The sequence below is a fragment of the Verrucomicrobiia bacterium genome (assembly GCA_035946615.1).
In the GTDB taxonomy this organism is placed as follows: Bacteria; Verrucomicrobiota; Verrucomicrobiia; order Limisphaerales; family UBA8199; genus DASYZB01.
The window spans coordinates 1-55,196 of the sequence record DASYZB010000010.1; the positions used below are offsets into that span (position 1 = coordinate 1).

Below are 55,196 nucleotides of genomic sequence, written 5' to 3' on the forward strand. Positions count from 1 at the left end.
AAGATGGCCGCCAGGCCGTCGCTGCCCTCAAATCGTTCCAGCATCCATTGCTCGGCCTTGCGCAGCGCGCGCTTGCGGAATGGATGGATATTATTTTCGGCAAACCATTCGGCAAATTTATGGACGCGATCGAGCCAAAGAAAAAAGTTGCGCCAGGTGATGCGTTCCGGGTCGGGCGCCAGGGCCAGGTCGCGTTCGTGGATGCCCTCGGGATAGAGTTCGTCGATGTTGATATGATGATCGAGGGGCCGGGTGGGTTTGTAATGGTTAATGATGGCCAGCGGGACGAGCATCGAGCGGCTCCAGGAACTCATCTCGTTGAAGTTCACATAAAACCATTTGCCGATGAGGATGACTTCGCAGGGGATGGTTGGCACATAATCCCACGGGAACAGCCCCAGAAGCGCCAGATAGAGTTTCGAGAACGTGTTCATTCGCGGCACGCCACCGAGGCTCAAGGCCACTTCGCGCGCCCGGAGCATGCGCGGGTCGGTCACGGGCACGCCGGCCAACTTGAGGGCCAGGTACAGCTTGATGGTGGCGTTCACCTCCGCCGGGCCGCCGTGATAGATGTTCCACCCGCCATCGGGCAATTGCATCGAGAACATGTGATTGACGGCTTTGCGTTCCCAGGCCTTATCGACTTTGCCATTCCAATGGTGAAAAGCAATGGTATCCGCGACCAAGGTCGCATCGACCATTAATTCACCAATCCAATAGCCTTGAGGCTTTTGCTGGCTGAGCAAATAACTCTGCGACCGCCGAATTGCGGCCTCGAGTTGGGTCTCAGGCATTTTGAGAGGCGGATCGGACGGCTGGGACCCTAAGCTGCTTTCACGCATTGATGCCACATCCACGCAATTTACTCTGCGAGGTCAACGGCCTTCTGTAAAGTAATTAATGTACCCCAGGGAGGGGGAGCGAATGTTGGGGAATGTCGAACCACAGAGGCTATGAGAGTCGGGGCGAGGAGCCGGGAGTGGAAAGGGGGGCGCAAAAGCTTCCCGCTCCCCCGTGGATAGCGCCTTCAATTGCTAATGGCAAGCCAGTTTTCCAGCCATCGATTGCTCCGTCGCAATCAGCGAGAGCGGCGCCGTTTCGAACGAACATAATTGAATTCCCAGAGTTGCCAGAGCTGTGCGGATTTCTGCCGAGCACAGCGTATACACCTCAAGTTCTCGTTCGGCCGCATAGGCATTGGACAAGCCGTCCCGGTACCCCGGGTGGCAGCTCAATTCCGAGAGTCCTGGAGGCAGTGTTGCCAGAATTTGCTTCAAGTTGCGCACGCTCAGTGCGTCGGGCAGACTTTCCCCTTCATCGGTCTGTCCATAAAAATCTCCGCAATATGGAATCGCGCTGTATTCGCGCACCGGAACGCCGATTCTGCGTGCCGCCGCCAACACTAGAGAACGAATCGGTTCCTCCCGGTGAAGGTGCTGGTGCGAGTCCATGTGGGTCGGCTCCCGCCCAACCAATCGGCGGAATTCGGCAAGTTGATTCTCGACTTCGTCAGCAAACGCGTTCGGTTCATTCGAATGGACAACCGAGTAGAGCTGCACCCACTCCCCGTGTGCGAAGAGCCATTCACCGAAATCGAGGTGAAGCCCCAAGCTCAGGCGGGGTTCCTGTTTGGCGTAATGAGCGGCGGCTTCCGCAGCGGCTTGATGCACCATCAAACTGGCGCTGGTGACAATGCCTCCTTCAAAGCTCTGAATAACACCACGATTGATTCCGTCGCTCAGTCCAAAATCATCCGCGTTGATGATGACGAATCTCATAACCGACAAAGCACCACACCCAAGCTGTCAATTCGAAACGATTCGACAGTGTAATCGGTTAGTGACGGCGGACGCTGCCGCCTGAAGGCGGCGTTCCGCACGGTGTGTTGGCATTCCATGTGGTGTGTGAAATATACAGGTTAGTTAGAACCGTGGCGCCTAACGAAGTTGAATTCCTCGATGCGCGGGGTCAACTGGCCGGCTGGCGCACCTTGTCCTTCTTTTCGTCGAAACCTGCCCGGAGAGATTTGCGGTCGCTGACAAGCTGCTTTTGCAACTGTTCGACGGCCTCGTCGTCGCCTTTATCCACGGCTTTGGTAATTTCGCCTTTGAGGAAGAGCTCGCGTTCGGCGATCTTGGCGGCGCATTGGGAGTCCAGATCGGCGAGTTGCCTTTTCTGTTCGGCGGTGAGCTTCACGGCAGGCGCGCCTTTGCTCAACCGTTCCATAGCAAGTTCGTAGGCAGTTTTCATGATTTTTTCTTCCAGGGCATATCAGGGAATTTGGATGGGATTTTTACATTTTGCGGCTTGGGCTTTGCCAGGTCCAGTTCCGGGTCGCTTGGGGGCGGGTTCCCGGTCTTGGCCTGTTGCGCCTCGGTCCGCCACGAAGCAATCCGGGCCTGCAATCCATGATGCTCGGCTGTCACGCGGTCTCCGGCCTTCATATAAAAGAGCGAGAGATTAGTGTGGACCAGTTGCTCGTGGGGCCGCAACCGCTCCGCCTTGAGCCCCTCGGCAATGGCTGCGGCATAGTTGCCCTTGCGGTAAAAGGCCATCCCCAGGGCGAGTTGCGCCTCGAAATGCTCCGGGTCAACCGCCAGGATTCGTTCGAGTTTTGCAATCGCCTGATCGTACGCGCCCGTGGTAAAATCATACATGGCGTCGTCGTATTGGTCCTGGAGCGTTGACATAGCTTCTAACAACCGCAAAGTACGCCAGGAACATCTCAGGATGCAAGTAGTCACTATACATACATAGGGTGCGATTTCTTTGAACTCACCCATCAAACTCCTGTCCACCGATTTCGACGGCACGCTCTTCGCCGAGTTCGAGAGCCCGCCGATACCGGGGGAATTGGAGGAACTCATCGCCCGGTTGCAGGCCGGGGGCGCCAAGTGGGCGATCAATACCGGGCGCGACATGTCGAGTCTGATGGAGGCCCTGGGCCGCGCCGGGATAGGGGTTGAGCCGGATTACCTGGTGCTGGTGGAGCGGGAGATTCATTGCCATCAGGAATCGCTCTATACCGGGCTCGAGGAATGGAACTCGGCCTGCAGCTTCGCGCATGCCGAGGTCTTTGCGCGGATGAAACCTGACCTGCCTCGGCTCGTCGATTGGATTAACTCGCATTTTCACGCGCGTATTTACGAAGACGCCTATTCGCCCTTATGCCTCATCGCGGGGAACAACGGCGAGATGGATGCCATTTATGCCTTCCTTGAGAACTATTGCCGCAGCGTTCCCCGGCTAACCGTCGTGCGCAATGACGTGTATGCCCGGTTCAGCCATGAGGCCTATAACAAAGGCACTGCCCTGGCCGAGTTGACCCGGCGGCTCGGTCTCAATGCCTCGACCGTCTTTGCCGCAGGCGATCACTTAAACGATTTGTCCATGCTCTCACGGCAATACGCCCGGTTCCTGGCGGCCCCGGCCAATGCCGTGCCCCAGGTCGTCGAACTGGTCCGCCGTCAGGAAGGCTATATCAGCCCGCGCCCCCATGGACGCGGGGTTGCCGATGCAATAAAATATTATCTTGCGGCCGAGAGAGGCTGAATATTTAATTTTATTAATAGTGTGCGAGAAATTAACTGGGATAATTGCCCTATTTTGTTTTTGATATGACATCCCCTGCCTTTTGACGCAAGCGCCTCATGAGCAGGCAAATAGATTGCCTGATTCCAAATTGACATAGGGGGGTGGGATGATAGAGTTTTATGGCAGCGGTAATTCGGCCTGATTGACCCTCAGTTCCCGTCTGACCTTGCGCGACTTAAAACTTTTTGATTCGAAAGACCGAACTGACATGAACGACGCAGCACCCTCTTCGCCCGCCCCGGCGGGCCAGCCCTCGACCGCAACGATTAACGAAGCGGTGATCCGCATCGCAGGCAATTCCCAGGACGGCATCCAGGCGATAGGCGGTTTTTTGGCGCGCCTGGCTGGGCGCAGCGAGCAGGAAGTCATGACCTTCATGACGATTCCCTCGACCATCTCGGGAGGTCCATCGATATTCCAGGTGCGTATAGGCTCCGGCGAGGTGGCCAGCGCTGGAGACGACGCGGACGTGCTGCTGGCCTTTTACCAGCATTCGTACGAAGACCATATCGGGTCGCTGAAGGCGGGCGGCATCGTGCTCTATGACAGTGATCACGTGGAGCCCAAGCCGGATTGGCAGCAGGCCTATCACCATATTGGCGTGCCGATCTCGAGTCTGACCGTCGAGGCCATCGGGGGCACAGCCAAGGACAAGGGCAAGAACATCTATGCATTGGGTTTGCTGGCGCGGATGTATGACTTGAACGTGCCGAAGCTCGAAAAGCTGATCGGCGAGCGTTTTGGCGGCAAAGACGCCAGCATTCTGAATAATGCCCTGGCAGCCTTTCATGCCGGGTATAGCCACTCGTTGGGCCAGGTGCGAGAGACCTTTAAGTTTGCCGCCAGCCATGGCAAAGCCGGCCAGCAGGTAGTGATGAACGGCAATGAAGCCATGGCTTACGGCATTATCGCAGCGGGCGTGCGTTTCGGCGCCGCCTACCCGATTACTCCGTGGTCGGATGTGATGGAGATTCTGCGCCGCGAGTTGCCCAAATATGGCGGGACCTTCGTTCAATGCGAAGATGAGATTGCGGCCATTTCAATGGCCAATGGCGCCAGTTTTGCCGGGCGGGTGGCAGTCACCGGGTCGAGCGGACCGGGCATCTCGCTCAAGATGGAAGCCCTTGGATGGGCAGTGATGGCTGAAGTGCCGCTGGTGGTCGTTGATATCCAGCGTGGGGGGCCTTCGACCGGCATGCCTACCTCAGTGGAGCAGTCGGATTTGAACCTGGCCTGTTTCGGCAGTCATGGCGATGCCCCGCGCGTGGTGATGGCCCCTTCGGATGTCGAGGACTGCTTCTTCACGGCCATTGAGGCCGTTAACATCGCGCGCAAGTATAATGTCCCGGTCTTCATCCTGAGCGACCAGGCCATCGCCACCCGTATCGAGGCCTTCACCTGCCCTGACCTGGAAAAGGTTTGCCAGGACATTACGCCCAGTTTTGCGCCGGTGGCCGATTATAAGCCATATGACCTCTCGACCAAAGATGGCGTGGTCCCGCGCGTGGTGCCCGGCACCCCGATTCAGAGCGGACGCTACCCGATTGCCGGGGGCCTGGAACACGATGAATTCGGGCACCCGACCGGTTCGCCCAAGCTGCACATGCAGATGACGGCAAAGCGGCGCAAGAAACTGCAAAGCCTGGCGGCGAGCCTGCCGGTCCCCAAAGTGTATGGGCCTCCGGAGGGCAACGTTCTGCTGGTGGGCTGGGGTTCGACCCGCGGCCCAATCCAGGAAGCGGTGGACCGCGCCCGGGCGTCAGGCGACAGCGTTTCGGCTATGCACCTCAAGCATATCCACCCGCTTCCTCCCGGGCTGGAAAACATCTTCTCCGGCTTCAATACCGTCCGGGTTGTCGAGATGAACGATGAGGGTTTGTATGGATACGGGCAGTTTGCGGGCCTGTTGCGCGCCCGGTATTGCGACCCCAAGATACGCGGCATCAACAAGACCGACGGCCTGACATGGAAAGTCAGGGAGATTCTGGAACGCGCGAAGTCGGACATTGCCGCCGGTCTGCGCAAGCTGTAACGAATTTTAACAGGTCCTATCACGTCTAACTATTTGAGAAATGTATGAGTTCCCCCGTAACTGAAGCCCAGCCACGCATCCTGAATGGTTCTGCCAACGGCAGCGCCACCGCTCTGCCAACCCCCACTGAGCGCAAACCCCTGACTAAAAAGGACATCGCCGCCGACCATCCGACCTGGTGTCCGGGTTGCGGCGATTTTTCGGTGCTGGCGCTCTACTTCAAACTGATCGAGAAACGCAAGCTGTGGCAGGAGAGAATTACCACCATCTCGGGCATCGGCTGTTCGAGCCGGTTTCCTTATTTTGTGCAGGCTTACGGCGCCCATTACATTCACGGGCGCGCCCTGGCGTTTGCCAGCGGCATCTCGCTCTCGCGCCCCGACCTCCACGTCTTTGCCTTTGGCGGCGACGGCGACATGTTTTCGATTGGGGGAAACCATTTCAACCATGCGGCCCGCAAGAACATCAAGCTCACCTGCGTGGTGATGGATAACTGGGTTTATGGGCTGACCAAGAAGCAGACCTCGCCGACCTCGCCTTTGGGGTTCAAGAGCAAAACCGATACCTGGGGCGCAGTGGACTATCCTATAAATCCCATGAAGCAGGCCATCGCGGCTGGGGCCTCATTTGTCGCGCGCACGACGAGCACCAACCCCAACCACGTCATGCAAATGATGGAAGCGGCCATGGACCACGATGGCTTCAGCTTTATCGAATGCTTGAGCGAATGCGTTGAGTTTTATGAAGGGGCGTTTGACGCGTCGAACCCCCGTAAGGGCGGTGTGTTTAACACCGTCCCCGCCGGCCACGATGTAACCGATGAAACGGCGGCCTATAAGCTCGCTGAAGAGCCGTTTCCGGGCGTATTCGGGATTTTCTATAAAGTCAACAAGCCCACCAAAAACGCTAAAGAAGCCGCTCTGAATGCGGCAGCCCGCGAGAAGCTAGCCGGCCTAAAGGACTGGGAAATTCTCAAGAAGAGCTTCGAGCGGATGAAGTAGCACGGCAAAAGGAGCAGCGGTGTCCCACGGCTGCTTTCTGGCTGACCAAGCGCAGACTGCTCCAATAGCTTCAAAGGACGCTGTTGGAGTCCAGGCTCAGAGACTCCTGAGTGGTCTGAAATCCAGACGGCACTGTAACGCCTCAGTGACTCGGGGCTGCCGGCTGAAGCCGGCGTTCCGGACGCGCGGAACGCCGCCTTTAGGCGGCAGCGCCCGCCGTCACTAACCGATTACTCGACAGTTCGATTTTTGCAGTCGTACAAATAGTCCCCCGGGCATTTCTCCTGTTGCGCATCCAAGCTCGCGCATGCCCCACTCAGAAGCAAACAGGGAATTTCCCAGGTACTTCTGGAACTCATTATCACCAATGGGCTGGTTTGCCAGCTCGTTTTCAGCGTGCGCCTGCTCCGCAAGGGCAGGGGCTAATGGAAACCCGTCGAGCTGCTCTCTTCTTCCCTCGGCGGGAATTCGAAATTGGCTTTGCCGGTTTCATCCATAACGAGATAGGCGCGGAAGGGCCGGCCCGTTTTGGAAATGAATTGGCTGAGGATGTCGGTTCTGCCTTCTACGAGGAGTTTGGCGGCTTGGGCGCGGTCGATGGGTTGCTGCAAGATGACTTTGCTTATTTTAAATTTACAGGGGCGCTTCTCAGCTTGCGACTTTTCGCAGAGATAAGCGGCCTCGGTTTCAAATACCTGTCCGCCGCACTTGGGGCACTTGCCAATGGGTTCTTGCCCGGTGAAATCCAGTTTAGGCTGGGGCTCCTTGGGTTCGCTGGATTTTGCTGCGCCCCGTTTTGATTTGGCGCGCGGCTCGAATTCGAAACCGATCTCGCCGTCTTTCAGGGCGAGGAATGCCTTGAATGGCCGTCCCTTTTTGGAGATGAACTTGTCAAGGAGATCAGTCTTGCCTGTGGCCAGCAGCTTCTCCATTTGGCCCCTCTCGATGGGTTGTTGAAGGATAATCTTGCTCGCCCGTCGAAAATCGCATGTGTGGTTAGGGCCTACGGTTCGCTCACAGACATAATGCATCGCGGTTTCGAATATCCGCTGCCCGCACTTGGGGCATTTGCCGACCGGCTCCTGCCCGCTAAAGTCCACTTCCTCGATTTGGCCCTCGCCGTTGCGTTGTTCCTGTCCGAAATCCCATTCCATCTTGTTCTCGGCGTTCAAGCGCAGGACGGCCGCGAAGGGTCTGCCCATCCGGCTGCGGAACCCCTGCAATGGTCCGAGCTGCCGGTGCCGGATCAGTTGCTCGACCTCCTTGGCTTCAAAGAGACGGCCTTTGATGATTTTCCAAATGGAGAACTCACATTTAACGCACTGAAAGGCCTTGTAGCGTTCGTGAACTTCTCCGCCGCATTGAGGACAAGGGACGTGCAGGACGCCGAAATCGCCGGGGATAGTGTCCAACTCGAACTTTTTGGCGCGCTCGACGATATGGCGGGTCATGTCGGTGATACCGGTCATGAACTCGACGCGGCTCTTTTGCCGGCGCTGGACCTGGCGCAACTGGAATTCCCAATCGCCAGTCAATTCGGGTTTGGTCAGTTCCGGGATGCCCAGGCCGTTGAGCAGTTCCATCAGTGCAAAGGCCTTGGCGGTGGCTTGCAGCTCTTTGCCCTGGCGCAGGAGGTACTGTTCATAGATCAGGCCCTCGATAGTGGCGGCGCGGGTGGCCGGCGTGCCCAACCCCTTTTCGCTCATAGCCTCGCGCAGCTCTTCATCCTCGACCAGTTTGCCAGCCCCTTCCATTGCGCCGAGCAGGGTGGCCTCGGTAAACCGGGGTGGTGGTTTGGTTTGATTAGCTTTGACTTCGACGTTGCTGGTTTGGACCTGCTCGCCGGGCTGCACAGGGGCCAGGCTCGGGGCGTCATCGCCTTGCGCCTCCCGTCCATAAACAGCCAGCCACCCCGGGTTCACGAGGACTTTGCCAACGCTCTTAAACGGCTCGGTCTCGACCCTCGTAATGCGGGTCGTTTCGAGAAACTCAGCAGCGGGATAAAAAACAGCCAGGAAGCGCTTGGTGACCATGTCGTAGAGCTTCTGCTCTGGCTCGTTGAGGCCCTTGGGCGGCTCGGTGGTGGGGATAATCGCAAAGTGATCGGAGACCTTCGCATTATTGAAGATGCGCTTGTTGGGTTTGACCCAATTATTCTTGAGCACGGTTTCCGCCAGCGAGCCGTAAGATGTGCCCGAAAGCATACCGAGCGTTTTGCGGACCGTGTCCTGGTAGTCCTCGGGCAAGGCGCGGGAATCAGTTCTTGGATAGGTCAAAACCTTGTGCCGCTCGTAGAGGGCCTGAGCCAGCTTCAGAGTGTTGGAGGCGCTGAACCCGAACCGGCTATTGGCCTCACGCTGCAAACCGGTCAGATCGAACAGCAAGGGCGAAAGCTGCGTGCTGGGCTTGCTCTCCTCCGTTACGATGCCGGGTTTGCCCAAACATTTTTCGCGAATGGCTTCGGCCCGCTCGCGTTCCCAAAGACGCTCGGCCCGCAGCTCGGCGTCGGCATCCTTTTCAGCGCGGACAAATTTTTCGTCAAACCATTTGCCGGTGTATTCACCACCCTGTGCCTGGAAGGTGCCGAGCACCTCCCAATAATCGCGTGGAACGAATTTCCGGATGCGTTGCTCGCGTTCGACGACAATCGCCAGGGTAGGGGTCTGCACGCGGCCAACGGTGGTTTTGAAAAAGCCCCCTGATTTCGAGTTGAAGGCCGTCATGGCCCGGGTCCCGTTAATGCCAACCAGCCAGTCGGCTTCCGACCGGCTCACGGCGGCATCGGCCAAGGGCAGCATCTCCGCGTCCTCGCGCAAGGTGGAAAAGCCTTCGCGAATGGCCGCGGGAGTCATCGACTGGAGCCAAAGGCGTTTCACGGGCTGTTTGGCGTGCGTGTACCGGGCAATGTTGCGGAAAATCAATTCACCCTCGCGCCCGGCGTCACAGGCGTTAATGAGCAGGTCAACGTCCTTGCGCTTGATGAGCTTGCCCAACACTTTCAGGCGGGACTGGCTCTTCTCGATGGGTTGCAGGTCGAAATGAGGGGGAATCACCGGCAGATGGGCAAAAGACCATTTGCCGCGGGCGGGTTCGACCCCTTCAGGGACGATCAGTTCGAGCAAATGTCCGACCGCCGACGAGAGGACGTAATGCTCACTCTCGAAGTAATCTTCGTTTTTCTTAAAGCCACCCAGGGCCCGGGCAATGTCGGTCGCAACCGACGGCTTTTCGGCAATTATCAAGGCCTTACCCATGTTTGTATAGACACTTACACGCGGTTAACCAAGGAAGCAACCGCCGTGCGAGTGGGTGGACAGTGGACTAACGTGGGGCGGGGGTCAAGTTACTTGCCGATACAGAACTGGCTGAAGATCATATCCAGGAGGTCTTCGGTGGTTGTTTTACCCACGATTTCGCCAATAGCATTGACTGCAATGCGCAAATCCAGGGCGGCCAATTCAAGTGTTTGTTGGGCGCGGAGCGCATCCACCGTGCGGCGGATGGCCGCGCAGGCACGTTGGAGAGCCTCCTGGTGGCGCGAGTTGATCATGACCTCGAGCATCTCCGCCCGAATCTCACCTGACCAGGCCAGCGCATTGATTTGGTCCTTGAGCTTTTCAATGCCTTCTCCGGTCAGGCAGCACACATCAACGGCGTTTTGTGCCTCTTCCGGCGGAAAGAATAGACGCGAAGGCAGATCGCTCTTGTTGCGGATGAGGATACGTTTCTTTGCAGAGAATTCGTGCAAAAGGGTATCATCAGCAGCCGTGAGCGTCTCGGAGGCGTCAAATACATGGAGGATGAACTCGGCCGCTTCGAGTGATTGGCGGCTGCGCCGGATTCCCTCGAATTCGATTTCGTCGCGGGCTTCGCGCAGCCCGGCGGTATCAATGAAAACGACCGGGACACCCCGGATGTTGGCGGTCTCCTCGATGGTGTCGCGGGTCGTGCCGGGGATGGCCGAAACGATGGCCCGCTCGCGCCCGAGCAGTTGATTGAGCAAGCTGGATTTGCCGGCATTGGGCCGGCCAATAATAGCTGCGCGAATCCCGCGTCGCAGAATCTGGCCTTCGTTCGCCGTTTTGATCAGTTCCTCGACGAAGCCAATGCCTCGTTCGAGGCGCTCGACTAATTGGTTGCGGGTATCCGGGGAAATATCTTCATCGGGGAAATCGATATGCGCCTCGATATGGGCCAGGATTTTGAGCATCTGCTCCCGAAGCTGGTTTATGCGTTGGGAAAGCTTGCCCGCAAGCTGCTCGTTAGCGGCGCGCAAGGCCAACTCTGTACGCGAATGAATCAGGTCAGCCACAGCCTCAGCCTGGGCCAAATCCAGCCGGCCATTCAGAAAGGCGCGCCGGGTGAATTCGCCGGGCTCGGCCAGGCGCGCGCCGCACGCCAGCACGGCGTCGAGGACCATTTTGGACGGAAGCACCCCGCCATGGCAGGTGATCTCGATGACATCCTCGCGTGTGAAAGTGCGCGGGGCTCGCATGACGGCGAGCAGGACCTCGTCCACTCGCCGGCCATTGCGGGTGATATGGCCGTATTGAATGGTATGGGTAGAAGCCGCGGAGGGCTTGAGCGATGACTTGCCGGCCGGGACAAAGCAGCGGTCTGCCACCTCGATTGCGAGCGGGCCGGACAAGCGGATAACGGCGAGCCCACCTTCGCCAAGCGGCGTGGCAATTGCCGCTATGGTGTCGTTATCCATTTCAAGCGCCCCTTTGTTCCAGCAGGAGCCTGGCTTTCTGATAGCTTTTCTTGTGCAGGTAATGCACCAAATCCGGGTCCGAGCCTTTCGGCAATTGCCGCGCCAGATCATCCAAACGCGCGAAGAGTGGGCGCAGGTCAGGCTTTGGATTGGCTGAAGCCATCGCATTCACCGCCCAATCGAGTTCGATAAGACCATTCAGAATGTCTGTTTCAAGCGCAGTCATACCCGAATATGCAGGAGTTCAAATGCCTTGAAAAGAGCCGCTCGCACGAAATAATCACGCCATGACGCACCGTGGCGGTGAGAAGAATCAAAGGTTTCTGGGAATTGAAGGTGGCGCAACTCGCACCGTGGCCCTGCTTGCAGACAGCCAAGGCAAAACGCTGCGCCGGCTCGAAGCGGGTCCCGCCAATTTAAAACTCCTCACCGATAGCCAATTGACCGAGCATCTTTTCGGGTTCGCAGCCGCTCTGCCCCGTCCGGATGCGGTGGCCATCGGTCTGGCAGGGGCTTGGGCCGAATCGGACAAAACTCGAATCCGGTTAGCCGCAGGCCAGGCCTGGCCGGGTGTGCCGTGTTTTGCCACTCACGATTTGGAGACGGCGCTGGCCGCCGCAAATCGCAACGAAGGGCAAGGGTCGATCACGCCGCAGGTCCTTATCCTGAGCGGGACCGGCTCGGCCTGCTACGGCAAAGACCCGGCAGGTAAAGGCATCAAGGTGGGGGGCTGGGGGCATCTGCTGGGGGACCACGGCAGCGGCTATGAAATTGGCCTGCGCGCCCTCCAGGCGTCAGTCGAATATCGCGACCGCACTGGCAAATGGCCTGCGCTGGGACAAAACATTCTGCGTCAATTGAATCTCGCGCAACCGCGTGAGCTAATTGATTGGGTTCATCGCGCGACTAAAGGCGCTATTGCAAGGCTGGCTGAGGAGGTCTTCGCATCCCATGCAGCGCGCGAAAAGCTTGCAGCGCAAATTCTGAAAAAGGCCGCTTGCTCTCTCGCCCAGGATGGGGCGTTGTGCGCGCGGAAGGTTGCCAGGCCAAACAGGCGTGTCGATTTCGTTCTCTCGGGCGGGGTGTTGCTCAAGCAGCCTCGGTTCGCGGCAGAAATTGGCCGTGAATTGCGCCGGCTTTGGCCGGGGGCGGTGGTTAAAACGCTGCAACGGGAGAGCGTGTGGGGGGCGGTTGAATTAGCCAAAACGAGATGCCGTAGTCCGGGGCCGGAAGGCAAAACTGCCCCTTCAGCGAGTCTCGGTGAAAGTGCGCTTTCGATAGCGCAGGAAGCAAAGGAGCGCCCGCGCCTTACCGTCACATCAATGCGCCTATCGCCTACCGAGCAGCGCAATCCGCGCTCGAGGAGGCTGGACAAACTGCCGTTGCGCAAAGCGATTCGCTTGATGCTCACCGAAGAAGGCAGGGTGCCGAGGCAGGTTTTAACACAGTTGCCAGCCCTCGAACGAAGCATCCGCTTGATTGCCTCCGCGTTCCAACACGCGGGCAGATTATTTTATGTGGGCGCCGGCACGAGCGGACGGTTGGGCGTTTTGGATGCGAGCGAATGTCCGCCGACGTTTGGCGCCCCCTCTGAGCAGGTACAAGGGATTATTGCGGGAGGACGCTCAGCATTGTGGGCATCCATCGAGGGCGCCGAAGATGATGCGGCTGCAGGCGCCGCCGAGATCAAAACTCGCCGCGTGAGCGCCCGCGATGTCGTAGTCGGCATTGCCGCCAGCGGCACCACCCCGTTTGTGTGGGGCGCCATCGCCGAAGCCAAACGGCGCCGTGCCAGGACGGTGCTGATTTGCTTCAATCCGTTTCTGAGAATCCCATCGGCTTTGCGTCCCAACGTCATCATTGCGCCGGATTTGGGGCCTGAAGTTTTGACTGGCTCGACGCGATTAAAGGCCGGCACGGCCACAAAGCTGATTCTAAACTCGTTCACGACGCTGAGCATGGTTCGGCTCGGAAAAGTGATGAGCAATCTCATGATCGATCTGCGCCCCACCAATACAAAATTGAGACAACGCGCTGTGGGGATTGTGCAGGAGTTGACAGGCGCGAGCGCAGAGCGGGCCAGACAGGCATTGGAAGCGGGTGGGTGGAGTATAAAGAAATGCGTTGCGCGGTTAGGGAGGAGCCGATGAAGGCAATGCGAAAGGCATCGTTTGCCGGTCTTATCGGCAGCATTCCGAATCGGCTGGCGCTGGCGGGCGGATGGATTGACCAGCCATTTGTCTCGCGGCACAACCCCACTCCACCGGGGTCAATGGTGGTGGTCTCGCTTGAACCGACATTCCGTTTCATGGACCGCGCGGGGTGTGCCAGCGGGACCCGCGCGGTCGCCATGGCGCTCTGGAACGGACGGCTCCCCAATCGGCCCGCCGGGCAGCTTGTGCGCGAGTTGTACGCCGCTGAGAACAAGGGCATGGCGGAGCCCAGCGGTTCACAAGATATGATCGGGCTGATTTATCCGGGCATCAGCCGTCTCGATTACGATTGCGCCGTCGATGGCGGGGTGTTTCCGCGCCGGATTGAATCGCTGGCGAGTTGGCGCGTTGCGCGCTGGCTCGAGCGCGTGTTGTATGTGCTCCCGATTGAGCCACGCCCTGCGGGTTACAATCCACTTGGCGTGAAGCGCCTCGATCCTAAATGGATCGCGCGGCTGGGCCAGACTGGGAAACACTGCTTTGAGGCGATACGCTCTGGTGACGCAGGGGCTCTGGGGGCATCGATGAATGAATGCATGGTCTGTTGGCAGAAAATCCTTCCGCACACGGTGCGACATCCCTCGATTAAAATCGATTTGGAGCGAATCCTTGCTTTTTATCAACGGCACTATTGCGGCGCGATGTACTCAGGCTGCGGAGGCGGCTATCTCCTCGTCATTTCGAACAAGTCGGTGCCCGGCGGTTTCCAGGTACGGGTCCGAACCAAGAGATGAGTGCGCCATCTGTCGTTGTTAGCGGCGCGTTTGATAATGCCGGTTCAGCCGGCCTGCGCTTCCTGCAAGAGGCGGCCAAGCTGGGCGATGTCACCGTTTTGCTTTGGCCGGATGAAGCGGTGCGATTGCTTGCGGGCCGCACCCCAGGGTTTCCTTTCTCGGAGCGCGCCTATTTTCTGCGGGCTGTCCGGTACGTCCATGACGTTAAGGCTGCGAGTGGTGTGATGGAAGGCGAGGGCCTCGCGCTGGCCGCCGGGTTTCGCGCGCAGGTTTGGGCTGATCAGGAGGGACCGGCCAATAATGCGCGGTGGACCTGGTGTGAGCGGCACGGAATTCAATACCACATCATTCCAGCAAAGCAGCTTGAAGGCTTTCCCGAGGCCACCCCCAAGCCGGCGTTGCCCGGGCGCAAGAAGGTCATGGTGACCGGCTGCTATGACTGGCTACATTCCGGTCATGTTCGCTTCTTTGAAGAGGTCAGCCAGTATGGCGATTTATACGTTGTGGTCGGCCATGACGCCAATATCCGCGTGCTCAAAGGCCCTGGGCACCCATTGCTTTCCCAGGATGAAAGGCGCTACCTCGTCGGTTCGATTCGCTATGTGCGCCAGGCGCTGATTTCCAGCGGTAATGGCTGGCTGGACGCCGAACCGGAGATCGAGCGGATTCAACCTGATATTTACGCCGTGAACGATGATGGCGACCGGGGAGGTAAACGCGAATACTGCGCCCAGCGCAGCATCGAGTACCTCGTGCTCAAACGCACACCGGCCCCCGGCCTGCCCAACCGCACGAGCACCGAATTGAGAGGATTTTAATCAGATAGGAAGAACAAACTACAAGATTGAACCTGCGCGTGCGTGGGACAGATTTCTTCAGATTCATGATTTGCGCCGTTTTTTGTTGTCTTATAGAGATGTATATCTATACTACGCCCATGAATACTCCTCTCACACCTCAGTCCCTCATCCAACAGATCCTTCAAATCCAACGGATGGAGCACGGCTCCCTCTCCATCATCCGCCAGGGACCCAGCGGTCCCTACTACAACCTCAACTCCTGGGAAAACGGCAAAAACTGCTGCCGCTATCTGCCACAAGACAAGGTTCCGGAGGTCCAACAGGCCATTGAGGGTTACCAGCAATACCAGCAACTCACCGAGCAATACGCTCAGCAGATCATCGAGCAAACCCGCGCCCAGTTGCATATCGGCGTAAAAAAAAAGCTCCAGCCCAACCCGCAGAGATCCCGCCCCAAATCCGCCTCGCCCAAGACCAGGAAATCGAGCACTTGATGGCCCGTTTCCAGGCTACCGAACCCAACGGTGTCGCCGTCCAGAAATTGGAGGGGCTAGTACGGACGGCCGTTTTTCGCTCGGCCAGGGACGTGGTCGCTTATCTGTTGCAGCAAGCTGCCGACCGCATTGACGCGGCTTACCAGCCCAAACCAGGCTGGCAGCGCAAAGCAAAAGCGCAGCTCACGCTCGACTGCATCTTCGGGTTTTTCACTTTGGAACGGGACTATTACTATCATCCGGGCAAGCAGCAGGGGCACTATCCGGCTGATGCCGCCTTGGGGCTGGAGGGGAGCTCTACCAGGAGCTCTACCCCGGCCTTGGCGCGGTTGGTGTGCTTAGAGGGGGCCGATGAAGCCAGCTACCAAAAGGCCCAGGAACATTTGAAAGAGACCGGCGGTATTAAGGTGTCGGCCCGGCAGATCCAACGGTTGGTACAAGGCGTGGGTCCCGACGCCCAAATCTGGCAAGAGCGCGAGGCATTGGTACCACTGCCGGGCACCCAACCGGCGTCCATTATGTATCTCAGCGGCGACGCCTCGGGCGTAACCCATGCGCCCGGAGGAACTGGAGGGCCGGGAAGGCAAAGGACCCGACGGCAAGGCCAAGACCCGGATGGCCAACCTGGGTTGCGTTTTCACGCAGCATCAAGTCGATGACCAAGGCCATCCCATACGCGATCCCAACTCAACCACCTACGTCTCCACCATGGGACCGCTCGAGGAGTTCGGCCCGCTGTTGCGGCAGGAGGCCATCCGGGGACTGTCCTTGGCCGTGTTCATGGTAATGCTCATCGATGGCGCCGAAGGGTTGGCCAACATGGGGCGACTCTGTTTTCCCGCCGCTCTTCAAATCGTGGACTTCTATCACGCGATGGAGCACGCCCGCAAGGTGCTGGCGGCCCTGCTGGGCAGCAAGGAACATCCCGATTTCAAGAAACGACTCGGCCGTTGGGCTCGACAATTACTCCGCGATAAAGTCCAACATCTCATCGACGCCGCGCGCAAGGAATGCGCCGGCACCGCCCGAGCCGAGGCGGTAGAAAAGGAACTTGGTTATTTCGTTCGCAACGTGGCGCGCATGCAGTATGGCACTTTCCGCAGCCGGGGTTTCTTCATCGGTTCGGGAGTCATCGAAGCCGGCTGCAAGACGATCATCGGCACTCGGTGCAAACAGTCAGGCATGTTCTGGGGCGTACCTGGAGCCCAAAACATCCTGGCTCTGCGCTGTATCAGCGCCAGCGCCGACTCTCTGACTTTTGGAAAACGCGACTCAACGCCCACGCTGCCCGCAATGATTGCCTGGCCCTTGCCGCCTAACCGAAGAAATCTGTCCCACGCACAACCTGCGCCATCGGCTTCTCAAGATGTTTGCAATTCCCACAAACTGCGCAACTATGGCGGTTCCATGGCCCACCGCTCCTTTTGAGGGCGCTTTTGAATCTCGTTCCACACCTCCTTGTAGAATCCTTTTGGCATTTTATAGTGCGCTATGCTTCCCTGGCTGTCGATCACGACATCGAGGCACTCGTTGCAGAACTGGACCTCAATTTTGCCGGCCGGCGTTCGGAAGATGGCGTCGTGAGAGTGCAAGTCCCACCTTCTCCCAACTGGGTCCGCCTCGAGATGAACGCTTCGCGAGATGCGCGCGACGTCTGCCGCGTTGGTAATGGTGAAGCTCACCTGGTTGGTTGTGCCCAGGTCCTCCTGGACCAGGGTTATCGATGTGGCGTTTGTAAAAATCCAGGAGCGATGCGGCAGCTCGCTGTGCGGCTCTGGCGCCGGTTCTGCCGGCGCGGCGCGCGCCGGGTCATCTTTTTTCTTTTTTCAACTCGGGGGGCGCCGCGCCTCCGGTGTCAAGCCCTCTAAGATAGCACGCCAGTTTGCCTTGGGGATCGAAGACGAAGCCGAATTTGGGGAGCGGCATGAAGGGGGCGTTGACACCTTCCCCCACATCCACAGAAACTCCACCGTTCATGGCCCCTGACGCGCTGGTTGGCCTGATGGCGATTTGGTCGGGCGGGAATTCTTGGCCTCCTGAATCCGCCTTTATAAGCCTAAGAATCTCCTCCCGGCTGACTGACATCGGCAGCGGCGGCGCCGGGCTTTTTGGCATGCGGAACAGGTCGTTGGCTGCAGCGGACATCAGGTAATCAACGCATATCTTGCCGTGGTCATCGCTGACGCCCAAGGTCGTGCCATTAATCACGAAGCTAAATTCTGGGGCCGGCCCGTCCGGAAATGCGCTTTCCCTTAGCTTGTCCTCTGTCACGTCCTCTGGCCGGAAGGGCAGGTGCCTTCCGTATATCTTACACCACTGTTCCACGGCCGGTTTGATCTTCTCCGCGAATTTTTTGTCGAATGCTTCCCTTTCCTCGCTAGTCATATCGGAAACGGGCTCTCGAATTTGGCGAAGCCGCTGTTGAATGGGATTCATGGGCCGGACAGCAGCAATCGCCACATTCGTCTTTAGGGGCAGCGAGCGTTCTGGGGCGGAGGCGGCCGGAGCTGGTTCAGCGGTTGGGAGCGTCCGTTTTTGATTAGCAAGGAAGATCGCTATGGCCACTAGCATCACAGCGACCACAAGCACGCCCATGCCCCAGTTCCGCCTCATAGCTTCGTTCCTCTACTGATTTACGTTCCCCAGATTGTTTCCCATTATTTCGTCGTCCAGCAGCGTTGTGTATGGCAGCCAGTAGTAGCCGGTGAGAACAGGCTTATACACCGAAAGACCTGGGAAATTGTTTAGGGTGACTCTAAGCATCCTGGCGACGCCCCAGTTTGGTTCGCAACCGCCGGGGTAACTGTTGGGACCGGTGACCCAGAACTGGTCGAATCCCTCCTCTGCCTGGGCAATCGATGTCAGTGGAGTTCCAAATCCCTCCTGGGGAAACTCTCCCGCGAAGAACAGGCCGCTGTTCTTTCTCATGAAAGTCGTGTCTTGGAGCGGCTTGGGGCGAATTCCGAATGCCACGGGAAATGGGATTCTCCCGGGGTAAACCGCCGGGTTGGTGGAAATGGTGTTGCAGGCCCACATGGCAACTTTCCTCATTCTCCAGTTTTGTCCAGCAGCTTGGGTCCAGCCTGCCAGCTCACCGGATGAAGCCACGGCCCCGTTGTACCCCGGGCCCTTTGCGCCGACTCCGGTCCAGCCGCCATGGGTTGGCCCCCAGGTAAGATCAGAGTAAAGCATGCTGCCCAACTTTTGCTGATGGAAGGGTTTCCAACCAGATTGACTCCCCGGATTGAGGTCATACCCGGTGGTGATGTTGCGGCCGTCTCCTATTTCCCACGAGTAATATTGGGTCAAGCCTAACTGGTCGTAGATGTCGTTATATAAGAATTGCAAAGTCTGGTCGATCCAGGTCTCTGCTTGGCTGTTGATCCAGCCCATCCACTGATTGTTGGTGTTCGACTCCTCGCAGTACGTGAGGATGACCCCCGCCCCGGGCCGCACCCCCTGCCGGTCTATGGTGTTCGTGACGTCCAAGGTGGTCGGATCGTTTGCCACAAAGTGTACGACGTAGGTGTCGTCAGTGTAAGGGGTGGTGCCATCGGGCTCCGTGAAATTCCACGGGATCATTGCAGTTCCCGGATTCGGTAGGTCCCCCGCGTAGCTCGCCAGAAGCCGGCCGTCGGACGCGGCGGAAATTGTCACCTGAATCTGATCGGGTTGATTGACGCCGAAAAGAATTAAGTTCGTGCCCATATCGGGCGAGCACATGTCGCTGGCGTTCACAAGGAACGCCGGATTTTCAAAATCGAGAGAGAGTGTGGCCGTGTTGCCGTAAACCAGTTGCGTGTCCATCGGGGGGTTTTGCGGATCGAATGCAAAAGGGATGCTCCCGTAGTTTATCTCAATCTCCTGGAGACCCGAGGCGGCGTACCGGGTGTCGAGGGTTACGGTATTTGTGCTGCCGAGGGTAACAGTGGCCCTGGGCTGGAGGCCGTTAACTGTTACCGCAAGCCCCTGATTTGTGCCCGTGAGGCCGCTGATGTCGGTGATCACTGCCTGGACCGAGATGATGTTGCTGACCGTCTCGTTGGGTTGGGGGCCTGTCAATTGCATCTGCGCCCCGCCGTAGGGGATCGCCGCGAAAAAGGCGTTATAGGAGAGGTTCAGGTTTGACACGAGCATGAACATGGGATCGGCAACCTGGTATTGAGGGACCGTCCCCTGTATCAGCCAGCCGTCTTGCGCGCCGGGACCGGATAGATCGATGTTCTTCCAGAATGCGGCGGGAAGGCAAGCGCAGAAGAATTAAAATGCATTAAAATTGCAGGAAATTTCCGCGGACAGCATAGCTTTTTCTTGGTTTTGGGCCAGCAAGGGATGGCCAGAAACGCTTGTCGGGGCCAGCAGTCTGGTTTTGTGTTTTGTTTCGCCAGGAATTCGTAATCGCGGTCGTGTTAATCAAATGTCCTGCTGGGCAAGCTTTGACCTTCCGGCCCCTGCGTCCTCATCACGAGAATCGCTGGCCAATTGGGCTTTGCGTTGACGGCAGAATCCAATACGATTGCAGGGTGATGCCGATGACTAATGTCCTCATCTGACCTGAATTGTTTATCACCAATCCAAAATGAGTATCAAACGCACCACCTTGGCGCTTTTTACGCCGGTCTTGCTCTTCCTGCTCTTTCTGGTCCAGGGCGCGCAGGCCGGTTCCTCCAACCCTCTGCCGATTGCTCCGGGCCCGTTCGAACCGACGATGGATTCACTCACCAATTATCATTGTCCGGAATGGTTCCGGGACGCGAAGTTTGGGATATGGGCGCATTGGGGTCCGCAGGCGGTGCCGATGGACGGCGATTGGTATGCCCGGCATTTGTATGAACAGGGGCAGGAACAATACCGGGATCACCTCGAACATTACGGGCATCCCGCGACCAATGGTTACAAGGATATTATCCCGCTCTGGAAAGCGGAGAAATGGGACCCCGGCCGCCTGATGGCGCTCTACAAGCGCGCCGGCGCCCGCTATTTCGTCAGCATGGGCTCGCATCACGACAATTTTTTCCTCTGGAACTCGAAACTGCACCGGTGGAATGCGGTGAATATGGGGCCGCACAAGGACGTGGTGGGCGCCTGGCAAAAGGCGGCCAGGAAGCAAGGGCTCCGCTTTGGGGTTTCCGAGCACTTGGGCGCCAGTTTCACCTGGTTCCAGGCCAGTCACAAATCAGATAAGACGGGCCCTTTGGCCGGCGTGCCTTACGATGGCGCCAACCCGGAGTGGCAAGACCTCTACCATTTCCCGGCGGAGCCTGGGGACACCGGTTGGTACAGCACCAACCCGCGCTGGCAAGATCAGTGGTTTGATGAAATCAAGGAGTTGGTCGATAACTATCATCCCGACTTGCTCTACAGCGATGGCGGGGTGCCCTTTGGCAACGAAGTTGGCCGCAGTTTGATTGCGCATTTGTATAATTCCGATCCGCATCGCCGGGGGATGCGCGGCCAGGTGGTCTATACCTGCAAACAAAAGTCCCAAGGCCGCTGGGTCGAGGACCTCGAACGCGGGGTGATGCCGGGCATCAACCCGTATCCGTGGCAGACCGATACTTCGATTGGGGACTGGTTTTACAACCGGCATTGGAAATACCGGCCAATAACCTGGACCATTCACATGTTGGTGGACATCGTCAGCAAGAACGGAAACCTCTTGCTCAATGTGGTCCAGCGCCCGGACGGTTCGCTTGATGCCGATGTGGAACAGATGCTTCATCAGATGGCCGACTGGATCAGCATCCATGGTGAGGCGATTTATGGCACACGCCCCTGGCTGGTTTATGGGGAAGGCCCGGTGCGCATAAAAGGCGGCAGTTTCAAAGAGGATTTCGCGTATGGCGCCAAAGACATCCGGTTTACGACAAAGGGCCGGACTCTCTACGCTATCGCGTTGGGCTGGCCTGAGGACAACCAGTTGGTAATCAAATCTCTTGCTACCGGCGGCGGCAAGATTAAGAGGGTCAGCTTGCTGGGTTATAAGGGCAAACTCGACTGGATCCAAACCGAGACGGGCCTGGTTGTAAAGCTCCCGGCAGAAAAGCCCTCGATATACACCTGCGGGCTGAAGATCACCGGCGCTGATTTGAAGCCGGCGCCAGTGGCTGCGGAGTGACGACAGAGTGCGCCCAGGGTCTTGGAATGGAGCAGTGCTCTGCCGTGTCCGGTAATGGTAGTGATCTGGAAGTAGCCGCAAAGGAACGCAGGGAACGCAAAGAACCGAAGAGTCTTCCGGTCATACTTCCCGGAAACCGCCGGTCCTCTTGAAACTCCTTCTGCCGCTCTCCCGCTTAATGCTCTTTGCGTTCTTTGAGTTCTCATGCGGCTAAAAGCTTCTGAATTCTTCTGGACCAATTTCGCGGGCCAGAATAGCTTCATGCCCGAATGCAGCCGTTCCCAGAAATCCTTCAGGTGACCATATATGAAAACAAACCGTTCCTGCTCTCGCCGCTCGTTTCTTAAGCAAACCGCAATTGCTGGAGTAGCGCCGTTGCTTCTGCCCTCCCGCATCTGGGCCGCGGATGCAGGTCCCAACAGCCAAATTACTCTGGGTTTCATTGGTATGGGCACTCAGAACCGGGGTTTGCTGGGCGGCTTTCTGAGGCACAACGGCGTGCGCGTCCTGGCCGTGTGCGATGTGGACACCGACCGCCGTGAAAACGCCAAGGGCATCGCCGACAAATTCTACGCCCAATCTGCAGGCAATGATTCGGCCAAGAGCTGCGCCATGCATGGCGATTTCCGCGAGTTGGTCGCCCGTCAGGACCTTGATGGTATCGTCATTGCCACGCCGGACCATTGGCATGCGCTGACGGCTATTGCGGCCGCCCGCGCCGGCAAAGACATCTATTGCGAAAAGCCGATGAGCCACACCATCCGCGAAGGCCGGGCCATGGTCAACGCCGTGCGCAAGAACAACCGCGTCTTTCAGGTCGGCAGCATGCAGCGCTCCTCACACGAGTTCCGCGCCGCATGCGAGTTGGTGCGCAACGAATGCATCGGCAAAGTCATGCGCGTCGATGTCGCGGTCGGCGGTCCGCCTGTTCCCTGTGATTTGCCCGCCGAACCCGATCAACCCGGGTTGGATTGGAGCTTCTGGCTGGGAGCCGCGCCCATGCGGCCTTACAACTCGGTCCTCAGCCCGCGCGGCGTTCACAAACACTTCCCCGAGTGGCGCCATTACCGCGAGTATGGTGGCGGGGGTGTCTGCGATTGGGGCGCTCATCACCTCGATATCGCCCATTGGGCGCTCGGGTTCGACAACACCGGGCCGGTGGAAATCGTGCCGCCCAAAGACCCCAATGCGCAGAGCGGCGTGCGTCTCCTGTATGCCAACGGAGTGGAAATCACCCATCGCAGCGGCAACGGAGTCACCTTTTACGGCGATAAAGGAAAAATCTACGTGAACAGGGGCAAATTCGAGCTTTGGCTTGGAGACGAGCAAAAGGCCAAAGAGGTTGGCGAATGCAAGCAAATGCTGCAGGACCTCTTGCCGGCCAATGCGGTCCGGCTCTATAACAGTTATGATCACCTGGGCGATTGGCTGCGTTCGATGCACACGCGCAAACCGCCTATTTGTGATGTGGAAATTGGGCAGCGATCCGCCACGGCCTGCAATCTCATTAACCTGGCGTATTTCCACGGAAAGATTCTGAGATGGGACCCGGCGACCGAGCAATTCAGTGGGGGCACAGGCGATCCGCAGTGGCTCACACGCGAGTACCGCGCGCCTTGGAAGCTGGCTTGAGCGTCGGGACTAGCGCTGCCGATTGGCCATGGCCTGCAAGGACCTTTGGAGTATCGCCTCTGGCGGGCCTTCGGCCGAAACCGGGAGCAGTAAGTTGCGGCGCTGATAAAACTCCGCCAAAGGCGCGGTGCTGCGGCGGTAGGCCTCCATGCGCACACGGATGGCTTCAGGGGAATCATCCGCCCGCTGATAGAGTTCGCCGCCGCAATGGTCGCATACGCCCTCTGCCTTGGGTGGAAGCGCCTGGATGTGAAACACTGCCCTGCAGTTGCGGCAGGTGCGCCGTCCGCTCAATCGGGCGACGATCTCCTCGATGGGCATCTCATAGCTGAGCACCCCATCGAGATTTACCTTTTGCTCAGCGAGCAATTTTTCGAGGGCCTCGGCTTGGGTTACGGTGCGGGGGAATCCATCCAACAAGAACCCTCCTTTGCACCGAAGGCAGTGAACCCGTTCAGCGACCAGGTCCAGCACCATCTCATCGGGCACTAATTCTCCGCGTTCCATGTACTCGAGAGCCAAGGCCAGGGTGCGGCTCCGATCACACAGGGCCATGGACCTTGCCGCGCGAAAAATATCGCCGGTGGAAAGGTGGCAAGCTCCGAACGTTTCGTTCAGCAATTCGGCCTGGGTCCCTTTACCCACACCCGGCGCGCCCAGCAGTACCAACCGGCGCGGCGCCCCCAGCGGCTTTGGCACAACCTTGCAGCGGCTTTTGCCGGCTGTAAGCCACGTCATTCGATCGCTTGCAGTTCTCATGCTCGCTTCGCGTTTGAATGAAGCTCGAAGCGCGCCCGCTTCCCTTGGGCAAACAACAGGCAAGTCTCTTGGAGACGCGCCTCGAGCTATCTGTAGGTAAACTACTTCACAACGCGTGTGTGCTACAACACACTAATTGCCTATTGCTCGCCCTTTTTTGGCCCCATGGCATTGAATTGGACGGGCGCTGGTGCGCCCTAGGATAGGAGTCCGCGCGAAGGGTCGTGGACTGCGCCAGTCCCTGGCGCTTTTGGGCTTTTGCGCCGCGCGCTCGCCAAGTTTGAGTTAGGCGCCCAAGTGGGAGTGAAAGGTCTTATCTGATCTTCAAGTCATCCGGTCTAACCCCGAGTTTAAAGCTTCCAAAGCCGAACCAGGTCGGATGGTAAGGGGCCACATAATCGACATTGGCTCTGGCGGGGACATCTAACCCGGTCGCCCAATAGCAGGCATTGACCAGCAAACGGCGCAAGCCCTCATTCTCGAGGTCCACCGCTGCGCCCATGGTGGTCACAAAAATTTTTGCGCTTTTCCCTTGCTCGCCTTCAAAGTGGCGCAGCCAGACCAGCGGCATCATCGGTGTGTTTTTAGGCCCAAGCACAGGCGGGTCCGTTGGATGCATGCCCGACAGGACCTGGCCCCAAATCAGAACGGTTGCATCGCTGGGCAGGTGCACGACCGTATAGACATCCGACGGGACCCAAATATCCGCCACCCCTCGTAGCAGGGGGTTGTCTTTGAACGAGTTGTTGATCACCCCGCGCGTGCTTTCCTTGCCATGCTCGCCGTGATGACTCACCCAGGTCTCGCCCAGCACCTGCCGCCCAAAACCGCCCGGCCATTGCTTGCTGCGCCAGTCGAATTTGGCATAAGGGCTTTGCTTGTTGTGCTCGTAGGCAAATGCGTGGGTGCTGGTGCGTAGCGCGATGATGGCTTTGCCGGCATTCAGGTAATCGACGAAATGCTTCATTTGCTCGTCAGGCAGTTCCCGGAATCGCAACGCCATCACACATAAGTCCGCAGAATCAAGAGCTTCGAGTCCTGGGATATTTGTCAGCGTAATGGGATCGATTGTGCCATTAGGCCCGATCGGAAATAAAACGGTGCACTTGAACCCGTGGCGGACGGCAAGGATTTCCGCCAGCATCGGCAGGCTTTCTTCCGAGCGATACTCTTCATCACCCGATAGAAAAACGATTCGCTTCCCCTGTCCGGGCCCTGGCTTGCCCTGGTACACCACCCAATCGGTTGCCCAGGCTCGGCTCAGGACCACGGAGGGGAGAAAGCCCGCAATTAACACCAAGCTCAATGAGATGTTCATGCGGATAGCATTGGCGGACATAGCACCCCTGACAACCTCAAACGCACTGAACCGGGTGGAGGCAACGTGGTAGTGGGTCTCGCGGCTGCCTCGTTGCCAACCAGGCTTGCCAGTCTGTAAAACCCCGGGAATTCTTTCCCGGGAATCACCGGGGACACGACCCGGCGCAGCCCTGATTGTGAAGGCCCTCTCTTGCGGCAAACTAGGCATCAAGAATTTACAGGTACTTAAAGGCAAGGGAACCGGGACCAAGCTGGTCTCGGGTTGAAAGACTGGAGCTGGCCGCTGCGTCGTGAACGGCATTTGGGATTACGGGCCGTTGACGCCAGCGGCCAGTTCATGTCTTCTTCATGCTGGTTAAGCGCGGTTTGGCCAACCAACAGGCTTGTGAACCAGTTCAGAACCCTGTTTCATAGCTGCGATTACTGTGGTTTAGATGAATCGCTCAGCGTGTTGCTGTCTTTGGGCTGCCCTGTTGTTGGCTGCTGGCATTTCCCGCCCGGCCAAGGCTGCAGATCACCTTGACCAAATCCGCTCGCGGGGGGTGTTGCGGTGGGGGGCTGATGCCGAAGCCGGCGCCCCTTATGTTTATCCCGATCCGCAGAATCCCGAGCGGTTGATTGGCTTCGAATATGAGCTCGCAGACGCCCTGGCGGCCAGGCTGGGGGTCAAAGCCAGCATGGTCCAGAACCAATGGGACCAACTTATCCCGGCGCTGGACCGGGGCAACTTCGACATCATTCTCAACGGTTTGGAGCTGACGCCGGAAAACCAGCAGCGCATTGCCATGAGCCGGCCCTATTACGCCTACGCCCAGCAGATCGTTGTCCGCAGGGAGACGGAGGGCCTGGCCCACCTGGAAGACCTCAAGGGCAGAGCGGTGGGCGTGCTCTCCGGTTCGGCGGCCGAGCGGTTGCTTAAAGCACAACCAGGCGCGGATTGGAAAAGCTACCCGGGCAATGTCGAGAGCTTCCAGGACCTCAAGAACCGGCGGATTGACGCGGTGGTCCTCGATTTGCCCATTGCGTTGTACTACGGCCAGTCGGAGCCGGCGCTCAAGTTTGCCGGCCAGCCGTTTGCGCCCGGCTATTATGCCATCGGCGTGCTGAAGCAGGATACAAATCTGCTGGCTGCGCTCAACCTGGCCATTAAGCAACTCGTCGCCGACCACACCCTGGAACGGATTTACCGCAAATACGGTTTGTGGGATGGCCGGCAGGATTGCTTGACAGATTTCCAAGCGGCCGCGCCGGTGGCCTCAAGACCAGGACCGAGTCTTCGCCAGCGTCTGGGTTACGTGCCGTTGCTGCTCAAGGCAGCGGTAGTTACGGCCGAGCTTTCCGTGCTCTCAATGGCCCTGGCAGTGGTTGCCGGCCTGGTCATTGTGCTTTTGCGGCTCTACGGGCTTGGCCCGATTAAGTGGCTGGCTAAAGGCTACGTCGAGGTGATTCGCGGCACGCCTTTGCTGATTCAGCTTTTCCTGATTTATTATGGCCTGCCCGAATTGGGCATTCGCATGAATGCCTTTTGCGCGGCTATTGTTGGGCTTGGCTTGAATTACGCCGCCAACGAGGCCGAGAACTACCGCGCGGGCATTCTAGCCATTCCCCACGGCCAAACGGAAGCCGCACTGGCTTTGGGAATGACGCGCTGGCAGACCTTGCGCCAGGTGGTGCTGCCGCAAGCGGCCTGCGTGGTCCTCCCGCCGGTCACGAATGATTTTATCGCCATGTTCAAGGATACCTCGATTGTTTCGGTCATCACCATGGTCGAATTAACCAAGGAATACGGGATGCTGGCCGCCTCCAATTCCGATTACATTGTGGTGGGCCTGATGACAGCGGGGATTTATTTTGGCTTGAGCTACCCGGCCTCGATTTTCGCCAACCGGTTGGAAATCAAGTTGCGCCATGATCCTCGTTGAACAACTGATTAAATCGTATCATTCACTGCGCGTGCTGCACGGGATCGATCACAACCAGCAGCGCGGCGAGGCGGTGGTGTTGATTGGACCAAGCGGCTGCGGCAAGAGCACCTTTTTGCGCTGCCTCAACCAGCTTGAACCAGCCGATTCGGGTCGCATCACCATTGATGGGGTGACCATCGAAGGCGGAAGCGTCCCGCGCACCAGCCAGGACCGGGAGCAACAGCGCCAGTTACGGCTGCGGGCCGGGATGGTCTTTCAATCCTTTAACCTCTTTCCGCACCTGACGGCGCTGCAAAATGTCATGCTGGCGCCCGTGGTTGTTAAAGAGACGCCGGGTGCGGAGGCCGAAGCGTTGGCCCTGGCGCTGCTCAAGAAGGTCGGCCTGGAAAGCAAAACCGCCGCTTATCCTTCGCAGCTCTCAGGAGGCCAGCAGCAGCGGGTCGCCATTGCCCGTGCGCTGGCCATGGAACCCAAAGTCATGCTCTTCGACGAACCGACCAGCGCCCTGGACCCGGAATTGCGCGGGGAGGTCTTGCGCGTGATGCGCCAACTCGCCGAGGAAGGCATGACCATGCTGGTAGTTACCCACGAAATGCAGTTCGCGCGGGATATGGCCGATAAGGTGGTATTTTTCGAGGCGGGCCGTGTGGCCGAAAGCGGTCCACCTGAACAAATCTTTTCGTGTCCCCAACAAGAGCGGACGCGGGAATTTGTTCGAAGGGTGAACATGCAAGATATATAAACGGGGCTGAGGAAAGGGCCGGTTCCAAACCTTCGTAGGAGACGACGTGAAGAGTCGAGTCTCTGATCAAGATGGTCTGCTGGCCGCTGCCTTTGCTTCCGCCCGAACTTGCTGACCAGAGACTACTTACGTCGTCTCCTACACTCGAGAGTGGTGGGTCGAAAACTATTTGCCTTCCCCCAGCAGCCCCCGGCTGCGCATCCAGTCGGTGGCGCGCTGGGGCCAGGTGGTTACCAGATTTTTAGTCGAGCGTAATCCGTAACCGTGGCCGCCCGTTGGATAGACGTGCAACTCGAAGGGGACGCGCGCCTTTCGCAGGGCGGCGGCGTAGAAAAGCACGTTCTCTACCCGAACCGGGTCGTCGGCTGCCATCACCAGGAAAGCGGGCGGAGTATTGCCGTTCAATGTGAGTTCCGGGGCGACACGGTCATCTTGGTCTTTCACGGTAAGGTAGCCGGGATAAATGAGGAGGGTAAAGTCCGGTCGGCAACTGGTTGCGTCGGCATCATCCACCGCTGGATAAGTTCGTTGAGCGTATTGGCAGCCAACCAGGGCGGCCAGATGGCCTCCAGCCGAGAACCCCAGCACCCCGATGCGGTGCGGGTCAATGCCCCATGTGGTCGCCTGATGCCGCACCAAGCCCAGGGCGCGCTGTGCGTCCTGGACAGCAGCGGTGTGTTTCTCGAGGCCGGGGCGTTTGGGCACTCGATATTTCAAGAGAATGGCCGTCACGCCAATCGAATTGAGCCAGTCGCAGACCTCGGTGCCTTCCAGGTCCATGGCTAGAATCGAATAGCCGCCTCCAGGGCAAACCACCACCGCCGTGCCGGTTTGCTTGTCGGCTGGAGCCGGGTAAACGGCAATGGTTGGAACGGACACGTTACCCAGCCGGATGACCTGCTTGCCGGCAACCAGGCCGTCGCCGGGCTTTGTGGTATCGTGTTCCTCGCCAAGATTTCCAGTGTCTCCTGGGGCTGTGGCGGGCCAGAGCCGGATGACCTTTGCAGGTTCCGAAGCCGCGCAGGGAATCAGCACAACGAACAAGGGTGCCAGTAAAAGAAACCTTTTGGGGATGGCTATCATGAGCGCAGCAAACCGCCTGCGATTGGCGAAGTCAAGCCTGGCGCATTAAGCTGTGAAGGTTCGCCCCTGGGCGCGGGGCGCCGGTCGGTTACTGCGTAGGCGCGCCAGAGCCCGCAACGCCAACGGCGTCCCTCATACCAGGCCACGGCAGCGCCGTGGGAACACGGGCGTGCAGGTGAATAGTCGCAGGCCAACGGCCTGACTTATAGAGCCCTTTACGGGGAGGATGGTGGGATGGACTACACGCAGAGGGACCCCTCTCCCCGACCCTCTCCCCTTCGGAAGGGGGAAGAAGCCCAAAAGAGCGCCCGGTTGGCGCTGGTGGCCCAGGTTGGCGCGGCCTATCTCACCGAACGGGAGGTGAGCGAAGAGCTTGACGCGGCAGGGCAATCGTTGAAAGCAGCGCAGCAAATTTATGATCTGACTAAACGCGGTTTTGAGGCCGGCGTTCTCTCCCAAATCGACCTGAACAATTCAATCAACCTTTAGCAGGCGCTGGGCGTCGGGTGGAAGGAATTCTCGACTCCAAGTCAGCCGCCGGAGGCCTCGACGAAATTAAAAAATGGCCGTTAGGCATCACTTCAATCATTTGCGTCCCAGGCCGAATTGATCCCCGGCGCGAACGGGCTGGCCATCGGCAAAGTCAATCTCCAGCAACTTTTCGCTCTGCACATCGGCGCCGTGCTCATCTTTGAGCTCCGCAACGATTTTGCGGCCGGCGGTCTCAATGACGTCGCCGGTGGATGGATAAGCATATTGGCCGTCGATGGTGAAGGTGACCCAGCCCGGTTCGTCGCGCAGCAGGATGCTTTGGATTTGCTTGGGTGGCATGGCGGTCGCATCGAAAAGATGAAGGCGGCGGTTAAATGAATCACACAGCCAGATTTCCTTCTCGTCGGGAGTAAGGCCAATGCCATGGCTGGGACAGCCGTGGCGCTTGGTCGGCCCCGTCTTGAACCCTTGGACCTGGACGCGGCAAAGCATCTTGCCAGTCACCAGGTCGCCAACCTCGAACCCGAGCAACTCGTTGACGTTCACAAAACAGAGTGTCCCCCGGGCGTTGACGGTGAAGGGGCGAATGACGTTGCTGAAAGGGCCCTCCACGCTCGTGATGGTGTGGGTTTTGGTTTCAGCGATGCGGAGCAGTGGCGATTTGAGCCCGGCCAGATAAGCGTGGCGGCCATCCGCGGCGTAGATGGTGTTATGGGCGCCGGAGCCCGGTTCGAGACGTTTGATAACCGCTCCGGAAAGGGCATCGACCACGTTCCAGTGGGCTTGTTCGAGAGAGGGCAAGTAGATGACTTTGCCATCCGGGGCTAAGGCCAGGCGATCGCATCCGCCCTGGTATGGTTTTTCCCAGAGCACCTTTTCGGTGAGCAGGTCCAGGCAGCTCAGGGTGCGGGTGGTGGTAATATATAAGCGCCTGGTGCCGGCATTTGCTGCAATGCCTTTTACGTTGAGCGGCTTGCCGTTGGCATCGAGTCCGCCGAACGCGATGCGTTTGACGAACCGATGACCGTGGTCGATGTCGAACACCAAAACCCCATGCCCGCCGTATTCGAGATAATCGCGAATCCCCGGCGCGCCCACATAAAGCAGCCGTTGAGTGGCAGCGGGAGGCGGTTCAGCGGCGGCCACAATCCCAAACCAGAAGAGCAAGGGCAAACCAACCTTGAGCAGGGCAGGGGAGAACAGGCTGGAAAAGACGTGAGCGGGTCGGTGCATCAAAACACGCACTAAGGGGCGAAGTCAACTTTCAGGGACAAGGGGGCAAACGGCTTGATGGGCGCTTTGATGGTTTTGCCATGCTCTCGAAGATTGCGCTGAGCGGTCTCGACGAGATTACAGGCGACCACCGCGCGAGCCGGTTTGGGCAGCAGCAGTTTCGCCGTCCCGCCCGCGCCGGCATAATCGCAGCAACGGAAAACAAAGCCGTCTTTATCCTCGGCTTCTTTGATAGTCGTGAGCGGCAAACCCACCGGCTTGATTTCAACCAACGATTTGGCTACCGCCGCAATGACAGGCTTCTGTCCGTCCCTGGAAAGTTCCGGGGCCAGCGCTGCCCTGGCCACGGGTGGACAAAACATATCCCAGCCTTTGACAACAGCATCCCGTTTGACAAAGCCCCCCGCGCTGGAGGTCAGCGAATAGCGGAAGACGAAACGGCCGCCCTGCTGGGCCTTGTAATTGGTGTGCCAGTAATTGTTCATGATGTAGGCAAAAACGTGGCCATGGCGCAGCGAAAGCTCACGCGGCCAGGTCGAGGCCGTCATGTGGCCCAATGTGAAGAGAGGCGCATCCAGTGGTGAAAGCTCGACGGTGTCTGCGCCGTCGGAAACAGCCAGCCAGCGCTGGACAGAATACCAGTCGCGGCAGGCAGAGGCGTGCTGGTCCTTGAGCGGTTCGGTGATTTCATCCGGATATTCGAGCCATAAACCGCCTTTGTTTGCGTCGAACGCAAACGGGAAAGCCAGATAGACGGCCTCCTTATTGAGCGTTTCTGTCTTGTCCAGTTCGTAAATCAAATCCAACTGCTTCAACCCGCGGTAAAGGCGGACGCGCACTGTGATCTTGGGAAAGTTCTCCGTTGTCGCCTCGCTGTCCAGTTCGCCAAAAACCGGTCCGTTGATGGATTTGATCCCGGTTCCGGTCTGCCGATGATACTCAAATTTTGGCGGCGGCAAATTGTTCAAATCGGAGTGGACCGCATAAGTGCCTTCGCCGCCCGTGACGTAAATCAACTCGCCGAGATCGAACTGGCGCTGGGCATCCACCAGTTCGCGGCGCAGTTGCTTGTCGTAAATGGACTGGATGCCGCCGGTCTTGGGATTGAGTGTGACGCGGTAAAATTCGTTTTCCATTTGAGCGCCGGAGATTTGAACGGCGTCCGGCCCAGGGGCTGACACTGCCGCAACGCGATAGGAGCGATAGCCGACGGAAGGCAGATTCTCCGCGACGAAGCAGTTTCCGCCTTCAGGCAGCGGTTGGGAGGGGAGTATTTTCCCTGTTTCGATGTCCTGCACCGGGCTGGTCGTTTCCGTTTTCACGACGGCTTTGCGCGGCCAGGCCAGGGAGTTAAAGACAAGCAAGTCCGCCGGGGGAACCATGGCGGCGAGCCTGGCCAAGCCGGAATTTAACAGCGCGCGCGACTCGTCGTCGGATTGGCGCGCAAAGGAACTCTTTACTTCCCATTGTTGGACGGTTTGCTCGGAGTTTGGGCTGGAGATGCTGCCGGCCGCGCCCCAAGTATGCTCGTTGTAGAGCAGAACGTCCTGCCAAACCTCGTCGAAATTGGTTTTAGGATAAGCGGCGCGGGTCATGAGGCTAGCCAGTGAATGCAGCATCTCGGCGGTTACGGCGCGCTCCTCTGCCCGGCGGGACAGGGTAGTTTCCAGGGCGCTGGAACCGGCGCCGTCCTCCCACCAGCCGCCAAAGTCGGTTTTGATGACGGGAATATCATTGGAAAAATTCTTCTCGATATAGCCGAAAAAATCTTCGGGCTGGGCAAGAATCAGTTTTGGGTAGTCCCATTGGGCGTTCCAATCCTCAACGACCTTGGGCAGCCACGGTTCGACCGACCGATTGTCGCTGAAGCTGCCGTTGAGCAGAGCGGCGTCATAGGGATAATTGGTTGTTTCAAAACGGGCCAGGAACGGGGGCAATTGCTCGCTGGCGCGGGTGACGCTGGGCACCAAGTTGCCGGCCGCGCCGTAACCGGGGCGGGTGGTGATGTCAGCCAGCACGCGCGAGCCGTCGGCGCCTTCCCAGTAAAATGGATTGGGCACTTGGCCTGCGTAAGGGGCGCGGTCGTTGTTGGCGCCTTCGATGAAATAGCGGATGCCGGAATTGGCGAGCACCATGGGCAGAGTGCCAATGGCGGAGGGGACGTCGTCGAGGATGACCGAGTTCAACTGGCAACCAGCGCGGTTGGCGAGGTTGCGTGAGGCCAGCGTCAGCCGGTTGAGGGCCTCCGAGGAGCAAAGCCCGGTGAGCATGTTGGCGTAATCGCCGGAAAGGCCCCAGCGCTTCTGGCGCAGGCGTTCGAAGACGGCGTCGGTCTTTTCAGAATGCAACTGCAACAAGGCGTCGAGTTGCCAATAGGTCTCGGAGTACCATTTGAAAAATGGGTATTGGTCGAGCAACTCGAGCGCGCGCAGGCCATTGTCGGCATGGCGGGTGCGGACGCGTTCCTGAAGGTCGGTGTAGCCGACGTCGGTATGGACTGTGGGCACGATGAACAGACGCCATTTTTTTGCCGGAGGCAACAGGAGCGGCAACTGGATTTGGCGCCGGGCCGCTTTGAGGGTCAGCTCAAGCTGGGCAACGACCGGGACAGCGATGAGCAAATCATTCTGGCCGAAGCGCAGATCAAATTTTTGGGAACCGGAAAAGCTCTTGGAAGTCCAAGCCAATTCCGCCGGAGCTGTGCCGGCCTCGAGGTTATCAATTGAGACTTTCACCGCGCGTTGAAGTCCCTGCGGCGCGCGTTTGAAAAAGGGCAGGGGCTCGGTGGTGAGGCTTAAGGTCTGGGCGGGGGCGGGGAGGCCGCTTTCGAGCCGGAGGTCGTCGAACAGCGCCCAGCTTCCCTCGCGCGTGGTCAAGGCGATGGTGTTGTCACCGGGGCGCAGGAGCAGGGCCGGAAAGAGTTCCTGAATGGAACAATTTTTCCCTGCTTTGGGGTCGGACAGGGCATCGTCGCTGCTGCCTCGAGGCAGTCTGCGCTGGATTTTTTCGCCATTGATGTCGATGACCAGGCGGGGCGGAGCCGCGGCGTGGGTGCTAACGAAGTCAATGACCAGGCGGTAGTAGCCGGAAGAAAGTTGGGGGATTTGAAAATGGATTTTGAAGGTGTGGTTATGGCGGCCAGCCCAGGCGTCTGCAGGTCCCGGCAAGATGTAGGGCCAGTCTTGCTTCGGATCGCTGCGGCCCGCCACAAAGTCGGCATCATGGGGAAACTGTTTTATGTACTCGGCCCAATTCCCGGCGATAGCAAATTCCCGGTAGTCGCTGTCCGGCACACCGATTTGAAAGACCACCTGGTTTTGTTGGGCGCCAATGGAGCAGGCCCAGGCGCAGCAAAGGAGAACGGGCAAGAGTATTTTCTTCACGAATGTGCAGGGAGAATATGGGTTGAATTCGGCGGCGTCAAGAAAGGGCGCATTAGCCGCAAAAGAACGCAAAGATCAAGGGTCGGGGGAAATGGTTGAATTGAACGGAGGGAACGGAGGCATGGGGATGAGGCCATCGGGAATCGAAGTGGAGCGACGATTTCGATGCCAGTTCGCGGCGTTAGGTCCCTCCAGGGCCAATGACCAAGGTCGGTTCCAAACCTTTGCAGGAGACGACGAAAGGAGTCTCTGATCAAGATTGTCAGTTGGCCGCCTTTGGTTCCGGGAAGTTGCTGATCAGAGACTCCTTACGTCGTCTCCTACACTTGGGATTTTAGAATTTTGCTTTGCGATTCTTGATTGAGGGACCGCAGATGACGCAAAGATTAACGCAGATGAATTGTGGATTTCAGAGGGGAGGAGCGCGAATTGGGGGGCGGGTTTTGGGAGTCTGAAAAAGGGACGAACACGGACGGAGGGCAAACGGCAGATGGCACACAGAGGGGCGGCGCGGCGCAGTCTGAAAAATCTAGGCATTCCGTGTTCCCGCAGCCCATCACTTGGAGGCGGACCGCAAAAGGGTTCTGGCGCTGGTCGAGGAGCGATTGGATTATTTCGAGCGCCGAAGGTGCGCAGGCGCGGCAAAAAAGGAGGGAGGCCCGTGAGCGCGGCTGGCGAAGCCTGTCTAAAGGGTCGAGTCAATGGAATGAGCGCGAAACCGGCAAAGCGAATGGGATCGAGAGGCTTTACGCTTCTTGAACTGTTTGGCGATGGACATGTGGTTCTGGTGAAGCGGACCGATTACCTATTCCCGCCGAGATTGCCAGCCAATTGCGCGCCCACACCGTGACACTTGGCCTCACCGATTGAACCACCCCAACTCCTCTTTGTGCGTGAGGTAAAGCAATCCCAGAATCCGCATGCCCACAGCGACGAGATAAAGGTACACCAGGGCCGAAATCAATCCGGGCACAAACGGGACCGGAATGGCCGATACCAGTGCCCCTTCGACAAACCAGTGGAGCAAAAAAACGAGCACGAAGGCCGTCGCCGCCGCAAGATAAGGCAGGGGCACACGCAGAATCGACCAGGCCAGAGCGATGGGGTTCAACGCACCGAGGTGATCAAACATGGCCAGCGCCAGGGTCCCCATCGGAGCCAGCAGCATGCCGAGGCCAAGGGCGGCGAGATAAGCAATGGCGGCTTGCGTTTGGGTTCCGGGCCGCCAAACACCAATCAGAAACGATGGCCCGAAATAAAGCGCCAAAAGGGCCAGAAGCTGCAGGTAAGGCATGAGGATGTCGTCCTTCCAGTCGGTGAAATTCGGCCAGTCAGGCAGTTCTTTTTTCCCCTCGGCCGTCGAGGTGATGATGCTTTTGGCATAGCTGAACATGTAGCCTGTCACAATCAGCCCGATCAACGGCATCCATCCCAGCACGAAAAAGAACAGCGTGCCGACGACCAGCATGAGGACGCCACTGCCCTGGAATGGATAGAGCAACGAGCCGGGCAACAACGCGATAAAACCTTTTGGGGCTTTTACTTCTTCGCGCTGGATCTCGACGGGCTGGCATTCCGAACCGCACCGGCGGCAGAAGTGCCTGGTGATACCGTCAGCCAGCCGTGTTGTGACGCATAGCTCGCAAACGGCTTGGGCGCACCTGGGACACAAGTATCTCCCGAGCGCTGCCGGGTGGGATTTGCAGAACCTGTTCGTTGCGAGAGCCGCGCTAATCCGCCGGGGCAGGGGGGGCTCTTTGGTTTCTGTCTGGTCCGGCTCATCGGATTCATACCGCAGTTCCACCTCACCCAATCGGATGCGTTGGCCCGGCTTGAGCCTCGCTTGCTCGATAAGTTCCCCATCGACAAACGTGCCTGCCGTCGATCCCAAGTCCTTCAGCCAGGCGGCGCTATCCGACATTGTCACCTGGCAATGGGAGCAGGACACCGAGGGGTGCTCGATGGGAACCTCGTTTCCCTCGCCACGTCCGAGGGAGATTGTTCCGGGGTGCAGTTCAATCGACCAGGCATCTGGCGTGTCCGGGTTGACAATAAGCCGCGGCATGACGCTTCCGTGCTGTCGAGAATACCGGGGCCGCCCCGTTCCGCCAACGACAATTGCCGCAATTCGTTGCTAATTGCTAAGAGATCTAAGAGATGGGCTTGAAAGCGGCCATACTGTAAGAATGAATTTGTGCCTGGGATGAGGAAACAATAAAACTGGGGGACAGAATCATTCGGAATGGAGGGTTTACAGAAACAGCAAAGGCTCACCATGCGCCAATCCTGGCGCAATTGAACATAACATACATTGTGCGAAGCCGCCTCAATTTCAAATTCATTCGCTTACATCAATCCAAATGAGCAAACCAAACCTCATCCAATTTGGGACTGCCGTGGGCTTTTACCGCAATCCCCGAGTCCGCGAACTCTATGACCGGCTCAAAAAAGAGATACCGAGGAAGGTAGATTTTGCCGAGTTGGCGCCGATGCTTTTTCAGGTGGTTATGTCCGCTGCTGCCGAGAACCAGATCGACGGTGACTTTGCAAGCTACAACGCCAACCGCTGGTGCGAGATTTTCCTGGCGAACCATGTGCAAGTAACGCTCAAGGAAGCTTCGCTGATCCGGGTTTTGTTTAAAGACATCGGCTTATTCGAGGGGGACAAAATCCGTTCCTGGGCCAAGTTCAACCGGCACCTGGCCGACTACGAGGGTATCGTCAAAGCTAAGAGACGAGCAGGCAAACTTTCGGCAAAGAGGCGCGAACAAGACGCCCGATCAGCCCTCAAAGGAGGTCGAAAAAACGACGAAATTTCCGCTTCGGAACCCGAAAAAAGCGCTTCCGAAAATGGTTCTGCGAGCAAGCAACTTTGGCTCATCGAAAAGGGTCTGGAAAAGGCCAAAGGCAAAGCCCGCCGGGAGCTGCTGGTCAAGAAGGAACGTCTCCTGAGCGGTGAGCTTGGCGTTGACCTCTCCGAGCCAGCGCCGGCAGCTCGCCCGCCGGCGCCCAAGGCGCAAAAGGAAACTCCGGGCGGATGGCAGCGGACGCTGCTCAGCTCTGCGCGGCAACTGCTGGCCGATTCACCGGAGCTGCTCACCGAGAAGATGGTTATCGCCCTGGCCAACGCGCGCGCCAAATTCCCGGAGGACGTTTACCAGAGATTTCGCAAGGTCCTTGACGGCCTTGCCGAAAAAGAAGCCGGAGACAATCCCGTCCCCGGCTAAATATCAGAACCGAAAGGAAGCATCATGCAAAAACCAGAACCTGTCACGGAGGAAGTTATCCGCGAGGACCTCAGCGTCAATTCCGACGATGGAGGCGAGCCTGCCGTTGCGCGTGGCATCAGCAAGACGCCGCTGATCAACCGCGAGCATGTCCGGGCCCTGCTGCTGGACCTGGCCAAGGCCCGGGCGCACAAATATACGCGAGTCAGCGAAGAAACGCTGCTCACCGTCAACGAAATCGTCCGGGCCCATTGCGTGTATCACGTAGGGCGATTCCCATCGAAAGGCAAAACGCTATGAGCGACTACGAACCCTCGGCGGCCACCGTGCTCGACTGGCTGCACTCAAATTTAGGCGGAGCCGCCCTTGCTCCGCTGACGGGCAGCGACACTCACGCGCTGCGGGCAGCGGTGCAAATCATGGAGCAATATGCCTACGACCGGCACCCGGGACTGCTCAATGCGTTTGCTGAGGTGGTCGGGCGGATGCAACCAAAGACGCGGGAGCTAGCTTACCACGCAATCGCCCACCCTCTCGACTGGAGCGACCGTGCACGGGTATGGGCCGAGGCCGGACTGGGAACACCGGTTTTTTTTCAACCGCGCATGAAGTGCTCATTCGAGCCGGGCGGCTCTCGCATCGATCACCTGGAGCTAGAGCAGAAAGAAGGTGAGGCGGAGAGCTTATGATTTCCGATTTTGAATTCTTCGAGAACGCGGAACGCATCAAGCAGCTTGAGGCTCTTCAAAAGGAGCTTCTTGAAAAGAAGATGGCCCGGCTCAAAGCCCAGATACAGAAGCTTTGCCAGGATTCTGCGGAACGGAAGGCCCAGGACAGGTTAAAGAGAAAGGAGCAAAAATGAAAGCAACAAAAAGACCGAGGCTGAGTTCTGCTCAACCTCGGTTAGGAGCGCGATTGGAACTCGCGCTAACAACAGGCGGGTGGTGGTGCCACGATTGTCAGAGTCACACCGAGCGCATTGAGAGCGAGCAGGGTGAGCCTGCAAGTTGCGCCGGATGCGGCTCTCACCGAATCGAATACCAACCGCCGATCACATCAGCAACTCTATGACCAAAGAAATTTTAATCCAGATAATTCCCGATGAGCGGACGCGGTTTCTGTGCTCTGACCACGAGCTGATGGACAGCCTGGCTTCGGCCATAAAACCAATGGTGAAGGGCTGCCTCAAGGTTTGGACCACAGGGCCAATCCCGGAAATCAAGATCGTGCCAAAGGGCGAAATGAGCGCCGGCGAAACAGTGCGGAGCGCGCTGGACGATCCGAGTGATGTTCCGCCCTGGCGATGAGTGCCGAGGACGCACTGCGGTTCCTCGACCACGAGTCCGGCTATTGCCGCTGCCACGATCAGCACGAAGCTTTGTGCCTGCTCTTGCCGGGCCTGCTCCGGGTCCTGGACCTCGAGCCGATGAACAGTTACGAGGCTGAGAAATTCCGCAGCGAATTCCGCAAGGCGCTCAGGGAGGCCAAATGTTGAAAGACTACCTTTGGTTCGGTCTGGCCTATCTGGCAACGCTGCTGCTGTTCGCGGCCGCCTTTGGGGGAGGCTGCTGCGTTGGCCGCTGGTCCAAGGAACTGGAAGAGCTGCGCAAGCTTCCGCCTTGGCCAGGACGAAAGGAGCATCGCGCTGAAAACTACACTGAGCGAATTGGTTGAAAGCTCCGAGCAATTGCCCGGCGCTTTGATGATGCAGGTTTGTCTCGAGGACGAGCTCGGAGCCGACCTGGCGCTGCCGCTGGCGAAGAAGGCGAGCACGACGGCTGAACGGATGCGGCGCTACCGTGCCCGTAAAATCCTTTACCGGCATCTTCTGCGGGCGCGCTCTCTGGGCTTGCCCATCTCTGACGCCATCCAGCTTTTGCATGCTGCCTGGCAAAACAAGCCTCCCCAAAAATGCCCTCCCCGATTCTCAGCGTAACGCAGATCGGCGTTACGGCCCTGGCTCGATGAGTCACAACCTGAGCCAAGCTGGTTCCTGCTCGAGAACGTGCCCGGGGTTCCGGACATTCACATTTCGGGCTACCAGGTCCAGCGGTTCAACTTGTTCGCCCATGAGTTTGGTTTAAGACAAAGCCGCAACCGCTCGTTCCAGTTTGGCAGCCGTGACGGCCGTCCACTTCAGCGGAATTGCCGTCCAATCGAGCCTGGCCAAAAAGGCTTGAAAAAGGAAGGCGCTAGTAGGAAAGTTGCACCATGAGCGCCACAGTTTTACGCGAAAAGCGCCAGACCACCCTGCCGGTCGAGGTGGTTGAAGCAGCCGGCCTGAAACCAAACGACCAAGTGGACTGGCGTTTCCAGGACGGCGAGATACGCGGACGGAAGCTCGAGCCGGTCAGGCCCATCCCCAGGCTTAAACCGCTCCGAGTAAAGGGCCGGCTGCGCCCTCCTGATGGCTTCAAGCCATCCCGCCAGATCATTGCGGCCGCCGTTCGCGCAGACCGGGACGATAGATGAGGCGTTACTGGGACAGCTCCGCGTTGCTGGACGCCTTTTTCGAGTCCAGGATTGAGTCCTTAGTCCGGGAACCGGACCAATGGACAAGGCCCCACACCCTTGCTGAGATGTTTTCGGCCCTTACGGGGGGACGGTTAGGCGGACAATTCCATCCAGCCGACGCGTCCGCCATCGTCCGCGAGTTGACGGAGACCATGAATTTTGTCGAGCTGGACGCCAAAGAGGTTCAAGCGGCACTGGATTCGGCGGACAAGCACGGCGTCCGGGGAGGGAACGTCCATGATTGGATGCACGCCACGGCTGCAAAGAAAGCCGGCGCTATCGTCCTGCTAACCGACAATTCCACGGACTTCCAGAATTTGGCGGACGGATTCGCCGTCGAGGCTCCTTAAAACAGTTTCCCGGACAGTTTTGTCCGGGTTAGGCGATTCCAGGACAGGAAACTCCCCAAGGGCAATCCCTGGACAGCCTCCGCATCGGCCCCCAATCGCCGGACACAAGCCAATTCCTTGGGTTCATCAAGGCGGAAACAGACCAGTTCGGTGGACTGTCCGGTAATGGAGGCATTAATCAAACTCGGACTCTGAGTGGCGGAGACAAGCTCCGTGTCCTCTTCACGGCCAAGGCGGACAAGCCTGTCCAGCTCTCGGGGAATGTCCTCGCGGTCCTGCCATTGCCAGATTTCGTCCACCAATACCAGTTTCTTGCCCGGACCGCGTTGGGACGCTGCATACACCCAATCGCAGAAAAACCGGAAAGCGGCTTTGTAGTCGCCATCCGGGAACATCCGGGCAGGATTAAAGATGACCCATCTCGAGGCCAGCGCCGCCTCGAGTTCGGCGGACGTGTAGCATGGACGGAGATTGAGCCGGGTGGCAGCCCGGCCCAGGTCATCGAACAAGAACCGGCAGGCAGCCGGCGCGTTCAGCAGGTAGCGATAGGCAAAGGTGGATTTCCCGCTGCCGGACATGCCGACAATCAGCGTGTTGGCCAGCTCGAGGGTGTAATCGGCCATCTGCTCAATGAGTCACACCCTGGTTCAGCCGGTCCAAGGGCCAGAAGGAGCAAGGTGTAGTGCATTATTTTTCTTTCTCTTTCTGTGGTTCTTGTTTTGGAGGAGGCTGGAGATTCTGCAAAGCAATCAGCTTATCGAGCCGGCGCAAGAGCTTGACGTGGTGTCCGCCGATGAGCGCCAGCGAGCTGACCAGGACAGCCACGTCTTTATACTCGGGACTGATGCCAGTCGCGTTGAGCAGTTTGGCCGCCACACGCGGCGCTGAAATCTCGAGGCCGCGCTTGCCCACAGTCGGCCATTTAGCCGAATCCTGGATTTCCTGGACGATCTCTCCGGGCAGCCTGGCCTTTTCCGCACGGCTGCTAACCTGTAGGGCCATTCCCTCTTCCAACGCCGGGATCAACTGTTCGCAGATCGGTTTGAGTTCCTCCGGGTCCCAAGGTACAGGCGGAGGACTTTGAGGAAAAGCCACACCGCCCGCACCAACAGGCGCCGCTTGAGGCGAGTTAGCCACAGCCGCGGCGCTCGGCAGTGGCGGAGGTTCTGGGGAACGCTGCTTGCGCTTGCGCTGCGCATCTTTCTTCCGGTCGGCTTCGATGGCCTCGGGTGATCCTGGGACAAGGCCGTCCAGGCGTTTGCGTCCGCCTCGCAGGCCTCCATGCTTTGTAGCTGCTTCGCCAGCAGAAAGCGGAGCGGAAAAAACTCGAAGTGAGTTTGTATTGCAACGGGATTTACATTACGAACAATCCCACTTGGGCGGTTCAAATCTTCAACACGGGCGACACCACGCCGCCCCGTTTCAAAATCGCCAGCAATGGGTCCGCCTCGCAGCACTTTTGGCAGTTTCAAAAGGACCTGGAAAGCAACGGGAGTCAGTTTGAGTTCTACTCGAGCACCAATGGGGGCAGCAACGTGAACCTCACTCTGACGCTTGACCCATTCAGCGGCAATGAAAATCTGGTGTTCGGAAAGTACGTCGGCAACCTGGCCGGGGCCACAAATGTAAGCTCTACGGTGCTTGCCAGCTCGGCCGATGTGGCTCTTAAGGGCTTCGAGGAATACGTCTTCCTGGCCGGCAACCATACTTGCACCCTCGGCAGCGCTGCCACCAACGCGGGACATTCGGTCTCGATCACCTGCACCAGCGCCGGCACGAATGCGATTCTGCCTATTTTGAGCCAAACGATCACCGGTGCCAGCAAGTGGACTAACGGAGCCATTTACACCGTCACCAAGCTCATCAGCGACGGGTCCAACTGGCAGATAGCCGGCTCTCGAGGAAACTGATTATGGCCTGGTTCGGACTCGATAAACTTTTTTTGGGGTACGACCTGACTGCCCAGCAGCAGCAGAGCAACGCCCTCGACGCGCAGATCAACAACGTCAACCAGGCGCTGCAAACGGCCGGTTACGTCCCGCCAGGCTATGCCGAACAGGCCGCTGCCGACATTGCGGCGGGGGACAACAGCACGGGCGCGGGCGACGTGGTTCAAAGCGTGGATTCCGAATTCGTGGCCGGGGCTAAGCAGGGCCTTGACAACGTGCTGACCGCGCCCGGCAAAGTCGTTGGGGCAGTCGGTTCGGGGGCCTCGACTCTCTTAGGCGGCATAATCAAAGCAATTCCCTGGTGGGTCTGGCTCGGAGCCGCCGCGGCCCTGTTCGTCTGGATGGGCGGCCTCGAGCTGCTGAAAGGAAGGTTCGCGCGAAAATGACTCAGCAAGACTCTTTACGCCTTGTGCTTGTCCGCATCGAAACAAAGGTCGATCTGCTTATAGCTAATGACGGCGACAAGGAGAAGCGAATCCGCAAGCTTGAACGCCGCGACGGCATCGTGGCCGGTGCTTCCGGCATCGCAGCAATTTTGTCCCCAATCGTTTGGAAAAAGTTATTCGGTTTATGATAGAAACAGCAATACCAGCGCCGGCTGCTCCGGCAATCAACGCGCCGGCCGTCCAGGCCGCAGCCAAGGACCTCGTGGATACTGCCACGCTGGTTAAATCAATCCTCACGGCCTACAAACAAGGCGGCGCCGCAGCGGCCGCTGGCCAGCTCCCCGCCGCCGTGAGCCAGATCGCCACGGATATAAAGGACGCGGAGGCTGCCCTGCCCTCGATCAAAAGCGGCTACGCTACCACGGAATTCTGGCTCACTGCCGGCGTCGTGGTTCTCAACGGCGTTTATCCGCTGGTCACCGGCAAGCAACTCCCATTCGATGCCAATATCGTGATGGGCGCTGCCGTGGCCATCTACACGGCAGCTCGAGGCCTTCAAAACCAAAGCCGCATGAAACGGTTATGCTTTTTGACTGGACTCTGCTTGCTGCTTAGCGGCTGCAAAGTGGTTGAGCGCATCGCTACTGCCCCGCTGGGCCTGGCCATGGGGGTTTATTGGGGCGCTCACGACAGATCGCCCGGAGTTGAAAGGCCTCCCAATACCAACAGCTTTTCTGCATTGCCCCATTGAACCAATGCTCACTGGCTTTCTATCTCTGGCGGGCGCGTTGCTCTCCATCCTCTTTTGGGAGATGAAACGGCGCGCCGCCAAGGTGGACGATCCGAGAAATGAAAATCAAAATGCACGCGACCAAAACCGGCAGGCGATTGCCAATGGTTCTGCTGGCGATCTGCTTGACCGCCGGCTTAACCGGCTGTCTCCACCCGCAGGTCAAGGTCATTGACCCAACGACAACCGTTCAGCGGCTCCCAAGAGGAACCAACGTAACGGCCTGCGTGGATGGCTATTTTGTGCCTGATGCGACCATGCTTCGGATTCTCGATCACCTCGGGGAGCTGGATGTCTTCGGCACAAACCAAACAAAGTAAAAAAATATGAGCGAAACCCAAACTTCAACGCCGCCGCCTGCACTGGCGCCAGGCCAGCCCGTCCCCATCAGCCCCGGCAAGATTCCCGAGAGTATAGCGGCAATCCGCGTCCTTTCTGATCCGATGCAGCTGCTCGAGAAAGAGGCTGACGACCTTTTGGCTCAGAATGCCGCTCTGCAAATCGAGAACAGCACGCTTAAGAACCAGGTTGAACAGCTTACCGCCTTGGTCCAAAAGAAACCGGCGGCCGCTGGCTTCTTGCCAGCCACTGAAGCAGAGCTGCGCGCGCTGGTGAACGGCTTGGAGAAGAAAGCGCTGCCTTGGGGTTACCGAGCGGGCAAACTGCTCTCTGAGCTGGTCAACGAACGCTGGTTGCTCAGGCGATGAGCTTTCTACGCTCAGCACTGAGCCTGGTTACTCAGGCCGTTAAGGACCTGTTCTCGGGCAAGATTAACGCCCTCGGGCTTGCCATGCTGGCTCTGGCGGGCTTTGTCGGTTGGTGGCTCTGGAAGAAGCTCAAATGAACCAACGCCAAGCCACCGCTTCGATCATCATGCTGGTGCTCATCCTGCTGGGCATGGCCGGCCTCTATTACGGCCTCTGGAAGGCTTACCAGCTTTACCAGCAATACCAGGCACAATACCAAAAAGGCGGAATCCTCGGTCTGCTAGGTGGAAAATGAAGTCCAAATTGCGCAAAGCCAACAGGTCCAAACGGCGTCCTGGGCGGTCACGGCGGGGAACGGCCATGATAAGCGTCCGGTTCCGGGAGCCCTTGAGGTTTCTCAAAACCCTGTTGCATTAAAGCTGCCTTGCGTCCTGCCGGTCTCCGCCGCCGATGCCCTTGCCTGGGCCGAAGGCCGGCTGGATGATCTGGACCTTGTGCTGAATGCCAAATTGCGCCCGGAAGCCGTCTTTGTCGTGAACCTTCCCAACCTTCGCTCTTACCGTCAAACGCTGCGCCTAGTGGCCAATTGGCGCGAGCGCGGGGCAGTCTGCATGATAGCCCGAACCGGAAGCGATCTGGTGGAAGACGGTCACTGCGAAATTCATAGGGCTTCGTGAGTTCCACGGGCTACACGGTCCGAATCCTCGAATATGACATCGAGGACGGCGGAGCGGCCGCAGGTCGGCGGACAAGGCGTCGGCCAGCGTCGGGCCCATGCGCAAAAAGGGTTGCCAAGGCACCTAAAAGGTGCAAATTGAACCCATGAAGCGTTCAGTTGACTTGGATGAAGACCTTGCCGCTGAGGTGGAAAAAGCGGCGGAGCTGGTCAGGGAAAAGCCGGCTACTGTAATTCGGCTTGCTATCCGTGCCGGGCTGCCAAGCGTTACGAGCCGATTCCAAGCTCCAAGGCCTGAGGGCTATTTCGCGGACGCTTACAAGGACGCTGCCCGGGCCGAGAGTGAGAACAAGATGCTATCTGCTCTGATCCAGAAACCGGAGCGATGAGGATTTGGCAATGGGAAATCTGGAAAGCGAAGGTTCCAGGATTCGCCGTTGATCATTGGTTTGTCCTGCTGAGCGGACAGGAGCGGCTCGATAACCCGAAGCATCAGGCCTGCAATGGTCTAATCTGTTACACGCTGCGAGGACCGCCAATTTCCACAGATGTCCGGCTTGACGCGGCGGACGGGTTTAGAGCCGCTACCGCTTGCCAATGCGACTTTCTTTGGGTGCTTGATAAGCGGACGCTGCACAGCCAAACTGGGACGGTTTCCTGGGAGCGCCAGCAACAAATCCGCAGTAAAGTCCGCGAAATCTTGCGTCTTTAAAACATCATTGGGACCCGTGTGAACGCGCTGCTCGTCATTGGCTCAATCCATTTGTTGTTTGTTGTTTGCCGTGACCGCCTTCACGCTGGCTCAGGATCCGCCACCCATGTGTACCATACATTATTTTCAGAACCCTGATCGGGTCGGCGTTCGGAGAGTAGTCCTCTCCCCAAATAGCTAAAGTAGAATAGCGCCAGTTTCCACCGATGTACTTGATGCCAACGGTGCCTTTATCCAGAACGATCTCGTATGGTCTCTTCCCAGCCAAAGCAAACTCGCCTAGAATGTTGGTATCGGCGATAGACTCCTCCCCTGCCCCAGGGCCGCCCCGTTGCCGCATCAGACGATCACACCGGGATGCGAACTGATCCAACTCGCTGCGTGGAAGGGCTTCAACTGCGTCACAGAAAGCGCGACTTTTGGCGACCCGGTACCGAAGAACCCAAAATGGCAGGGCGACCACCAGGAGCAAAGCCCCGATTAGGAGGAAAACAACCCACGCCCGTGTCGTCATAGCTCCCACCGCTGCCCGGTACCCTGGCTGAGTGATTGAGGCATATGTTGAGTGTCCTTCCGAAAGGGCTTGGGGAGCCTATGATGCAGGCCGTTGGCCTGCAAACAGAATTATAGCCATTCGTACCCAGGACGTTGGCCCTGGGCCGGTATGAGGGACGCCTTTGGCGTCCTGCGTCGCTACGCGACGCAACCTCGATTTGTTGGCTCTTCTTCCGTAGGCCGAGGCCCACAGCCACCGGCATGGCACCGCTACGCGGTGCGAGGCGCCGGCACAACTTCCTTTTGCATCAGGTCCGTCGCCAGCGAAGGGCAAAAAAATTGACACCATTCTCCTCATCCTCGATTTTCCAGGGGCTTCGAGGACGAGGACGAAAGGAAGAGCCGACTATTTTCAAAACACGCCCTAAAGGTCCCTAAAGGTCCGCACAACCCACAATTTCCATTTGCACTGGAGAGATTACTGAGGCAAACTTAAATGCAAATGATTTGCAATTGAGCGCATGATAACCCCTGTTTTAATCCGCATCTTTGCGGCCTTTGCCATTGCGCTGGCGGGCGGGGCGTTCAGCGCGTTGCTGGCGCGGACGCACAAGCAGCTTTGCGCCTTTATCAGTCTGGGGGCGGGGACGTTATTGGGGGTTGCGGTCTGCGGGATCGCCCCGGAATGCCTGGAGGCCTTGAGTTGGTGGCAATTTGTCCTGGGGGTTGGGTCGGGTTATGTCCTGTTCGCCGTGGTGAGCAAATACATTTTTCATATCTGCCCGGCATGCGCGGCCAGTCATTTCGATGATGTAACGACGCATCATCTGGCGGAGTTCGCGCTGGCGATGATGATAGCGCTGGCGATTCATTGCACGGTGGATGGATTGGCGCTGGCGGTGGGCCACGAAGAGAGCGAGGCGGTTGATTTGTCTGTCACCTTTGCCATTTGCGTGCATAAGTTTCCGGAGGGCCTGGCGCTGGGGGCGCTGCTGCTGGGGGGCGGATTTCGGCGAGCCAGGATGCTGTGGCTGGTGACAGCGGTGGAGTCCACAACGATTTTGGGCGGGTTGCTGGGGTGGTTTGCCCTGCACGATGTGTCGAATATGTGGCTGGCGCTTGCGCTGGCAAATGCGGGTGGCGGATTTCTTTATCTTGCGCTGCATGCGGTGCTGGGCGAGATTTTCAAGCACCATAAGGGACTGGTGCTGGGGAGTTTTGCCAGTGGTTTCAGCGCGATTGCCGCGTTGATTCTGTATTTTCATTTAAAGGCCTAAATGCCCAAATTGGAATCACCACGTCATTTCGATATGCCACGGACAAAGACCATGTCGGCCTTGACGGAGCGCCTGCGGCGTCACGCGCGGAAGATCACCGGGCCGCGCAAGGCGGTTCTGGAGATTCTGCGAAAGCACTCGCATCCACTGACAAACCGGGAGGTGCTGGTCGCCCTGCCCCGCGGGCAATGCGATTTGGCCACAGTTTACCGGGCGATGCACGTGCTCGAGGGGATAGGGATGGTGAAGCGCTTTGATTTTGGGGACGGCGTCGCTCGATTCGAGCTGATTGGCGACGGCGGGGACGGGCATCATCATCACTTGATTTGCACCCACTGCGCGCGAGTAGTTGAGATCGAGGAATGTTTTTCAGGGTTGATGGAAAAGCGGATTGCGGCCAAAAACGGTTTCAAAGGGGTGACGCACCGGCTGGAGTTTTTTGGGATTTGCCGGGAGTGCCAGTGAACGGTGGCACCCATCGCTCAAAGCTGAAATTCTGGAAAGATTGTTCGATCTGCCGGGCACCTGTTGAGCCGTTGCAAAGATTTCATTGTCCCGCTTTTTTGGTTGTGAGGCTGTTTTCTTGAATTGACAACTTCCCCCGGGCGTCTGAAACATTGGGTTATGAACGAATCTTTCCAATCCTCGAATACCTCACGCCGGGAGTTTATCAAGACGACTGGCCGTCTAGCTGCAGTCTCGGCCCTGGCTGGAGTGACCTTGCCGAACGTCCATGCCGCCTCAGGAGACGCCTTGCAGGTTGCGTTAATCGGGTGCGGCGGGCGCGGGACAGGCGCCGCGGCCAACGCCTTGGAGACGAGCGGCGGCCCAATCAAGCTGGTGGCCATGGCGGATGTTTTTGAAAACCGCCTCAACCGCAGCTATGAGAATCTTAGCAGAGGCCATGCCGCTAAGATGGATGTGCCGCAGGAGCGAAAATTCATCGGCTTCGATGCTTATCGCAAGGCGATGGACTGCCTGAAGCCAGGGGACGTTGCGATTTTCACGACGCCGCTGGCATTTCGCTGGGTGCATTTTACCTATGCGATTGAAAAGAGGCTGAACGTGTTTATGGAGAAGCCGTTGACGGCCGACGGTCCGACCTCGAAGCGGATGCTGGACCTGGCGGAGCAGGCGATCAAAAAGAACCTTAAAGTTGGGGTGGGTTTGATGTCGCGCCATAGCCGCGCGTTCCAGGAGCTGGCGGACCGGCTTCATGGGGGAGAGATTGGGGACATCATTTTGCTGCGCGGTTACCGGATGCACGGCCCGGCGGGGTCGGCTTATGTGACCAAGTGGCCGGGCAACCCGAGCGAATTGCTGTGGCAAATCCGCAACTTCCATAGTTTCCTCTGGGCCAGCGGCGGGTGTTTCAATGACTTTTACATTCATCACATCGATCACCTATGCTGGATGAAGAATGATTGGCCGGTGAAGGCCCAGGCCCTGGGCGGCAAGCATTACAAGACCAATCCCGAAGGCGAGCCTTACGTGGATCAGAATTTCGACGTTTATTCGGTGGAATACACCTTTGCGGACGGCACCAAGATGTATATGGACGGCCGCTGCATGAACGGCTGCAACGACATTTATTCCAGCTACGCCCAAGGCAGCAAGGGCATGGCGATTGTGTCTCATGCCAATGACTGCGGATTTCCTTCGATGACGTTCAAGACCCAGGCGCCCAAGCGCTCGGAGATGATCTGGCAGGCCAAGGAGATCGCCGGCCAGCAGGACCCATATGAGAACGAATGGAATGACCTGCTGGAGGCCATCCGCAACGACAAGCCCTACAACGAAGTCGAGCGGGGGGTCAAAGCCAGCGTGACATCGAGCATGGGCCGAATGGCGGCGCACACGGGCCAGGAAATCAGCTTTGAGGACATGCTCAATTGCGATCAGGAGTTCGCGCCCGGGGCGGACAAGTTTACGTTCGAGTCCCCTGCCCCGCTGGTGTCGGATAAGAACGGGAGATACCCGATTCCGGCGCCCGGCATTACACGCAAGCACGAGTACGAGCCGGTGGCTTCGGCGTAAGGGTTTTAACGCAGAGACGGCCAGGGAACTGGACGCGGGCCGGGCCAGGGGCTCAGACGCGTTATTTCGGCGGCTCCAACAGCTTTATTTAATGAGGCGTAGGCTCGGGCCATCCACTGGTGTCTGCGTCTCTGCGGCTTCGCGCCTTTGCGTTAAAATAAGGGTCATCGAGCAGGCCGTTGACTACACGATGAATGCCCGCGCGCAGAGGCGGAAAGCCTCTGCGCTTCTGTTTGCAATCCGCAGGCCGGATCCGGTTGACCCGGCTCAGTTTCTTTTGGCGCTCCTGGTTGGAAGCTATCTCCTGCTGAGGCCGGCTTTGCCTTGAATGGCTTTGGGATTGCCGAGGAAGAATGTCGTCGTGAGCGCGGCATGGTCCGAAGGCCAGAGCGGGGGCTGAGCCAGGCTGAGCATGGGGTCCAGGACCTGCGCCGCAACGGGCGTGAATTCGTTCCCGCGATAGAGCACGAAGTCGATGCGATAGACAAATTGAGTTGTCGGATCAGCCAGGTTGGGATCATGCCCCCATGTCAGGCCGCCTGCGGGGTCACTCGGATTCAGGGTGAGCCAGGAATCTTTAAAGCCCGCGGCGATGAAAGGGTGGTAAGTGGATGTTTCAGTGCGGTCCAGGGGATCGGCATTGAGATCGCCGGCGATAACGACTGGGCCGCCAAGGTGTGCGGGGCCGGCCAATAATTCCAGTCCTTGTGCTTCTTGAATCGCTGGGGAGGAATTATCTTCGAGGTGTGTGCAGATGCAGCGGAAGCGCTCGCCGCGAACAAAGGCATCTACCGAGCACCAGCCACGATAGACCGAGAGGCCGAGGGCGGGGATTTGCAAATAAGTGGAGAACTTGCCGGTTTGGGGATTGGAAGCGCGCAAATAGCCCGGAGGCAAATCTGTCCGGACCAGGATAACCTCATGGTCGATGGCGCGGGCATAGGCGAGTTGCAAGGGATTGAGGTTGGCTATCATTGGCATGGTCACATCCATTTCCGTTGAAACAACGGCCACTCTGTAATGGGCGCCCTTAGCTTCGAGTGCGCTGGTCAGGAGTTGCAGATAATCGTAGGCCACCGTGAAAGGACCTGGCCCCTGGGCTGTGGCCGGCGCTTGCTCGATGGTATAGACCTCTTCCAGCGCGGCGATATCGGGCTTGGCAGCCGCGATCTCGCCGGCCAGGCCCGCCATGCGCGCCGGCGGATCCGATGCAACGATCTGCATATAAACAGCGGTGACTGTCTGAAGGAGCTCTTGCGGAAAGGCCGGGTCCGTTGGGTCCAAGGCTAATGGCGCTTCGATGGAGCCGCCTATGTAAGCGTTTCCTTGGTAAAACTTGACGCTCTTTTTGCCTCCAGCTTCAGGCGAGCCCGCCACCGCCGAAAGGGCGCATGTGGCGAGAGTGACGATGAGGCAAGCGATGGCGCGCCTCAAACTAACGCCGCCAGGCCGAAGACGAATGGCTGCTGGTTCCTGTTCGATTTGATTAACCCGCTCTGATTTCATAACTCATTTCCTTTTCCGAGCGGGAGATTTTGCGCTTGGACCGCCCCGCTCCGGCGGCGCCAGGCGTTTTGTGAGGGGCCTTGTGGAACTCGGCCCTCCAAATCGACGAGCTACTTTCCAGCTTGTTGTTGGGCGCTGGAAACCGCTTCGCGCTTGAGTTCGACAGCAGAGGTCCAGGCGTCTTTGGTTTTGAGATGTTCGAGCACGAATTTCTGCAGGTCGGACGTGCTGGCTGTCAAGACTACCCGCAGGTCATCGGGATTGTCGCTGCTTTGGACCAGGTGATGCGCAACGGGGTGGGGGTGTTTTGCCAAATAACTTTTGAGCCAATCGTTGTCCAATTGGGCCAGCTTCAAGGTGGGAGTGAAGCCGACTACCTGGAGCAAGTAATGCGGTGGAATGACCCGCACATCGGTATCGATCGAGGCAAGGTCCAGAAAGAGTTGGTCTTGCAGTTTAAAGGCATGGACATTCATGACGGTGGCTTTTTGCGACTCGACTAATATCAGCCGATAGGCCTGAGGCTCGCTCTTCTGGAATTTCCATGTGTTGTTCGAGTTATCATCGACCTCGAGCCAGTCGCCGACCAGGGCGGGTTCGAAGACCAGGTCTTTGGTGGTGTAATAAGGGCAGACGGACGTGACCAGACAACCTGCGAGCAGCAGCCCCGCTGAGGCCGCAAGAAGCGTGAATGCGCGTTTTTTCATACTATTCAATCCTTTCTCCTCTGACCCATTTGTCTGTTGTTTCGGCGACCAGTTGACCGAGCTTATCGATCAGGTCTTCCAACTTCATCATGTCCCAACCGCCGATACCCGAGCCGCCCAAATACGATTTGCGCGCCGTGAATGAAGTGAGTTTTGTGCCATCGCTGGAGTGTATCATGAACTCCCCGACGGCACGCTGCTGACCCGCTCCCATTCCGACCCAAAACCGCGCAGCGGCGCTCCCCTTCTCCACCTGGGTGATGGCGCCTTTGAGGATAATGGCCCCAGGCGGGACATTGGTGGATGGAACGTCCCTGAGGACATCAAACGATTTATGCTCTGCGCACCATTTCTCAACGCCCAATTGGAATGCGTGGGCCATTACCTTTTTTTCGGGCTCGGAAAGACGCGCATCGGTAATTTGGAGTTCACCCAAGGCCAGGGCGGAGGGTCTCTGTTTTGGCGGCGCACCGCTGGCCAGGGGTTTGACCTCTTTGAACGTGCTCACACATCCTGCGGCCAATAATGCCGCGAGGGCCACTACGGCCAACGCTACTATCTGCTTTCCAAACAGGCAACTCGACCGGCTTTTTTTCATAAGTAACTCCGTCCTTCTGTATTTGATTAGTTCTGATTGCTCCTGAGCCTAAAGAAAACGGCGTAGAAAGTCGAATCAAATAAAATGTGACTAATATCAATTGGAACGATGTTTTGCGGAGCGCAAGGTTTTGAGGGCAAGCCCAAGCCATAGGCTGCCGCCGATCAGCAGAGCCAGTGGCAGGATGAGAACGGCGCGATGCAGGCCGAATGCATCAGACAAGCGACCCGTGATTTCCGGGGAATAGAAATCGCCGAAGAGGTGGATCATAAAGATGGACATGGCCATCGCGCTTGCGCGGAGATTCACAGGAACGGTTTCCACAATGAGTGTGTTGACGGGGCCGGTGCCCAAAAACAACAGCAGGATAGCCCCCGCCAAACCGAGCAGGAGGGCGGTCCTGGTTCCGCCCAGAAAGGCCCAGGTGGCGAAGGGAGCGGCGGCCAGCGTGGAGATGCCCAGAGTGAGGGAGTAAGCAGCCGGGTTCCGCTTGCGCCATGCGGAGGCAGCGAACCCGCCAGCGAAGGTGCTGACCAGGCCGGCGACTGCGGTTAAGGCGGCAAAGTAAGCGCCCGCCTGTTTGTGGCTCATGCCGGAAACGCGATTGAGATAGCTTGGCCCCCAGAAGGCGAAGGCGCCCATGGCGAACGTGTAAGCGACATAGCCCCAAACGACGAGATTAAAATCAGCCAGGCGCAGGAGTTTGAAAACGCCGGCCCAACCGGGCTTGTTGGCTCCCCTGCCCTGCCCTTCATCGGACTGGCCGCGTTCCGGGTCACGGAATGGCAACAGGCTGGCGGCCAGCAGCAAGCCGGGCACGCCCGCGACGATAAAGGCATAGCGCCAGCCCCAGACCGCCTCGATTTGGGAGCCGATCAGATAGCCAAGGGCAGCGCCTAACGGAATGGCCACGTAGAAAATGGTCAGGGCATTATTTCGCCGCGCGGGGCCATAGGCATCCGAGATCAAGCTGGGGCTGATGGTGGCGTAACTGGCCTCACCTAAGCCGACCATGATCCGAAAGCCCAGCAAACCCACAAAGCCGCCGGCCAGGCCCGTGAGGACCGTCCCCAAACTCCACACGAAAATCCCGGCGGCAATCAACCACTTGCGCGTCATGCGGTCGCCCAAATAGCCGAAGAATGGGGAGGTGAGAAAATATCCGATCATGAAAGCGGTATTAATGCGGCCCGCCTGGCTATCGGTGAGATGAAAATAGGCCTTGATTGGCTCAACCATCTGATAAGCGACGTAGCGGTCCAGATAGTTGAACAGATTCAGGCCGGAAAGGATGAACAGGAGCCAAAAAGGAGAGAGTGCGCGGCCAGCCGTGTTTTGAATGGGCTTGGGTGTGTTCATGGGTCACAACCGCAGGGCGAACGCCGCTCAGGATACCACAGCCAGCCCAGGAGAGGGAATGGAAAAAAGGATTTGGGCTCGGCCCTTACAGCCGGCAACCAAAAAAGGACAACCGCGGGATATGCGAAATACTACCGAGGCCAAAGGCCTCTTTTATACCAGCCCTGGGCCAGCGCCCTGGGAAAAGAAGCCCGCGCTGCGTCTGCAGGCCAACGGTCTGCCTTATAGAACCATCTATAAAGCGGGCCGTTGGCCTGCAACCATCCACCTGCACCGCGTTTCCCACGGCGTTGCCGTGGGCTGGTATGAGGGACGTCTTTGGCGTCGTCGGCTCTGACGCGCCTACGTTCGCAATCGGCGTCAGAGCCGTAGAGCGTGCGGGCTTGGAAAGCGCCCCGGGCGCGCTCGACGCTCCACGAAAATCCATCCAAGCACCGAGGTTGATTCTGCTCGATCCTTAAGGGAGCAACGCGCGCAGAAAAGGCAATTTGCGACAGGTTAACCGAGTTCGCCAGGCATCGACAATGACGGCGAGAATGATGACTGCGCCAGTCACGACACGTTTTATCGGCTCGGATATCCCGAGCTGGGCGAGGCCGGCCTGCAGGGTCGCGATAATCAGCACTCCAAAGAAGCTGTTCACCACCGAGCCGCGCCCCCCGGCAAGGCTGGTGCCGCCGATAACAACTGCTGCGATAGCTGAGAGTTCAAGGCCCACGCCGGCATTAGGGTCTGCCGAACCCAAACGGGAAGTGTAGAAGACCGCTCCCAAGGCGCTGAGCAATCCTGAAAGCGCAAAAACAGCTATCTTGGCCGGACGCGGATTGATGCCTGCCAAACGCACGGCCTGCTCATTAGTTCCAATGGCGATGAGATGACGTCCGAAGAGTGTCCGCGTCAAGGCCACTTGACCAGCCCCTACAATCAGCAGCGACAGCAGGAAGGCAGCGGAGCAGCCGACGACAGGCAACGGCCCCGCCAACCCGGTAACTGACTCGCCGATGTACTTGGTTTGCGAGTGGGTGGTGAGATACGCAAGCCCTCGGGCGATTTCGAGCATCCCCAATGTGACAATGAATGACGGAATACTCAAACGCACGCTCAGCGCTCCATTACAAATGCCGGCGGCCAGGCCAACTCCAAGACAGAGTGCTGTGGCCGCGCTGAATGGTGAATGCCAATCGCTCATGGCCACACCCAGAACAGCGCCCGCCAATCCGAGCACCGAACCGACCGAAAGATCAATGCCCCCGATGATCAGAACAAAGGTCATGCCCACTCCGACCACAGTGAGGGCCGGGATGTTGTTGGCTAGTATCGCCAGATTCCGCGTCGTGAGAAAGTTTTCGCTGAGGGCCCCAAACAGGAGCAACAGCCCAATCCAAATGAAGAGCAGTGCCGCGTTTTGGCCAAAATGCTTTGCCATCAGAGCCGTCGCCGGCTGTTGATCAGGTTTGTTTTTCCTCGTCCAGGTACCCGCTGAATGCGGCGCGGGTGATAACCTCCTGTGACCACCGGCCTGGCAAGAATTCGGCTGCAATCCGGCCAGCGGACATGACGAGGATACGATCACAGAGAGCCATTAATTCGGTCAATTCACTTGAAACAACCACCACGGCTTTGCCTTCTTGAGCCAA

At 58.2% G+C, this 55,196-nt stretch carries 63 protein-coding genes (1 of these 63 running past the window's edge); 39 read left to right on the plus strand and 24 right to left on the minus strand.

Going from position 1 to position 55,196, the window contains the following annotated elements; all coding sequences use genetic code 11:
• From VG146_01570 to VG146_01585, 4 genes are all read right to left on the minus strand, one after another.
• A partial coding sequence (locus VG146_01570; GenBank protein ID HEV2391030.1) for a squalene--hopene cyclase occupies positions 1 to 794 on the minus strand: 794 nt, incomplete at its 3' end.
• Between the two features lie 240 nt (positions 795 to 1,034).
• Positions 1,035 to 1,778, minus strand: coding sequence for a ChbG/HpnK family deacetylase (locus VG146_01575; GenBank protein ID HEV2391031.1), 744 nt, complete (start codon positions 1,776 to 1,778; stop codon positions 1,035 to 1,037).
• A gap of 190 nt (positions 1,779 to 1,968) precedes the next feature.
• A complete protein-coding gene (locus VG146_01580) occupies positions 1,969 to 2,250 on the minus strand; it encodes a hypothetical protein (protein ID HEV2391032.1) in 282 nt (93 codons plus the stop codon).
• Positions 2,247 to 2,690, minus strand: coding sequence for a tetratricopeptide repeat protein (locus VG146_01585; protein ID HEV2391033.1), 444 nt, complete (start codon positions 2,688 to 2,690; stop codon positions 2,247 to 2,249). Before VG146_01585 ends, VG146_01580 begins: the two co-directional genes overlap by 4 nt.
• Positions 2,691 to 2,769: 79 nt before the next feature.
• On the opposite strand from VG146_01585, the gene VG146_01590 reads away from it, so the two are divergent.
• From VG146_01590 to VG146_01600, 3 genes are all read left to right on the plus strand, one after another.
• A complete protein-coding gene (locus VG146_01590; GenBank protein HEV2391034.1) occupies positions 2,770 to 3,552 on the plus strand; it encodes an HAD family hydrolase in 783 nt (260 codons plus the stop codon).
• A 250-nt stretch (positions 3,553 to 3,802) separates the two neighbouring features.
• Positions 3,803 to 5,626, plus strand: coding sequence for a 2-oxoacid:acceptor oxidoreductase subunit alpha (locus VG146_01595; GenBank protein HEV2391035.1), 1,824 nt, complete (start codon positions 3,803 to 3,805; stop codon positions 5,624 to 5,626).
• A gap of 44 nt (positions 5,627 to 5,670) precedes the next feature.
• A complete protein-coding gene (locus VG146_01600; protein ID HEV2391036.1) occupies positions 5,671 to 6,627 on the plus strand; it encodes a thiamine pyrophosphate-dependent enzyme in 957 nt (318 codons plus the stop codon).
• A 422-nt stretch (positions 6,628 to 7,049) separates the two neighbouring features.
• On the opposite strand, the gene VG146_01605 is transcribed toward VG146_01600, so the two are convergent.
• The 3 genes from VG146_01605 to VG146_01615 all read right to left on the minus strand — a co-directional run bounded on the left by VG146_01605 (position 7,050) and on the right by VG146_01615 (position 11,567).
• Positions 7,050 to 9,881: a DNA topoisomerase III gene (locus VG146_01605; GenBank protein HEV2391037.1), complete on the minus strand. Its 2,832-nt coding sequence runs from the start codon at positions 9,879 to 9,881 to the stop codon at positions 7,050 to 7,052.
• Positions 9,882 to 9,970: 89 nt separating this feature from the next.
• Positions 9,971 to 11,341 (minus strand): tRNA uridine-5-carboxymethylaminomethyl(34) synthesis GTPase MnmE, encoded by a 1,371-nt coding sequence (gene mnmE / locus VG146_01610; protein ID HEV2391038.1) that lies wholly within the window; start codon positions 11,339 to 11,341, stop codon positions 9,971 to 9,973.
• 1 nt (position 11,342) lies between these two features.
• On the minus strand, positions 11,343 to 11,567 hold the full coding sequence (locus VG146_01615) for a hypothetical protein (GenBank protein ID HEV2391039.1): 225 nt from the start codon (positions 11,565 to 11,567) through the stop codon (positions 11,343 to 11,345).
• Positions 11,568 to 11,628: 61 nt separating this feature from the next.
• Between VG146_01615 and VG146_01620 the strand changes: the two genes are divergently transcribed.
• From VG146_01620 to VG146_01645, 6 genes are all read left to right on the plus strand, one after another.
• A complete protein-coding gene (locus tag VG146_01620; GenBank protein HEV2391040.1) occupies positions 11,629 to 13,491 on the plus strand; it encodes an N-acetylmuramic acid 6-phosphate etherase in 1,863 nt (620 codons plus the stop codon).
• Complete coding sequence (locus tag VG146_01625) at positions 13,488 to 14,288, plus strand: hypothetical protein (protein ID HEV2391041.1); 801 nt, start codon at positions 13,488 to 13,490, stop codon at positions 14,286 to 14,288. The genes VG146_01620 and VG146_01625 overlap by 4 nt, the downstream gene beginning before the upstream one ends.
• Positions 14,285 to 15,106 carry an adenylyltransferase/cytidyltransferase family protein gene (locus tag VG146_01630; GenBank protein HEV2391042.1) on the plus strand — a complete coding sequence of 274 codons (822 nt, stop codon included), beginning with the start codon at positions 14,285 to 14,287 and terminating at the stop codon, positions 15,104 to 15,106. Before VG146_01625 ends, VG146_01630 begins: the two co-directional genes overlap by 4 nt.
• 119 nt (positions 15,107 to 15,225) lie before the next feature.
• A complete protein-coding gene (locus VG146_01635) occupies positions 15,226 to 15,582 on the plus strand; it encodes a DUF6788 family protein (GenBank protein HEV2391043.1) in 357 nt (118 codons plus the stop codon).
• A complete protein-coding gene (locus VG146_01640; GenBank protein HEV2391044.1) occupies positions 15,582 to 16,241 on the plus strand; it encodes a UPF0236 family protein in 660 nt (219 codons plus the stop codon). Before VG146_01635 ends, VG146_01640 begins: the two co-directional genes overlap by 1 nt.
• The gene (locus tag VG146_01645; protein ID HEV2391045.1) at positions 16,135 to 17,010 is read left to right on the plus strand and encodes a hypothetical protein; all 876 of its coding nucleotides are present in this window, start codon (positions 16,135 to 16,137) and stop codon (positions 17,008 to 17,010) included. The genes VG146_01640 and VG146_01645 overlap by 107 nt, the downstream gene beginning before the upstream one ends.
• Here VG146_01645 and VG146_01650 read toward each other — a convergent pair.
• The 3 genes from VG146_01650 to VG146_01660 form a co-directional block, all read right to left on the minus strand.
• Positions 16,977 to 17,264 (minus strand): hypothetical protein, encoded by a 288-nt coding sequence (locus VG146_01650; GenBank protein HEV2391046.1) that lies wholly within the window; start codon positions 17,262 to 17,264, stop codon positions 16,977 to 16,979. The genes VG146_01645 and VG146_01650 overlap by 34 nt on opposite strands.
• 127 nt (positions 17,265 to 17,391) lie before the next feature.
• A complete protein-coding gene (locus VG146_01655; protein ID HEV2391047.1) occupies positions 17,392 to 18,195 on the minus strand; it encodes a hypothetical protein in 804 nt (267 codons plus the stop codon).
• A 12-nt stretch (positions 18,196 to 18,207) separates the two neighbouring features.
• Positions 18,208 to 19,725 (minus strand): hypothetical protein, encoded by a 1,518-nt coding sequence (locus VG146_01660; GenBank protein HEV2391048.1) that lies wholly within the window; start codon positions 19,723 to 19,725, stop codon positions 18,208 to 18,210.
• Between the two features lie 436 nt (positions 19,726 to 20,161).
• On the opposite strand from VG146_01660, the gene VG146_01665 reads away from it, so the two are divergent.
• Together VG146_01665 and VG146_01670 are read left to right on the plus strand one after the other, a co-directional pair.
• Positions 20,162 to 21,700: an alpha-L-fucosidase gene (locus VG146_01665; GenBank protein ID HEV2391049.1), complete on the plus strand. Its 1,539-nt coding sequence runs from the start codon at positions 20,162 to 20,164 to the stop codon at positions 21,698 to 21,700.
• Between the two features lie 306 nt (positions 21,701 to 22,006).
• Positions 22,007 to 23,332 (plus strand): Gfo/Idh/MocA family oxidoreductase, encoded by a 1,326-nt coding sequence (locus VG146_01670; protein HEV2391050.1) that lies wholly within the window; start codon positions 22,007 to 22,009, stop codon positions 23,330 to 23,332.
• Positions 23,333 to 23,341: 9 nt separating this feature from the next.
• Here the strand turns inward: VG146_01670 and VG146_01675 are convergent, their stop codons facing one another.
• Together VG146_01675 and VG146_01680 are read right to left on the minus strand one after the other, a co-directional pair.
• Complete coding sequence (locus VG146_01675) at positions 23,342 to 24,091, minus strand: nucleoside monophosphate kinase (GenBank protein ID HEV2391051.1); 750 nt, start codon at positions 24,089 to 24,091, stop codon at positions 23,342 to 23,344.
• Positions 24,092 to 24,404: 313 nt separating this feature from the next.
• Positions 24,405 to 25,409 carry a ThuA domain-containing protein gene (locus tag VG146_01680; protein HEV2391052.1) on the minus strand — a complete coding sequence of 335 codons (1,005 nt, stop codon included), beginning with the start codon at positions 25,407 to 25,409 and terminating at the stop codon, positions 24,405 to 24,407.
• 436 nt (positions 25,410 to 25,845) lie between these two features.
• Here VG146_01680 and VG146_01685 point away from each other — a divergent pair, with 436 nt between their 5' ends.
• Positions 25,846 to 27,333 (plus strand): ABC transporter substrate-binding protein/permease, encoded by a 1,488-nt coding sequence (locus tag VG146_01685; GenBank protein ID HEV2391053.1) that lies wholly within the window; start codon positions 25,846 to 25,848, stop codon positions 27,331 to 27,333.
• Positions 27,320 to 28,078 (plus strand): amino acid ABC transporter ATP-binding protein, encoded by a 759-nt coding sequence (locus VG146_01690; protein HEV2391054.1) that lies wholly within the window; start codon positions 27,320 to 27,322, stop codon positions 28,076 to 28,078. Before VG146_01685 ends, VG146_01690 begins: the two co-directional genes overlap by 14 nt.
• Positions 28,079 to 28,243: 165 nt before the next feature.
• On the opposite strand, the gene VG146_01695 is transcribed toward VG146_01690, so the two are convergent.
• A complete protein-coding gene (locus tag VG146_01695; protein HEV2391055.1) occupies positions 28,244 to 29,161 on the minus strand; it encodes an alpha/beta hydrolase in 918 nt (305 codons plus the stop codon).
• A gap of 234 nt (positions 29,162 to 29,395) precedes the next feature.
• Between VG146_01695 and VG146_01700 the strand changes: the two genes are divergently transcribed.
• The gene (locus VG146_01700; protein HEV2391056.1) at positions 29,396 to 29,650 is read left to right on the plus strand and encodes a TolC family protein; all 255 of its coding nucleotides are present in this window, start codon (positions 29,396 to 29,398) and stop codon (positions 29,648 to 29,650) included.
• Between the two features lie 96 nt (positions 29,651 to 29,746).
• On the opposite strand, the gene VG146_01705 is transcribed toward VG146_01700, so the two are convergent.
• The 3 genes from VG146_01705 to VG146_01715 all read right to left on the minus strand — a co-directional run bounded on the left by VG146_01705 (position 29,747) and on the right by VG146_01715 (position 36,334).
• Positions 29,747 to 30,886 (minus strand): hypothetical protein, encoded by a 1,140-nt coding sequence (locus tag VG146_01705; protein HEV2391057.1) that lies wholly within the window; start codon positions 30,884 to 30,886, stop codon positions 29,747 to 29,749.
• Between the two features lie 11 nt (positions 30,887 to 30,897).
• Positions 30,898 to 34,269, minus strand: coding sequence for a polysaccharide lyase family protein (locus VG146_01710; GenBank protein HEV2391058.1), 3,372 nt, complete (start codon positions 34,267 to 34,269; stop codon positions 30,898 to 30,900).
• A gap of 859 nt (positions 34,270 to 35,128) precedes the next feature.
• The gene (locus VG146_01715; protein HEV2391059.1) at positions 35,129 to 36,334 is read right to left on the minus strand and encodes an FHA domain-containing protein; all 1,206 of its coding nucleotides are present in this window, start codon (positions 36,332 to 36,334) and stop codon (positions 35,129 to 35,131) included.
• 295 nt (positions 36,335 to 36,629) lie between these two features.
• Between VG146_01715 and VG146_01720 the strand changes: the two genes are divergently transcribed.
• The 10 genes from VG146_01720 (at position 36,630) to VG146_01765 (ending at position 40,360) form a co-directional block, all read left to right on the plus strand.
• Positions 36,630 to 37,496, plus strand: a complete 867-nt coding sequence (locus VG146_01720) for a hypothetical protein (protein ID HEV2391060.1) — start codon at positions 36,630 to 36,632, stop codon at positions 37,494 to 37,496.
• Positions 37,497 to 37,520: 24 nt separating this feature from the next.
• Complete coding sequence (locus VG146_01725) at positions 37,521 to 37,796, plus strand: hypothetical protein (GenBank protein ID HEV2391061.1); 276 nt, start codon at positions 37,521 to 37,523, stop codon at positions 37,794 to 37,796.
• A complete protein-coding gene (locus VG146_01730; protein HEV2391062.1) occupies positions 37,793 to 38,185 on the plus strand; it encodes a hypothetical protein in 393 nt (130 codons plus the stop codon). The genes VG146_01725 and VG146_01730 overlap by 4 nt, the downstream gene beginning before the upstream one ends.
• Complete coding sequence (locus VG146_01735) at positions 38,182 to 38,358, plus strand: hypothetical protein (GenBank protein HEV2391063.1); 177 nt, start codon at positions 38,182 to 38,184, stop codon at positions 38,356 to 38,358. The genes VG146_01730 and VG146_01735 overlap by 4 nt, the downstream gene beginning before the upstream one ends.
• A 205-nt stretch (positions 38,359 to 38,563) precedes the next feature.
• A complete protein-coding gene (locus VG146_01740) occupies positions 38,564 to 38,803 on the plus strand; it encodes a hypothetical protein (protein HEV2391064.1) in 240 nt (79 codons plus the stop codon).
• Complete coding sequence (locus tag VG146_01745; GenBank protein ID HEV2391065.1) at positions 38,800 to 38,991, plus strand: hypothetical protein; 192 nt, start codon at positions 38,800 to 38,802, stop codon at positions 38,989 to 38,991. Before VG146_01740 ends, VG146_01745 begins: the two co-directional genes overlap by 4 nt.
• Positions 38,985 to 39,170, plus strand: coding sequence for a hypothetical protein (locus tag VG146_01750; GenBank protein HEV2391066.1), 186 nt, complete (start codon positions 38,985 to 38,987; stop codon positions 39,168 to 39,170). The genes VG146_01745 and VG146_01750 overlap by 7 nt, the downstream gene beginning before the upstream one ends.
• On the plus strand, positions 39,163 to 39,432 hold the full coding sequence (locus VG146_01755) for a hypothetical protein (GenBank protein HEV2391067.1): 270 nt from the start codon (positions 39,163 to 39,165) through the stop codon (positions 39,430 to 39,432). Before VG146_01750 ends, VG146_01755 begins: the two co-directional genes overlap by 8 nt.
• Before the next feature lie 275 nt (positions 39,433 to 39,707).
• A complete protein-coding gene (locus tag VG146_01760) occupies positions 39,708 to 39,968 on the plus strand; it encodes an AbrB/MazE/SpoVT family DNA-binding domain-containing protein (GenBank protein HEV2391068.1) in 261 nt (86 codons plus the stop codon).
• Positions 39,965 to 40,360, plus strand: a complete 396-nt coding sequence (locus tag VG146_01765) for a PIN domain-containing protein (GenBank protein HEV2391069.1) — start codon at positions 39,965 to 39,967, stop codon at positions 40,358 to 40,360. Before VG146_01760 ends, VG146_01765 begins: the two co-directional genes overlap by 4 nt.
• On the opposite strand, the gene VG146_01770 is transcribed toward VG146_01765, so the two are convergent.
• The gene (locus VG146_01770) at positions 40,357 to 40,983 is read right to left on the minus strand and encodes a hypothetical protein (GenBank protein ID HEV2391070.1); all 627 of its coding nucleotides are present in this window, start codon (positions 40,981 to 40,983) and stop codon (positions 40,357 to 40,359) included. The two genes, VG146_01765 and VG146_01770, sit on opposite strands and share 4 nt — an antisense overlap.
• A gap of 64 nt (positions 40,984 to 41,047) precedes the next feature.
• Positions 41,048 to 41,497, minus strand: coding sequence for a hypothetical protein (locus tag VG146_01775; GenBank protein HEV2391071.1), 450 nt, complete (start codon positions 41,495 to 41,497; stop codon positions 41,048 to 41,050).
• Between the two features lie 194 nt (positions 41,498 to 41,691).
• Between VG146_01775 and VG146_01780 the strand changes: the two genes are divergently transcribed.
• The 14 genes from VG146_01780 to VG146_01845 all read left to right on the plus strand — a co-directional run bounded on the left by VG146_01780 (position 41,692) and on the right by VG146_01845 (position 49,389).
• On the plus strand, positions 41,692 to 42,270 hold the full coding sequence (locus VG146_01780; GenBank protein HEV2391072.1) for a hypothetical protein: 579 nt from the start codon (positions 41,692 to 41,694) through the stop codon (positions 42,268 to 42,270).
• Between the two features lie 2 nt (positions 42,271 to 42,272).
• Positions 42,273 to 42,695 carry a hypothetical protein gene (locus VG146_01785; GenBank protein ID HEV2391073.1) on the plus strand — a complete coding sequence of 141 codons (423 nt, stop codon included), beginning with the start codon at positions 42,273 to 42,275 and terminating at the stop codon, positions 42,693 to 42,695.
• Entirely contained in the window at positions 42,692 to 42,883 is a 192-nt protein-coding gene (locus VG146_01790; protein ID HEV2391074.1) for a hypothetical protein, read from the plus strand. Before VG146_01785 ends, VG146_01790 begins: the two co-directional genes overlap by 4 nt.
• The gene (locus tag VG146_01795) at positions 42,880 to 43,446 is read left to right on the plus strand and encodes a hypothetical protein (protein ID HEV2391075.1); all 567 of its coding nucleotides are present in this window, start codon (positions 42,880 to 42,882) and stop codon (positions 43,444 to 43,446) included. The genes VG146_01790 and VG146_01795 overlap by 4 nt, the downstream gene beginning before the upstream one ends.
• A 98-nt stretch (positions 43,447 to 43,544) precedes the next feature.
• Positions 43,545 to 43,805: a hypothetical protein gene (locus VG146_01800; GenBank protein ID HEV2391076.1), complete on the plus strand. Its 261-nt coding sequence runs from the start codon at positions 43,545 to 43,547 to the stop codon at positions 43,803 to 43,805.
• Between the two features lie 6 nt (positions 43,806 to 43,811).
• On the plus strand, positions 43,812 to 44,192 hold the full coding sequence (locus VG146_01805; protein ID HEV2391077.1) for a hypothetical protein: 381 nt from the start codon (positions 43,812 to 43,814) through the stop codon (positions 44,190 to 44,192).
• Positions 44,189 to 44,329 (plus strand): hypothetical protein, encoded by a 141-nt coding sequence (locus VG146_01810; protein ID HEV2391078.1) that lies wholly within the window; start codon positions 44,189 to 44,191, stop codon positions 44,327 to 44,329. Before VG146_01805 ends, VG146_01810 begins: the two co-directional genes overlap by 4 nt.
• Positions 44,326 to 44,487, plus strand: coding sequence for a hypothetical protein (locus VG146_01815; GenBank protein ID HEV2391079.1), 162 nt, complete (start codon positions 44,326 to 44,328; stop codon positions 44,485 to 44,487). The genes VG146_01810 and VG146_01815 overlap by 4 nt, the downstream gene beginning before the upstream one ends.
• A complete protein-coding gene (locus VG146_01820; GenBank protein ID HEV2391080.1) occupies positions 44,477 to 44,869 on the plus strand; it encodes a hypothetical protein in 393 nt (130 codons plus the stop codon). Before VG146_01815 ends, VG146_01820 begins: the two co-directional genes overlap by 11 nt.
• Positions 44,870 to 45,014: 145 nt before the next feature.
• Entirely contained in the window at positions 45,015 to 45,257 is a 243-nt protein-coding gene (locus VG146_01825) for a hypothetical protein (GenBank protein HEV2391081.1), read from the plus strand.
• Positions 45,254 to 45,580 (plus strand): hypothetical protein, encoded by a 327-nt coding sequence (locus VG146_01830; protein ID HEV2391082.1) that lies wholly within the window; start codon positions 45,254 to 45,256, stop codon positions 45,578 to 45,580. Before VG146_01825 ends, VG146_01830 begins: the two co-directional genes overlap by 4 nt.
• A gap of 1,016 nt (positions 45,581 to 46,596) precedes the next feature.
• Positions 46,597 to 47,352: a ZIP family metal transporter gene (locus tag VG146_01835; protein ID HEV2391083.1), complete on the plus strand. Its 756-nt coding sequence runs from the start codon at positions 46,597 to 46,599 to the stop codon at positions 47,350 to 47,352.
• A gap of 33 nt (positions 47,353 to 47,385) precedes the next feature.
• On the plus strand, positions 47,386 to 47,817 hold the full coding sequence (locus VG146_01840) for a Fur family transcriptional regulator (GenBank protein HEV2391084.1): 432 nt from the start codon (positions 47,386 to 47,388) through the stop codon (positions 47,815 to 47,817).
• Positions 47,818 to 47,976: 159 nt separating this feature from the next.
• Positions 47,977 to 49,389, plus strand: coding sequence for a Gfo/Idh/MocA family oxidoreductase (locus VG146_01845; protein HEV2391085.1), 1,413 nt, complete (start codon positions 47,977 to 47,979; stop codon positions 49,387 to 49,389).
• Positions 49,390 to 49,686: 297 nt separating this feature from the next.
• Here the strand turns inward: VG146_01845 and VG146_01850 are convergent, their stop codons facing one another.
• From VG146_01850 to VG146_01865, 4 genes are all read right to left on the minus strand, one after another.
• Positions 49,687 to 50,895, minus strand: coding sequence for an endonuclease/exonuclease/phosphatase family protein (locus VG146_01850; protein ID HEV2391086.1), 1,209 nt, complete (start codon positions 50,893 to 50,895; stop codon positions 49,687 to 49,689).
• 110 nt (positions 50,896 to 51,005) lie between these two features.
• Positions 51,006 to 51,602, minus strand: a complete 597-nt coding sequence (locus VG146_01855; GenBank protein ID HEV2391087.1) for a hypothetical protein — start codon at positions 51,600 to 51,602, stop codon at positions 51,006 to 51,008.
• Between the two features lies 1 nt (position 51,603).
• Entirely contained in the window at positions 51,604 to 52,200 is a 597-nt protein-coding gene (locus VG146_01860) for a DUF4410 domain-containing protein (GenBank protein ID HEV2391088.1), read from the minus strand.
• Between the two features lie 96 nt (positions 52,201 to 52,296).
• The gene (locus tag VG146_01865) at positions 52,297 to 53,559 is read right to left on the minus strand and encodes an MFS transporter (protein ID HEV2391089.1); all 1,263 of its coding nucleotides are present in this window, start codon (positions 53,557 to 53,559) and stop codon (positions 52,297 to 52,299) included.
• A gap of 121 nt (positions 53,560 to 53,680) precedes the next feature.
• On the opposite strand from VG146_01865, the gene VG146_01870 reads away from it, so the two are divergent.
• Positions 53,681 to 53,896, plus strand: a complete 216-nt coding sequence (locus VG146_01870; GenBank protein HEV2391090.1) for a hypothetical protein — start codon at positions 53,681 to 53,683, stop codon at positions 53,894 to 53,896.
• Positions 53,897 to 54,016: 120 nt separating this feature from the next.
• Here VG146_01870 and VG146_01875 read toward each other — a convergent pair whose 3' ends face one another.
• Complete coding sequence (locus VG146_01875; protein HEV2391091.1) at positions 54,017 to 54,985, minus strand: ABC transporter permease; 969 nt, start codon at positions 54,983 to 54,985, stop codon at positions 54,017 to 54,019.
• A 22-nt stretch (positions 54,986 to 55,007) separates the two neighbouring features.
• Positions 55,008 to 55,196, minus strand: partial view of a sugar ABC transporter ATP-binding protein gene (locus VG146_01880; protein HEV2391092.1) — the 3' end only. The gene runs 1,335 nt beyond the window's last position; the window shows 189 of its 1,524 coding nt (coding positions 1,336–1,524); the start codon falls outside the window, past its right edge; it ends in the stop codon at positions 55,008 to 55,010.

Coding starts and splice junctions, on each gene's coding strand:
- VG146_01760 (HEV2391068.1), top strand. CDS start 39,708: ATGAGCGCCACAGTTTTACGCGAAAAGCGCCAGACCACCCTGCCGGTC.
- VG146_01815 (HEV2391079.1), top strand. CDS start 44,326: ATGAACCAACGCCAAGCCACCGCTTCGATCATCATGCTGGTGCTCATC.
- VG146_01795 (HEV2391075.1), top strand. CDS start 42,880: ATGATAGAAACAGCAATACCAGCGCCGGCTGCTCCGGCAATCAACGCG.
- VG146_01770 (HEV2391070.1), bottom strand. CDS start 40,983: ATGGCCGATTACACCCTCGAGCTGGCCAACACGCTGATTGTCGGCATG.
- VG146_01640 (HEV2391044.1), top strand. CDS start 15,582: ATGGCCCGTTTCCAGGCTACCGAACCCAACGGTGTCGCCGTCCAGAAA.
- VG146_01575 (HEV2391031.1), bottom strand. CDS start 1,778: ATGAGATTCGTCATCATCAACGCGGATGATTTTGGACTGAGCGACGGA.
- VG146_01625 (HEV2391041.1), top strand. CDS start 13,488: ATGAAGGCAATGCGAAAGGCATCGTTTGCCGGTCTTATCGGCAGCATT.
- VG146_01580 (HEV2391032.1), bottom strand. CDS start 2,250: ATGAAAACTGCCTACGAACTTGCTATGGAACGGTTGAGCAAAGGCGCG.
- VG146_01860 (HEV2391088.1), bottom strand. CDS start 52,200: ATGAAAAAAAGCCGGTCGAGTTGCCTGTTTGGAAAGCAGATAGTAGCG.
- VG146_01835 (HEV2391083.1), top strand. CDS start 46,597: ATGATAACCCCTGTTTTAATCCGCATCTTTGCGGCCTTTGCCATTGCG.
- VG146_01735 (HEV2391063.1), top strand. CDS start 38,182: ATGATTTCCGATTTTGAATTCTTCGAGAACGCGGAACGCATCAAGCAG.
- VG146_01810 (HEV2391078.1), top strand. CDS start 44,189: ATGAGCTTTCTACGCTCAGCACTGAGCCTGGTTACTCAGGCCGTTAAG.
- VG146_01630 (HEV2391042.1), top strand. CDS start 14,285: ATGAGTGCGCCATCTGTCGTTGTTAGCGGCGCGTTTGATAATGCCGGT.
- VG146_01870 (HEV2391090.1), top strand. CDS start 53,681: ATGCGAAATACTACCGAGGCCAAAGGCCTCTTTTATACCAGCCCTGGG.
- VG146_01585 (HEV2391033.1), bottom strand. CDS start 2,690: ATGTCAACGCTCCAGGACCAATACGACGACGCCATGTATGATTTTACC.
- VG146_01690 (HEV2391054.1), top strand. CDS start 27,320: ATGATCCTCGTTGAACAACTGATTAAATCGTATCATTCACTGCGCGTG.
- VG146_01685 (HEV2391053.1), top strand. CDS start 25,846: ATGAATCGCTCAGCGTGTTGCTGTCTTTGGGCTGCCCTGTTGTTGGCT.
- VG146_01855 (HEV2391087.1), bottom strand. CDS start 51,602: ATGAAAAAACGCGCATTCACGCTTCTTGCGGCCTCAGCGGGGCTGCTG.
- VG146_01785 (HEV2391073.1), top strand. CDS start 42,273: ATGGCCTGGTTCGGACTCGATAAACTTTTTTTGGGGTACGACCTGACT.
- VG146_01680 (HEV2391052.1), bottom strand. CDS start 25,409: ATGAACATCTCATTGAGCTTGGTGTTAATTGCGGGCTTTCTCCCCTCC.
- VG146_01725 (HEV2391061.1), top strand. CDS start 37,521: ATGCAAAAACCAGAACCTGTCACGGAGGAAGTTATCCGCGAGGACCTC.
- VG146_01720 (HEV2391060.1), top strand. CDS start 36,630: ATGAGCAAACCAAACCTCATCCAATTTGGGACTGCCGTGGGCTTTTAC.
- VG146_01695 (HEV2391055.1), bottom strand. CDS start 29,161: ATGATAGCCATCCCCAAAAGGTTTCTTTTACTGGCACCCTTGTTCGTT.
- VG146_01645 (HEV2391045.1), top strand. CDS start 16,135: ATGCGCCCGGAGGAACTGGAGGGCCGGGAAGGCAAAGGACCCGACGGC.
- VG146_01655 (HEV2391047.1), bottom strand. CDS start 18,195: ATGAGGCGGAACTGGGGCATGGGCGTGCTTGTGGTCGCTGTGATGCTA.
- VG146_01790 (HEV2391074.1), top strand. CDS start 42,692: ATGACTCAGCAAGACTCTTTACGCCTTGTGCTTGTCCGCATCGAAACA.
- VG146_01730 (HEV2391062.1), top strand. CDS start 37,793: ATGAGCGACTACGAACCCTCGGCGGCCACCGTGCTCGACTGGCTGCAC.
- VG146_01825 (HEV2391081.1), top strand. CDS start 45,015: ATGAAGCGTTCAGTTGACTTGGATGAAGACCTTGCCGCTGAGGTGGAA.
- VG146_01850 (HEV2391086.1), bottom strand. CDS start 50,895: ATGAAATCAGAGCGGGTTAATCAAATCGAACAGGAACCAGCAGCCATT.
- VG146_01865 (HEV2391089.1), bottom strand. CDS start 53,559: ATGAACACACCCAAGCCCATTCAAAACACGGCTGGCCGCGCACTCTCT.
- VG146_01800 (HEV2391076.1), top strand. CDS start 43,545: ATGAAAATCAAAATGCACGCGACCAAAACCGGCAGGCGATTGCCAATG.
- VG146_01830 (HEV2391082.1), top strand. CDS start 45,254: ATGAGGATTTGGCAATGGGAAATCTGGAAAGCGAAGGTTCCAGGATTC.
- VG146_01700 (HEV2391056.1), top strand. CDS start 29,396: ATGGACTACACGCAGAGGGACCCCTCTCCCCGACCCTCTCCCCTTCGG.
- VG146_01845 (HEV2391085.1), top strand. CDS start 47,977: ATGAACGAATCTTTCCAATCCTCGAATACCTCACGCCGGGAGTTTATC.
- VG146_01765 (HEV2391069.1), top strand. CDS start 39,965: ATGAGGCGTTACTGGGACAGCTCCGCGTTGCTGGACGCCTTTTTCGAG.
- VG146_01635 (HEV2391043.1), top strand. CDS start 15,226: ATGAATACTCCTCTCACACCTCAGTCCCTCATCCAACAGATCCTTCAA.
- VG146_01675 (HEV2391051.1), bottom strand. CDS start 24,091: ATGAGAACTGCAAGCGATCGAATGACGTGGCTTACAGCCGGCAAAAGC.
- VG146_01670 (HEV2391050.1), top strand. CDS start 22,007: ATGAAAACAAACCGTTCCTGCTCTCGCCGCTCGTTTCTTAAGCAAACC.
- VG146_01705 (HEV2391057.1), bottom strand. CDS start 30,886: ATGCACCGACCCGCTCACGTCTTTTCCAGCCTGTTCTCCCCTGCCCTG.
- VG146_01665 (HEV2391049.1), top strand. CDS start 20,162: ATGAGTATCAAACGCACCACCTTGGCGCTTTTTACGCCGGTCTTGCTC.
- VG146_01840 (HEV2391084.1), top strand. CDS start 47,386: ATGCCACGGACAAAGACCATGTCGGCCTTGACGGAGCGCCTGCGGCGT.
- VG146_01620 (HEV2391040.1), top strand. CDS start 11,629: ATGACGCACCGTGGCGGTGAGAAGAATCAAAGGTTTCTGGGAATTGAA.
- VG146_01805 (HEV2391077.1), top strand. CDS start 43,812: ATGAGCGAAACCCAAACTTCAACGCCGCCGCCTGCACTGGCGCCAGGC.
- VG146_01875 (HEV2391091.1), bottom strand. CDS start 54,985: ATGGCAAAGCATTTTGGCCAAAACGCGGCACTGCTCTTCATTTGGATT.
- VG146_01740 (HEV2391064.1), top strand. CDS start 38,564: ATGACCAAAGAAATTTTAATCCAGATAATTCCCGATGAGCGGACGCGG.
- VG146_01745 (HEV2391065.1), top strand. CDS start 38,800: ATGAGTGCCGAGGACGCACTGCGGTTCCTCGACCACGAGTCCGGCTAT.
- VG146_01615 (HEV2391039.1), bottom strand. CDS start 11,567: ATGACTGCGCTTGAAACAGACATTCTGAATGGTCTTATCGAACTCGAT.
- VG146_01595 (HEV2391035.1), top strand. CDS start 3,803: ATGAACGACGCAGCACCCTCTTCGCCCGCCCCGGCGGGCCAGCCCTCG.
- VG146_01715 (HEV2391059.1), bottom strand. CDS start 36,334: ATGCCGCGGCTTATTGTCAACCCGGACACGCCAGATGCCTGGTCGATT.
- VG146_01600 (HEV2391036.1), top strand. CDS start 5,671: ATGAGTTCCCCCGTAACTGAAGCCCAGCCACGCATCCTGAATGGTTCT.
- mnmE (HEV2391038.1), bottom strand. CDS start 11,341: ATGGATAACGACACCATAGCGGCAATTGCCACGCCGCTTGGCGAAGGT.
- VG146_01660 (HEV2391048.1), bottom strand. CDS start 19,725: ATGTTCATGCTCGTGTCAAACCTGAACCTCTCCTATAACGCCTTTTTC.
- VG146_01605 (HEV2391037.1), bottom strand. CDS start 9,881: ATGGGTAAGGCCTTGATAATTGCCGAAAAGCCGTCGGTTGCGACCGAC.
- VG146_01750 (HEV2391066.1), top strand. CDS start 38,985: ATGTTGAAAGACTACCTTTGGTTCGGTCTGGCCTATCTGGCAACGCTG.